Origin of the sequence: Clostridioides mangenotii TR, assembly GCF_000498755.1 — a bacterium.
Classification (GTDB): Bacteria; Bacillota; Clostridia; order Peptostreptococcales; family Peptostreptococcaceae; genus Metaclostridioides; species Metaclostridioides mangenotii_A.
Window position 1 is genome coordinate 1 of the sequence record NZ_AXUS01000004.1, and the last position, 57,671, is coordinate 57,671.

The following is a 57,671-nucleotide window of genomic DNA, read 5'->3' on the forward strand; positions in this document are numbered from 1 at the left end:
AATAATTCTACATAATTTCTTTTTAGATTGAGCTATAATACTTTACCTAAGTTTCTTGTAGAGTATATTTCCTATACCCTGTATTATTTGGACTAAAATTATAAGTGCTATTACTGTATAAACTATTACTGGTGTATCAAATTGTTGATGCCCATATACTAATGCTACATTACCAAGTCCACCTGCACCTACCACTCCTGCCATTGCAGTGTATCCAAGTATAGATATTACCGATAAAGTTATACCTGAAATTATAGATGGCATCGCCTCTTTTATCATGACTTTAAATATTATTTGTCTTTTAGTCGCCCCGAATGATTTTGCCGCTTCTATAAGTCCTTTATCCACTTCATTTAAAGCGCTTTCTATTACCCTAGCAATAAATGGAGCAGCCCTATAGTTATTGGAACTATAGCAGCGGTTTCTCCAATCGCTGAACCAACAATCACTCTAGTAACTGGTATAAGTGCAACTATAAGTATCATAAACGGAAAACTTCTAAATACATTTACTATAAATCCAAGTATACTGTACACTGAATTGTTTGGCTTCAGTCCATTTGGAGCTGTTACTACTAATATAATTGCAAGTATAAATCCCAGAATAGTCGCTGCTATTGTAGGTACTATTATCATGTACAATGTCTGTAAAAGTGCTTCTATAAAAATATTGCTTAAAAAATCACTCAATGCCATCAGTCAAATCCTCCCATCTAATATTCTTTTCTCTTAAGAATTCTCTTACTTTTTCTCCATTTTCAGATGGTATGTTAATAATCAAAGACCCAAGTATATCGTCTTTAAACTGCTCAAGTTTGCCAAATATAATCGATACATCTATGTCTAATTCTCTAGCCATCGTAGTTATAATAGATTCATTTGATATATCTTTTGGAAACAGTATTTTTATGTTAGTTCCCTTTGGTAAAATAATGCTCTCTTCTCCAATAAGCTTTCTCAAGCTCTTATTGTTTTGTAAGAATATTTCTTCTGTATCTCCAATTTCGAGTACTTTGCCATCTTCCATAATTGCAAGCCTAGAACATATTTGTTTTATAACCTCCATTTGGTGTGTTACCATTATTATAGTTATACCTAGAGTTTTATTTATATCTTCTAGAAGAGAAAGTATTGATTTTGTCGTATTTGGATCTAGAGCTGATGTTGCTTCATCACATAGAAGAACTTTTGGATTCAGCGCGAGTGCCCTCGCTATTGCAACTCTCTGCTTTTGTCCACCACTTAGGTTCCTTGGTTTTTCATTCTTCTTTTCAGAGATACCTACTAAATCTAATAATTCTAGCACTCTTTCCGTAATTTCTTGCTTTGTGTATCCAAAACATTCCAAAGGTAATGCTACATTGTCAAAAACCGTCTTTCTCTCAAGTAAAGAAAAGTGTTGAAAAATCATTCCAAGTTCTTTTCTCAAGTTTCTTATTTCTTTTTCGTCTAGCGAATTTACTTCTTTGTCATCTACTTTGACGCTTCCTCCTTGGTATTCCTCTAGACCGTTTATACATCTCAAAAGTGTTGATTTTCCTGCACCACTGTGACCTATAATTCCAAATATTTCACCAGATTTTATATCAATGCTTACATCGTTTAGAACCTGTGTCTCCCCATAAAACTTATTGACTTGATTTATGGTAATCATTATAATGCCCCCTTCCAATTGCTTATACTACTCTAATCATCATCTATATAAGTAAATTTATATATCATTTTATCTGCTATATCTTAGATCCTTTAAATTTAATTTAAGCTTATATTTAAACTAAGAGATATATTTTAAAAATTAAATAAGGCCTGAGTATAAACTCAGGCTTAAAGACTCTATTTATACTCATCTATCAACTATATTAGTTGCAGGATTTAGCACCAATGTATATAAAAATATACTGGTTGCCGGGTTTCACAGGGCCAGTCCCTCCACCTCTCTTGATAAGACGTACACTTATTAATTTTTTCTTTTTAGTTTTTTTGTTGTTTCGTTTTGTTGTTAAATACATAATATATTGATTAATTATAATTGTCAACAACTTTTTTAAATTTTTTATATCGATATTTTAAAACACTTTATTTAAAAACTTATTTGTTATTTATCCCAAGTCTTTTATTCATATCATTAACCATGTTGCTAAATCCTGTTTGTATATCATTTCCTGTATTAGTGATTCCGTGGACTAATGTTATAAAACCATTTTGATCTCTCTTCATATCTTCATCAGAAATTTCATTTAGCCTTTTTATTCTAGCATCCATTTCTTTTACTGTTCTTTCGCCTTCTGCTATAAGTTTGTTGTGCATTTCTTTAAGTTCATTGTCTTCAGTCTTTCCATCTTTCTTAAGTGAATTTACAAAATTTTGAGTTTTATCTCTAGAATCTTTGTAAGCTTCTTTCACTTCTTTTAGATATTCTTCATTCCCTGGATAATCCTTTGTTTCATAAACTTTGTTTACACCCTCTACAGTGTTGTACATAGAGTATTTATCCATACCCATAGAATAATCGTTGTAAGCTGTTGAATAGTAATTTGTATAGTCATCAACCTTTTCTTCAACATTGTTTTTAGCTTTGTTAGCATCTTCTCCAACCTTTTCTTGGTTATTTTTAGTGCATGCTACTAAACTAAGTGATAATAGCAACGATAAACCTAACAAAGACAATTTCTTTAGTTTCATATCTACTTTCCTCCTAGATTTTATTATTAGCTTTAATTTACGCTGTATTAGATAGTATTTCTAAATTTACGTATTTTATTTACTAATCACTAAAAATTAGAAGAATAAAAATTAGAAGAGGGTACTCTATTTTTTATATTGGTCTATTATTCTTTCTTTACTACCTGCTACATCATCTTTGTTTATTAAGTTTATTCCTTCAAATCCAATTTTATTATCAAAAATTCTAGAACTCTGAACTCTGATTAAAACATCTACAAAAGCCTCTGCTATTCTGCTGTTTTTAAGACCAATTAAATCGCTAAAATACAAATCTTCAATAGTCTTTTCAAGGAAACATTCCATATCCTTCTCTAACATTAACCCGCTTTCATTTATCAGATTAACTGTTAAATTATATAACTCATGAGGTCCTCTATTTCCAAACTTAAGAAGTATAGGGAATATAGAATTCTGTGTTTTATATTCTGTTAAATTTTTATCGTATTTTTCAGATTCATCGATAAAGGCAACTATTATTTTTTTACTGTTTTCTTCAATGAATTTATAAACATATTGCAGGATTTCTTTGTGTTTATTATCTTCAAAAAACTTATTTACTCTGTCTATTATAAGTATTTTACCTAGATGTTTATTTAGTAAATCATATACACTCTCTTTATTTTCGTATGCACTTATTATCTCTGCACTATCTAAAGTTACAGGTTTTTTGTAATCAATAAACCCAAGTGAATAGTACATTTTAGAAATCAATTTGATTGCAGGTTTTTTACCTGTTCCTTGCTCTCCAACTAGAATCATATTCTGATAATTTCTTGAATCTCTATAAAGCCCATATTTTTTTCTTTTATTTTGTATCTTAATAAATTTATACTGTTCTCTAAAGAATTTCTTTATATCTTCGTTAAAAGTTAATCTATTTAAATTATCCTCTAAATTAAATTCACTATCAGTATTTATTATATTGCTTTTATCTATATCTGTAGAAATAATTAAGTTCATATCGTAAATATTCGATTCATTTTCAGCAACTCTTATACTTTGATTTCGTATTATATCTTCAACATAATTTTTAACCAAACGACCATTTCTAGACTGTTCTTCTATGCTATCGCTCACAAATATAAAGCTATTTTTCAGCGCTTTAAATCCTGAGTTTGATATTCTAAATCCTTTTGATTCTATTAGTCTAGTTGCCATGTCAAATAGTTCATTAGGCTCATAGTCTTCAAAGACTGTCCAAAGAGGGAACTTAGATTGCAATCCGCTATTTGATTCAAAAAACTCCTTCATCTTATCTTCATGACCAGATAAGATTACAATTACATCATCTGAATATGTGTTTATTAAATTTAGCAGGTTCTCAAATGCAAGCTTTCCTATGTGATCACTGCAAAGTGAATAAGCTTCATCAATATATAGTATCCCGCCTATTGCTTCTTTGAACTTCTCTTCAGTTTTTTTAGGAGTATCTACAAGAGTTTCCGCCACAAAGCTAGATCTATTTGTCTCTATAAGCTGTCCTAACTTAAGTACTCCCATACTGTTTAACATTTCGGCTACAATCCTTGCAACACTAGTTTTACCAGTACCTGAATTTCCTACAAATACCATGTTTAAATTCTGCTCTACTTTTGTATTTATACCTGCTGCTCTTCGTTTCTCCTGAGCTATTATAAGTTTGTACTGGCTTCTAAGTAAATCTTTTACTTGTGGTAGTCCTATAAGTTCTTTTAATTTATTTTCAAGATCAAACTTAGTATTTACTTTAAAGTTGAAGTTATCTTTTTCTAGTAAATCTATCTCTTTCTCTCTATTTGTTAAGTATTTTTTAGAAGCATCCATTATTGCATTTTCTACTATATTTCTTACAAATCTCGCATTTCCTAGATCATTTTTACCTGCAAACTGGTTTCTCTCAAACATATCAATAAGACCAATCTTTACATCATCAGCTATTCTATATCCTTTAGAATCTGCTATATTTACAGCTATTTCATACATTTCTCTTGGATTATAGTCCTCAAAGTGAATCCAATTTGGGAATCTAGATTTAAGCCCTTGATTAAAGCTTAAAAATTTCTCCATATCTTCTTCATAGCCAGCTAGTATCACTACTAAATCATCTCTATTGTCTTCAATTCCCTTTAAAAGTGCATCTACAATTTCTTTTCCAACCTTATCTTCATCGCTTTCACAAAGTGAATATGCTTCATCTACAAATAAGACTCCTCCAATAGCCGAAGTTATTATATCATTTGTTCTCTTAGACACATCAGCGGTATTTTCTGTTATAAAGTCAGCCTTACTTACTTCTTTAAATACTCCTTTTGACAACACTCCTAGAGCATTTAAATACTCAAAAGTAATCCTTGCAACGTTTGTTTTTCCTGTTCCAGCATTTCCAGCAAATATCATATTAAGAGATATATTTGAAGTTTGAAGTCCAAGTCTCTCTCTTATCTTTTGCACTTTGTAATTTGTCTTTATATTGTCTATAAAATTCTTTAAATCTTTTATTCCTATTATTGAATTTAATTTGTATTTGGCTTCCTCTAAAGTTGGCGTCGAATAGTCTCTTAGATTGTAGCTTTCTCCGTGAAATTTACAGTATATATCCTCATTTTCCACGTATATCGCAGCAGTTTTAATTCCTTTATCTGAATTTCTATACATTAAGTTAGTTATAGGCTTTGTAAAAATATACGATACATATTCTGAAACCCCGAAGTTACTATCTCTTCTGTAATTTTTTTGAATAAATTTATACAGTTTTGTGTATTCATCAGTATCTCCTCTTTGAGCCACTATATCTACCTTAAACTGACTTTCAATTGTTTTTATAGCATTTATTACTTCTCTTTCAAGAAGTTCACTCTTTTCTTCTTTATTTAATTGTTTAGTGTAAAGGAGCGCATCTACTTTTTTGATAAACTCGCTTCCCATAGTTTTTTCTAGATCAAAGAAAAGACTATTTGCTGTAAATACTAAAAATTTATCTTTACAATCCATACTCTTTATAGTATTTTTATCGCCATCAGATGCCTTAACCATAAATTTATTTTTTACCACATACTCATCGTCAAGCTCTATATGACTATTTGGGTGTATTTTCGAAAGTATCCTGATCGTATCTGCATCCGCTTTATCTGCGTGTTTAAATAGTATGCATTCTGTATCGCTATTCAACGCCTCATATAAATCAGTCAAGAATGCGTAATAACCAAAGTTAAAACTGTATGAGGATAGATCTAGTTCAACTATTTTTGTATTATTTGAGCTATTTGAGCTGTTTGAGTTTTTGCTCTTTGAATAATCAATTGATTCAAAGATTGTCCTAACGCTAGTTTTCTTACCAGTCTCTTCATCGCCGATTAAAAATAACATTCCACACTCATTATTTTTAAATTTCTCGTAAAAGAAGCTACATAAGTCTGAAATAAATTTATCTTGTCCAATAAGTCTATCGGTTAATACTCTTTCAACTATTGTTAATTTTTCTTTTATACTATTGTTTTTGAATTCCATTTTAATATCACCTCTATGTAAAAGTATTATAGGTGCACCCTCTAGAATGCACCTATCTTTATATACTATTATACATATTGTATCTAAATCTGTACAATTTTATTCATTTTAATACCAACGATATGCTATTTAGAGTACATAAATTTACTTAAATTGTAAATTAATATATATATAACTTAAATTTTAGTTTGATTTTTTATATTACCTGGAATTTAATCCAGGTCTTATTGTTCTTTCATTCTGCAGGCTATCATCCCTAATTCTTCTAAGTACTTGCTGTCGCTGGCTTCTTTTATCATTCAGCATATATTCAACTGTAGCTCTACTAAAGTAGGTTCTAAATTTTTTAATTTGATTAATTTTTCAGAAATATTAGTATTTCAATGATACTTAAAATTTCGCTTTACTAATAGCAAAAAAAGGAATATAATCTAGTATTGATTATGAAAATTTATTTTCAGAATATACACAAAGGAGGTGAGATTTTTGAAGAATATTCTTGAAATTTTTAAAGGTGATTTGAAGGATATCAAGGGAAACTACACCGTCCTCGTTATTGTAATAGGTCTAGCGTTACTTCCATCACTGTATGCGTGGTTTAATATAGAAGCGTCATGGGATCCTTACGGAAATACAAAAAATATGCTAGTTGCTATCACTAATAAAGATAAGGGGACGGAAATCTCAAACCAAAAGATTAATGTCGGTGATCAGTTAATTGAAAAACTTCATGACAACGACAGCTTAGGTTGGCAATTTGTAGATGAAAAGACAGCGATTGAAGGCGTGAAAAGCGGTAAATACTACGCCTCAGTAATTATTCCAGAAGATTTTTCAAAAGATTTAACTTCTTTAATAACATCGGATGTGAAAAAAGGTACTATCATCTATACAGTAAATGAAAAAATAAATGCAATTGCACCAAAAATCACTGAAAAAGGAGCGTCAACTATCCAACTTCAGGTAAATCAAACAGTAATTAAAACTGTAAGTGAAATCATTTTAGGATTTTCGAACGAAATAGGTGTAGGATTAGAAAAAGAACTGCCTAAATTATCTAAAGTAGAGAATTCACTTAAAGATTTACAAGGAAAATTCTCAAACATAGATAAAACAATGGGAACTGCTTCAAAAGCTACATCAAAATTAAATGATACAGTAAACGATGTAAAAGGCGATCTACCTACAATAAAGAATACTATTAATGATACCAAGAATCTTTCAAACGATATAAAAGGATTCTTACAGGATACGAACAATAATGTAAATAGAATAGCTCCACTAATTAAATCGGATCTAAACTTGATTGTAGACATATCTTCTTCTGCTTCGACACTTACATCAGATTTAGTAAATGCAGTTAATAATGGTAGTGAAGATGCATCAAAGATATTGGATAATATATACAACAAAATATCGAGCATTAAGTCTTTAAACCAAACTCTGTTGGATTTTGTTAAAAGGTTAGACGAAATGTCGAGTCTACATTCATTTACGAACGTAATCAATAAATTAGAAAATATAAACACAAATACAGACAGTGCTATGAGTACGGTAAATGATATTAAAACACAGATTGCAAATGGTCAGAAACCTTCAATTGATTCTTTAAATAATCTTAAAAAGATTTGCGATGATATAGGTTCTCTTGGATCAGGTTTACTAAATAATTTTGACAGAGATATTATGAAACCTATAAACAGCATATTTGAAGGTGGAGTTAAGGTCGCAAATGATATTATAAAGGTACTAGACAAAGCCGAGAACAAACTTCCAAAAGTTGAAGAAATACTTACACTTTGTTTAGATCTATCAAAAGACGCTGATGATACAATTAAACTTGTGCAAGAAAAACTTCCTGTTGCTAAAGGAATGGTCGACGAGATTGTAGGCGTACTAGATAATATAAATAATAGCGAAGATATGCAAAAGTTAGTTGAACTTCTAGAAAGCGATATTTTATCTAAATCAGAATTTCTAAGGGAACCTGTTGAAGTAGAAACCAACAAGCTATTTCCTATAGAAAACTATGGGGCTGCTATGACTCCATTTTACAGTGTATTATCTACTTGGGTAGGAATTTTACTATTATCTGCTCTTTTAACTACATCTGTTAAAGGAAACTATAAACCTTATGAAGCTTATTTTGGAAGAGCGCTTACGTTTTTAAGTGTAGCTCTCATACAAGGTTTTATAATTGGAGTCGGGGATATACTTTTACTCGGAGTTAAGATGGTTCATCCAATTCTATTTATATTGCTTTTAATGTTTACTAGTATGGTATTTAACTTTATAGTTTACTCACTGGTTTCTGTATTTGGGAATATTGGAAAGGCTATGGCGATTATACTATTAGTACTTCAAATTGCTGCTGCTGGGGGAACATTCCCTATACAAGTAACTCCAAAGTTCTTCCAATTAATAAATCCTATACTACCATTTACTTACGCTATATCAGCGTCTAGGGAAGCTCTCGGTGGTATTTATATGCCAAACTTGATCAAAGATATAATTGCAATGCTTATATTTATGTTCGTTGCAATTGGAGTCAATGTATTCTTGAAGGGACCTATTAATAAATTCGGTGCTCCTCTTAAAGAAAAATTTGGTCAAAGTAGACTTACAGGCCACTAGATGCTAGATAAAAAAAGGTAATAAAAAGATCTATAATTTAAATTATAGATCTTTTTTATATTGTAATTTATTATCACTTAAAATTTTTATTTAGTTTTATAGCAAATTGAAATTACTTCATTGCGTTGTCATTTTTCTTGTTTTCTACTTTATTATCCACTTTGCTTTCAAATTTTACTGGATCACTTTTCTCTACTTCTTCTTTTGCCTTTATATGAAAATTGTGTCCACTATGATCTTCATGATGGTGTTGATGATTATGATCTTTACATCCACAACTAACTTTGTGAGAATTGTTGAATTTATTTACTTTTTCTTTTAATTCATTGTAATCATTTTTGTGTTGTCTATGACAATTATCGTAGTGTGGGCTGTAGTCAAAGTCAAAATCGTTGTATCCATAATCGTCGTCAAAAGCCATGTTCATTTGATTTTGTTCATTGTGGTTTTTTATAGCTTTGTATGACGCATATGCTCCTACTCCAGCTAGGGAGACTCCTGTTATCATCATTGAAGTCTTCATCATCGATCTTTTTTTCGGCATTACTGCATCTGCCATCATTGATTTTTTTGACATATTAAACATTTATATTTTCTCCTCTCTAGTTTTATGTTTCTGTAATTAGTATTTGTATAATTTAAATAAAAATTATGGTTTAAGTCAAATACATTATTTACAACTAGATACAAAATATATAAACTCTATAAATTGTTACCTTGGATAATTATTTTAACAAATTTGCAAATTATTTTTATCCAATTTTTGTTAATCACATTCTCTATTTTTTCTTTTTTCTATGAAAGTCTTCTCTATCTTTAAGTTTTATTTTTATCCAAACTTTAATATCAGTTGTTAAAATTTACTATGCAGAAACAGTTCTACTCACTGTCATTTTAACCACTTTAAATAGGAATAATCCAGCTACTAGATTTATAACTGTTGCAGGTAGCACTGCTACTGCAAATAGAGCTGAAAACGGCCCTGGTAGACCGACTATAAGCTTTGCCGCAAGTAAAAATGATGTTCCGCTTACTAGAGTTCCTATTGGAAGAAGTAAGCTTGTTAATATCGTATCTTTTTTCTTTTCGCTTAATTTTTTTAAAAAAGGTAATCTATAAACTATATACATAAAAGCGAACATTACATTTACAGTTATTGTCTTATCAAGGATATTTGGTATTTGACCTGCTGGGAACTTTGTAGTCAGTGCTGTAAATACTCCTGTTATTATTCCTGCTACCAGACAAGTTTTATAATCGTTTTTATTTAAAACCATTATTACAAACATCATTGCAAGTGCCATATCTGGCTGTATTGGAAATCCAAAGGCTGGTGTAAGTTGATGCAACAGTAAACCTATCGCCAGTAGTATTGAGTTTAAAACTAAATTTCTTGTGTTCGTTTTCATATTCTTTCCTCCATATATTTAAATTATTTGTATTTGTTTTAAAATTGTACTTATTCTTGTATTCATTCACTGTTCACAACATCTCGTCACCTCCTGTAAGACTAATATTCTTTAATGGTATTCACTTTCCATATTTTATTTTGAAAATAAAAAAACTCCGTCCTAAATTAATAGGACGGAGATTATCCGCGTTGCCACCTAAATTATACAGTGATTCTAATATATTAAAATCTCCATACATCTCATTTTCAGGTACTATCATACCCTATACGCTATAACGTGCGTCATCCCGATTAAACCTAGTATAGTCTGCACTATTTCAGTCAATTCCTCAGAGGCCCATTCACCAAATTTTTTCTTGTTGAGATTTCACCACCCTCAACTCTCTATTTTGAACCTAAATTTGATTACTCTCCCTCATCAAAGGGTTATTATTTATTTTTGTATTGATATAATCATATTCAAATTTCACAAAATTGTCAATATCTTTTTTAATAAACTGTATATATTATTTTAGTTGAAATGGATTTATTTAAGCCATATTGAAATTTTTATAAAATTTATATTGTTTTAATTGGGTTTAAATCTACATTGCTTTGGATTACTTCCAAATCAACTTTCTCGTCTAAAAATGTCTTCATAATATCTTTAAATATGTACTCGCTTTCGTAATGGCCACAATCTATTATAGTCATTCCAATATCTAATGCGTCCTGAGCCTCATGGTATTTAAGGTCGCCTGTAATTAAAACTTGAGCACCTTTATTTTTAGCGTCTTTAACATAGCTGCTTCCTGACCCTGTTACCACTGCAACTCTCGTTATATCTGTATTCAAGTCACCTACAACTCTTATATGCTTCATCTTTAATTTTTCTTTAATTAAATTTGCCAGCTCTTCTAATGATATTTTTTCATTTAAATTCGCAACTCTTCCAAGCCCAAAAGATTTGCCTTTATTTTCTATTTTATATAAATCATATGCAACTTCCTCATATGGATGTGATTTTAACATTTCACCTAGAACATTATTTAAAATCTTTTGAGGTACAACTGTCTCGACCTTAATTTCTTCCACTCTCTCTAAAGCGCCTATAACCCCTATAAAAGGATTAGTACCCTCTTGTGGCATAAATGTACCCTTACCATCTATATTAAAGGTACAGTGGCTATAATTGCTATATAACCAGCTCCAGCATCACACATCTTATCTCTAACATTCTCCACATGATCTTTTGGAACATATACAGCTAGTTTGTAAAGCTGCTCAGAATACGTTACATCTAGTATATTACTTTCCACAATTCCCAATAACGTCAAAAAATAATCATTTAATCCGTCAAATGCGATATCAAAATTGGTATGCATACTATAAATTGCTATATCGTTTTTTATTAGTTTATGTATTAACTTTCCCTTGTTGTCAGAAGTGGTAACATTATTTATTTTGCTAAATATAAATGGGTGATGTGTAACTATTAAATCCACATTTTTCTCTATTGCCTCTTCAACAAGTTTATCATTTGCATCAATGCTAACTAGTACTTTTTTTATTTCGATGTCCAAATCTCCAACTAGTAAACCTACATTATCCCAATCGTAGGCCAAATTAAGTGGGTATTTCTCCTCAATTACTTTTACTAATTTTTGTAATTTCATTTGATCACTCCTCAATAGTTATTATAATTTCCTCAAGTTTAGCTATTTTAGCTTTAGTCTCAATTTTCTTTTTTTCTATTGATTCACTGTCTATATCTTTTAAATGCACAAGTACATCTGTATAAGCCTTTATCTTCTTTTCCACAAAATCCTTTAAAAGAGGATTTTTATTTTGTACTAGTTGTTCTCCAACTTCATAATATATATCATCCTTGACTTCAGTATTTTTTCCTGTATATTTAGCTACAATTACTTCGTATATTCTAAAATCCTCTCTAACTAGTACTTCATCTATGATTTTATATCCATTCTCAAGAAGATACTGTCTTAAACTTGACTGTGCCTGCATTGGTTGTAGAATTAACTTCTGTAAATGATGTGATACACTCTTTTTATTTTCTAATATATCTGCAATGAGCATTCCACCCATTCCAGCAATTATAACTTCGTCCACCTCATCTTTTTCTAGTACATCTATACCCGAACCTAGTTTGAAATCGACTTTTTCTAATAAATTGTTCTTCATTACCAATTTCTTACCATTGTCAAGGGGCCCTTTATTTACATCCGATAGTACTGCAAACGGAATAATTTCTTTTTTTAGTAGGTATACAGGTATATATCCGTGATCGGTTCCTACATCAGCAATTTTTTTCCCTTCTGTAACTAGCGATGCAATCTTTTCTAATCTACTCGTCAATTTCAAGTTAAAACTTCCTCCTCTGTAACTCATATAAGCTTAAACTATAAAAGAGCTGTTAATTATCAGCTCTTCTATATTAATCTAAGTAATCTCTAAGTTTTTTCGATCTGCTTGGATGTCTCAATTTTCTTAAAGCTTTTGCTTCTATCTGTCTAATTCTTTCCCTTGTTACATCGAATTCTTTTCCGACTTCTTCAAGAGTTCTCGCTCTTCCATCTTTAAGTCCAAATCTTAATTTTAATACTTTTTGCTCTCTTTCGTTTAGAGAATCTAGTACGTCCTCTATCTGCTCTTTAAGTAAAGAATACGCTGCTGCTTCAGCTGGTGCTGGTGCATCATCATCAGGAATAAAATCACCTAAGTGACTATCCTCTTCCTCTCCTATTGGAGTTTCTAAAGATACTGGATCTTGAGCTATCTTCATAATCTCTCTAACTTTTTCTTCGGTCATTTCCATTTCTTTAGCTATTTCTTCTGGCTTAGGATCTCTTCCTAGCTCTTGAAGTAATTGTCTTGATACTCTTATAAGTTTATTGATCGTTTCAACCATGTGAACCGGTATTCTTATAGTTCTAGCTTGGTCTGCTATTGCACGAGTTATTGCTTGTCTTATCCACCATGTTGCATAAGTACTGAATTTATAGCCTTTTGTATAGTCGAATTTTTCAACTGCTTTTATAAGTCCTAAGTTTCCTTCTTGAATCAAATCAAGGAACAACATCCCTCTTCCGACGTATCTTTTAGCTATACTTACGACAAGTCTAAGGTTGGCTTCAACCAATCTCTGCTTTGCTATCTCGTCTCCGTCGTTCATCCTCTTTGCATACTCAACTTCTTCATGCGGTTTAAGTAGAGGTATTTTTCCTATTTCTTTTAGGTACATTCTAACTGGATCATCAATGCTTATACCTTTAGGTAAAGATAAATCAACTTTTTCTATTTCAGGAGATGCTACGTCATCTTCTGCATCCTCATCTACTTTAGGAACATCTATAGCTCCTACATCTAGTTCATCATCTTTAGATGAGAAATCTGCACTGGCTTTTCCATCTTTTGTATCGATAACTTCTATTCCAAAGTTACCAAATGTTTCATAAAGACTTTCTATTTTATCTTTATCTAACTCAGTCTCTGAAAGTGCTTCTACAATTTCTTGTAGTGTAAGAGATCCTTGCTTTTTCCCTTTTTCAATTAAATTCTTAGCGGCAATTTTACTTGTTTCTTTAATAGATTTATTCTCCACACTTAAACCTCCTTTCACTACAAACTCTTTAACATTTTATTTATCTCAACAATTTTCAAAGCTATTTCCATAATTTTACCATCTACCTCTTTCGCATCATGATTATTCTCTAGTTCTTTTTGTTCTTTTAATAAGTTCCCTATCTGTGTTTCAAGTGTATTTCGTTTTACTGTATTTATTATTTCATCTATTTCCTTTGTATTTTCGTAATCAATATTATTTAAGGATATAGAATTAATATCTTCAATATATTCTTCGTCTATACAAAAACTTTCATTTTTGTCAATAGTTATTTTATCCATTTCTCGGTTTTTAATAATAAAATTTGCAAATTCTTTATTTTTTTCAAAGAAAAAGTCATCGCTATTGATCTTTAATAGTATTATTTCCCTTATTTTTTTGTTTTCTGACATTATTTTCAACAATAACTTTTCAGAAACTATTTTACCATCAGTTCTAACTTCAACTTTTTCAATAGGTTTTTCCTTTATTTTATTATTAAATTTACTGTTATATGATTTATTATAGTTATTTCCATAAACTTCTCTTTTAATAGAGTCAATACTTATGCCCATCGTTTGACTTAAGTAACTTATATAATAATCTGTATCTATATGACTCTTTAATGTCTTTATAATCTTGCAAGCTTCTTTTATATACTTTACTTTATCCTCATCTCTATTTAGGTTATAATTCCCTTTAAGATTATCGATTTTGTACTTTATATAGTGACTTGCACGCTCTATTTCTTTCTTATATTCATCAAATCCGTATTTTCTGATAAATTCATCAGGATCCTTGCTATCCCTTAGATTTAATACTTTGGCGCTTATACCTGTTCTTGCAAGTATATCAATTGCCCTTAGTGTAGCTTGTACCCCTGCTGAGTCTGAATCGTACGAAATGACTACATTGTCTACATATCTTTTTATCAAGCTGCTTTGCTGATCTGTAAGTGCTGTACCAAGCGTTGCAGATACATTCTCTACTCCATATTGAACTAAAGAAATTAAATCCATGTACCCTTCAACTAGTATAATAGTTCTATTGTCAATTTTCTTTCTAGCAAAATTTAGTCCATATAAATTTTCTCTTTTATTGAATATCAATGTTTCAGGTGAATTTAGATATTTGGGAATTGAATTGTCTAAAGTTCGACCACCAAAAGCTATTATATTTCCCCTATAATCAAAAATAGGAAACATAACTCTGTTTCTAAATCTATCATAGGTATTACTTCCGTCCTTATTTTTCAAAATTAAACCACATTCAAGCAATTCCTCTTCATTGTATCCTTTTGAAAGTAAAAACTCTTTTAGATTACTCCATGAATCTTTAGAAAACCCAAGGCCAAACTTTTTTATGATTTTGTCACTTAAACCTCTATTTCTCAAATAATCGTAACCATTATTTCTTCCTTCAGTTAAGTTCGAAAAATAAAATCTTGCGGCTTCAGTGTATACATCTTGAAACTTTTTGGATTTCTCTATTTTTAATCTAGCATCATCACTTATATTGGTATTTATTTCTAATCCACATTTACTAGCTAATAGCTTTACCGAATCCATAAAGTCTAAGTTTTCCATCTTCATTACAAAGTTTATTACATCTCCACCTTCGCCACATCCAAAACATTTATAAATCTGCTTAGATGTGTTTATATGAAATGAAGGCGTCTTTTCACCATGAAAAGGACATAATCCTTTATAATTTGAGCCTGACTGCTTAATTGCCATATACTCTGAAATTATACTTGATATCTCACATCTAGATTTAACTTCATCTATAATGTCTTTCATATCATTCATATTATCACCTTCTGGTGTGATTATTTTTTATGTTAACATTTCCATTTTACACGATATTGTAAATTTGTCAATCACTCTTGTACATAATTCGACTTTTTATGTTGATATCCTTCTTAAAAAATATTTTTTTTTATTTATTTTGAAATATTTTAATCAAATTTGGCTTTTTATGTGTTTTTCTATTAATCTTTAATAAAAAAGTGGATTAGGGTCTCCTTTATTAAAGCTTAATTTTATCCCTAATAAAGGTTATATTTACAAATCTATAGACTTAACAAGATCTTCGAATTCTTTGAAATTCAACGATTGCGCTCCATCCGACAGTGCATTGTCTGGATCTGGATGAACTTCTATCATCAAACCATCTGCACCGCAAGCTAACGCAGCCTTTGACATAGGCTCTATTAAAAATCTAATTCCTGTCGAATGACTTGGATCTACAACAACTGGAAAACCGGTTTCCTTGTGTATAATTGGTACAGCTGCCAAATCCAATGTATTTCTTGTGTAGTCATTATAAGTCCTTATACCTCTTTCACACATTATTACTTTATTATTTCCTTCATTTGCAATGTACTCAGATGCACCTATCCATTCTCTTATTGTCGAAGACATACCTCTTTTGAGCATTACTGGCTTGTCCTGCTTCCCAACTTCTCTAAGCAGTGTAAAGTTTTGCATATTTCTAGAACCTATTTGAATTATATCTGCTACATCGTATAAAGAATCTAAGTCTCTTACATCCATAAGTTCAGTAATGACTGGTATCTTTATCTCATTTTTCACTGATTTAAGTATTTCTAAGCCTACTTTACCTAAACCTTGAAAAGATTCTGGATAAGTTCTAGGTTTATATGCTCCACCTCTAAGTACATTACATCCTGTTTTTTTGACAAATTTCGCAGTTTCAACAAGCTGGTCGTAACTTTCGATAGCACATGGACCAGCTATTAGCAATTTATCTTTATTTAAATCAATGACATTATCAAATGATCTAATAATTATATTCTGTTTGTCATTTAATATATTTTCCTTCATCAACTATAACTCCTTTACTCCTTCTATATCCTCACGAGGTAGAAGTTTTAAATAATGTCTAAGATTTTCCCCCTCCAAAATTATATCTTCATCTAAATCCAACAAAGGTATTAAAACAAAAGCCCTCTGTTTTATTCTTGGATGCGGCAATATAAGTTCCTCATCATCTGATACAAAATCGTTGTAAAATAGTATATCCACATCTATTGTTCTTGGTCCCCATCTAATGATTCTTTTTCTGTGTAGCTTTTGCTCTATTTCTTTGCAAATTTTAAGCAAGTCGTATTTATCTATATCTGTTACAACCTCAACACACATATTTAAAAAATCGTCTTGTTCAGTATATCCCCACGCTTTGGTTTCGTAAACGTTAGACTGCTTTATTATATTTATTCCCTCGTATTCATCTAAGAAATCAACAGCATTTCTTAAGTTTAAAAGTCTATCACCCATATTTGTCCCTAGGCCCAAATAAACTTTATTCATATCTGCATCTCCTTATCTCAACACCGAAGTAATCGTATATACCGTTAACTGGTGCTTCAGGTTTTTTAACTCTCACCATTACTTCTTTGATCAATTCAAATTTAAATAAGATTTCTATGGAAATATTTTCTGCCAACGCTTCAATAAGATTGTATCTTCTCTCCTCAACTATGTATTTTACTACACTGTACACATCTGCATAGCTAACAGACTTATCCATATCATCATATATACCAGCTTCATGAGTATCTAAATATAGTTCAATATCTAAAAAAAACTTTTGTCCTAAAGTATTTTCCTCGGGTAATACCCCGTGAAATCCATAAAAGCCTAAATTATTAAGTAAAATTTTATCCATAGTTCTCCACCTTATCTTATAATTGCATCCGCCATCTTAGCCGCTCTAGAGTTTTCTAGAACATCATGTACTCTAACTATGTCTACACCGTCTTTTATACCCAAAACTGTAGTAGCTACAGTACCTTCCATTCTATCTTTAGGATCTGTATTTAGTACATTTGCAATTACTCTTTTCCTAGAGGTACCTAAAAGTATTGGATATCCAAGATCCTTTAACTCAATCATTCTCTTTAAAATTTCTATATTTTGCTCAAATGTTTTTCCAAAGCCTATTCCCGGGTCTAGTACTATTTTTTCCTTTTTTACTCCAGCATTTAATGCAATTTCTATACTTTTATTAAAAAATGACTTAATAGATGTCATTATATCACCTTTGTACTCAGTACCGTCTTGGTTGTGCATAATGCAAACTTCTGCGTCGTACTTAGCTATTACTTCAGCCATAAGATCATCTTTTTGTAATCCCCATATATCATTGATCATATCTGCCCCTAATTTTAAAGCAGCTTCTGCCACATCAGGTTTGTATGTATCTACAGAAACAGGTACAGAGGTTTCAGTTTTTAATCTTTTAATCACAGGGGTAATTCTCTCTATTTCTTCTTGTGAACTTATGACTGTGTGACCTGGTCTAGTAGATTCGCCACCTAAGTCTATAATATCTGCACCTTGTTCTACCATTTCTTTAGCGTAATTTATAGCTCTATCTACATTATCAAAATCTCCACCATCTGAAAAACTATCTGGCGTTACATTTAAAATTCCCATGATATAAGTTTTTTTACCGTATTTAAACAAAAAATCCACCCCTAACTAGCTTTTCATTGTCAGTAAACTCATAGCCTCAGATCTTACTGCTAAATCCTTCTCAAACACACCTCTAACTGCTGATGTAATAGTTTTTGATCCTGGTTTTCTAACGCCTCTCATAGTCATACACATATGTTCAGCCTCTATTACAACTAAAACTCCATAAGGTTTTAATTCAGTCATTATTAAATCAGCAACTTCTTTAGTTATTCTTTCCTGTAATTGAGGTCTTTTTGCAAGAGTCTCAACTACTCTAGCTATTTTAGATAAACCAGTAAGTCTACCAGCTTTTGGTATGTATCCAATATGAGCTTTTCCAAAAAATGGAACCAGATGGTGCTCACAATATGAATAAAAAGGAATGTCTTTAACTATAACAAGCTCCTCATGATCTTCATCGTGAAATACAACTTTTAAATGTTCACTAGCATCTTCATTTAACCCCGAAAAAATTTCTTCATACATTCTAACAACTCTATCGGGTGTATCGACTAATCCTTCTCTAGTAGGATCTTCTCCAATAGCTTCTAATATATCTCTTACAGCATTTCTTATTTTATCCTTATTTTCTTGGTTCATAATATCACCTCATTAATTAGTAAATTAACTTTATACGTTTTTTAATATCTACATCCCTAAATATATATATATAAATTTTATATAGGTCTATATAATCCTTAGTTCTGTACGCATTTTCAAACAATATATAAAGCTCTTTATTTTCTTTATGTAAAGCTTTAAGCAATTTTTTTTCTTTCGGCAACCATATGTCGTTTATACTAAAGTACCCAATTATTATATCTTTTAAAAATAAATTCGTCAAAAATTGATACTCTGTTTCATTATATTTTTGTTTATCTGCGAGTTTCAAAAGATTTGTATATAATTCCTGTTTTATATATTCCTTTTCTCCTGCTTCTAACTTTTTAGGACCTTTAGCAAATGATACCTTACATGATTTAATTAGATCTTTTGATATGTTCGTCCTGTCATACTCAACTGTTGCGTCTACCATCTCACCAATAAAAAAAATCTCTCTTTTTTCTATCATCTCATCGCAATATTTTTTAGAAAAATAATTAATATCAAAATTTAACCCATCAATTACTTTTATTACTCTAACTTGTTTATCAGCACTATCGCAAATAACAAATAAGTCTATGTCATTCACACTTTGTCCATCTTTTTTCAAATCTTTAGCTTTACTTGACCCAACCAAAAAATAGCGTAAACTCCGCTATTTTGTTTAATTTTATTTACTTCATCTATATAAATAGAATATATATTATCCCTCATAGTATCACCCCAAAATAAAAAACTCTAAACTTTTCAAGTCTACTTTATAAGTTCCGATACTGTAGTAAATCTGTATCCATCTTTTTTCATCTTAGGTATTATTATTTTCAATGCCTCTACAGTATTAGGTGTTCCATAATCATGGAGTAATATTATATCTCCATTTTTTACATTTTTGTATATATTATCAGCTATATCTTCTGCTGATGGATTTTTCCAGTCTTTAGCGTCAAATCCTGTCCAGAGTACAATTTTATATCCATTTTTTTCAGCTATCTCCAAAAGGTTGTTTTTCCTGTAGCTTCCAAATGGAGGCCTAAATAGTTTAGTCTTCTTTCCAGTTACAGATTTTATTGCCTCTTCACACTTTAAAATCTCTTCTTCTAATTGTTCACTGCTAAGAGTACTTATATCGTGATGATTAAAAGTGTGGTTTCCTATTTCATGACCTTCTTTGCTAGCTCTTATAAGTGGCTTTTTGTACCACTCAGCATGTTTACCTGCTATGAAAAAAGTTCCTTTTATATCGTTTTCTTTTAACACATCAAGTACTTGATCTGTCTCTTTAGGGTGAGGTCCATCATCAAAAGTAAGTGCCACAACCTTTTTCTCCCTCGAACCATGATCAATAACGATATTATCTGCTTGTGTCATTTTTACGGTTTCTTTAGCTCCATTTTTGTCACATGCGTAAAGACTCATTGAAAGTAAAATACCTAAAACTATTATAACACTTGACTTGAATGATTTTTTTAATGGCTTAATTGAAATTTTAAATTTTTTCATTATAACTAAAGTCCCTTCAAATATTTTGCTATTTATAGAAGTTTTGGCCATAGTACATATTATAACTTCCACCAAATTCTACTCCAACTCCTATATATTTATAATCCCCCAAAATATTTTTTCTATGTCCTTCAGAATTCATCCATGCTTCATGTGCGTATATTGAATTAAATTGACCGGCTGCGATATTTTCTCCTGCTAAAGTAAATATAATACCTTCAGCTTTCATCCTATCTCCTGGTCCTTTGCCTTTTTTATTGATATGATCAAAAAATTTATTGACCTTCATATCCTTACAGTGATTTCTAGAACTTATAGTAGCTTTTTGACTGTAATCAAGGCTTTTTAAGTTTCTTTGTTGCCTAACGCTATTTACCATATCAATTATCTCAAGTTCATAAGATTTTCTAAGCTCTTCACTCTCTTTTGGAAAAAGTGCTATATTATCTTCGATCTGTTTGGTTACAACTTCATATGATGTTATTCTATTTCCCTCATATATATCGTAAAAAACTGTAACATACTTATCTCCAATTTCAACAATATCATACTGCTCCTTAGAATTAATAGCATAATTAGTATTTCCCTTTTTAATTCGTTTTAGAGGTGTGTAAACTTCCCTGATTAGGTTTTTATTTCCGTTTATCTTTATATTTTTTAACTCTTTTGAGTCTATACTATTACTGTACAGTGCAACAATTTTTTCATTTTCAACGCCGACCATACAAAGTTTAGCTTCTAACTGATTGTATACATACCAATTGAAACTGTACTCGGTTTTATCAACCCTTGCAGGATCGCCAATCGCATTGATTAAAGTTTTTTCACTATCTCCAATTTGTAAGTTATAAAAATTATCGATACTTGTACCTGTCTGCTGATTAACATGTTCATCTTGAACTACACTTTGCTCTTGTTTTGTTTTATCCCCAGTATCTAAATTTATTAATTGATTTACTATATCTTGGTCATAAAAGATAAATATAGCAATCACCAAGATTACAGTTATTAATTTTTTCAATATAACACTCCTCCATTAAATACTGCTGTACTAGTCTACAATCTCAAAGAAAAAATTTCATCTAAACTTTTATCAAATATAGATGGCTTATCAAATTTCCATGTTCCATCGTAAACAAGCTCATCATTTAAATAGAAAATCCCCTTGCCATGTTTTTTACCTTGGAAAAACTCTCCTTCATATCTTTTCCCATTTCCCCAATTATACACTCCTACACCGTCAATTAGGCTATTTTTCCATTCTCCACTGTAAATTATCTCATCAAATTCATCATAACAAACGCCATAACCATCCATTTTTCCGTCCTTAAAGTCTCCCGCATAAATGTAGTTATCGGTCCAAATGTATATCCCGAATCCATTTTTTTTGCCATCTTTCCAATTTCCAATATATACATCGTTGCTCTTGTACATAATTTGACCAATACCATTCATAGTATCTTCTTCAAATGATCCTGTATACACATTTCCATTTTCAAATTTAAATTCTCCACACCCACACTTTTCACCTTCTTTAAATTGTCCAGAATAGGTAATAAAGTTTTCTTCACCATCTACATGGAAAAATTCATAAAACCCCTTTCCATTCATATTTCTGCCTTCAACTTCTCCTATATAAACGTCGCCATTTGAAAACTTATAAATTTTATGTTTCACTTTCTTTGCGAAATTTTCCTCTTCAAGTTCCTTTTTACCTTCAAGCTCATATATCTCTTCATTAGTAGCGTAAAGTTCCTTTTTATACGAATGCTTCTTCATACTCTCAACGCTTTTTACCAATTTATTTACATCATTTATATACTTAAGATACTCTCTGTAAGCATCCATATGTTCACTAGATAATTTCATAAACTACTCCCCCAATGTCACTTAAACTAAATCATAGTTTTATTATATATCAACGCTAAGGAATTTCCTATATATATTGCAAAACTTATATATTCTGCAGTTTATTGTATTAAAAAAATTATTTTATTTTGGAGTTAAAATAATCTCTCATATCTTATAAGATTCAGTTAAAAATTTAAATTTCAGAAAATAAAATAAAAAAGGAATTGTACTAAGATAATTTTTAATTACCTTAGTACAATTCCTTTAAAAATATAATATATTTTTACTTGATTATCGAACTTACGCAAACCTCGATATAGCAAAAGTATCGATGGTTTTCGCTTATCCTAAAGATCTTTTGCTTTAAATCCTCTACCTTTAACTTCTGTCACATCATTTACAGATATAAAAGCTTTTTTATCGTATTTAAGTGCGATTCTCTTAATCTTTGGAATTTCACAAGAAGAAACTACTGTATAAATTATTTTTTTATTTTCATGAGTGTAAGCACCTTCTGCTTTTAAGAAAGTGACGCCTCTTACTAGGGTCCTCATTATTTCATCAGCTATGATATCATTTTCATTAGATATAACCATAACTGATTTTTGATAATTAAGTGCATCTTTTATAAATGACATTGTGTACGCATTTAAAAATAAACCTATTAATGTGTACAGTGCTAAATCTAGACCAAATAAAAAGCTTCCTACTAGTACAATAACTGCATTTATTGCAAAACCTGTATCCTTCATCTCTATATTTCTTTTTATCTTCAAGATTGCCGCGATAATATCTGTACCGCCTTGAGATGATCTTGTACGAAGAACCATTCCAACACCTAGACCTGATAGTACTCCTCCATACACACTTTGAAGTAAAATATCATTTATAGGTATATACTGACTTATATCCTGAGTTAAACCTAGAAGCACTGAAAATAGCACCATGTTTATCATACTTGTTATGCAAAACTCTTTTTCAAGATATATAAAACCTAAAATAAAAATTGGTATATTGATTAAAAATGTTAACAATCCTACATTTATATTTGTCATGTAGTTTATTGATGTAGAAATACCTGTAGCTCCTCCACTCAGCAAGTGCGCTGGTCTTAAAAAACCATTTATACCTAATGCTGAAACCACCATTCCCAAAATCATAAAACTAAATCTTAACCATTGACGCTCATGTAGGACGTCTCTCACTTCACTCATTGTATTCTCCCTTCAGGATTTAAATCCTCAAACACTTATTATTTCTAATAGTTAATTATAAATTAATAAAATAATCTAACCTCTATATTACATGTATATTATATTCTCTTTATTTTATATGTCTAGACTCTATTTTTCGCTATTTGACAAATAACTTATACTATTGAATAGGAGATCTTACTTCTGCCAAAATCTGACCATTTTTTTATATAACTTGCAAAAGTAAGCATTTATTTATATTAATAGGTTTTGCCTATGAACTTTTAATATACATGCTATTAGATGCCAACTTATATATTTTTTTAGGTTTTTAATCTTCATAAATGCAATTTTTATTTCATTATTTTTCATAAAATGATTTTTACATATTGATGCCTTCATTTACTTCACTAAATTTTTTTTGACTTTTTTTATAATATTATCCAAGTTTACAGCTATTTACATCATTTTATGGAAAAATTCTAATTTTCTTTAAGTATTTCTTTTATTTTCGAATTATTGTACATACTATCTGGAACCTCGCTTTTTAGACTATAAAATGTCTTTTTAGCATTCTTTAAATCCCCATTTTTATAGTACATCATACCAAGTTCATAATATGAATCATCATAGTATGTATCATTCTTTGAATAAGTATTTATATATTTTTTGTAATACTTTATAGCTTCATCATCGTTCTTTATCTTGGAATTAAGTACTGCAAGTTGGTACATAGACTCTGAAATATACTTTTTTCTATTTCCATTATCTACAATCTTCTGGTAGTAATTTATAGCACCTTTATAGTCTTCAACTTTTTTAAGTTTTAAAGCATTCTCAAATAAATCATTTTCATCCTTGTTTGATAGTTTTTTACTTATGCTTTTATCAGTTTCTTTCTCTGTTACCTTTTTTGCTTCTTTATCTCTGCTATCCTTATTTACTTTATCCTCTAGCATACTTAGTTTAGCTTCTTTCTTATCTAATTTATTGTTGAGATCATGAATTTTACTGTTGTTATTATAAACAAAAACTATGGCTAGCAAGGCTACAATTGAGATTCCGATAGCAAACTTTGGAGAGTTCCATGTTTTGTTACCACTCTTTTTATCACTTTTATACTTCGACAGTGCCTTTATTTTTTGATCTTCTTCATTCTCTATATCTAAATTTCTTTTTTGAATTACTTCATTATCTCTATCAACATATTTAAGTTTGTCCAACACTAAATTGCTTTTTTCATAATTATCTACCTTATTAAACATAAGCGAAAGCATTACATAAGGATTTAAAAACTCCGGTTCCTCCTCGATTAGGTTCTCTAATATCTCTATAGCTTCATAGTTAAGCCCTTCATTTATAAATCTAGTCGAGTGATTGTACCTCTCTAGAAATATCTCAAATTCATCTGATATGAATATATCTATATATTTTTTAGAAATACTTAAATCTTTATACGCTGAACTTATATAAAAACTATTAAATGACTGTGAAAAATCGCATTTTAATAATTTTATAATACCTCTTAAATTTAATATATCTACATCTCTGTTGTAAATTTTATACGCCTTATCAATAAGTTTTTCTGCTCCAGTTATGTAATTTACAGATGCCAGACTTAAAGCATTATTGTAAAGTTCATATGATTTTAATATTTTTTCATCACTTATTTTTCTAATATCATCACTTGCTGTAAATTCTAAAGAATCTAAAGTTTCTTTTTTTATATTTTCTGTTATCATACTTTCAAGTAAAATCCTTGAAATTTTATCTTCCTCTTCATTTTTAACTTTAAAAAATGTTAGATCTTCGTTCACTTCAATTAAACTTATATCTAATTCTTTGGGCATCATATTTTTTATATCTGCAATAATATCTATACCTAAAATTTCAATCACTTCCTTTCAAATTTTCCAAAATAAATCTTCGACTTTTAAACTAACAAACCTTTTTCTAAAACATATCCTAGATACCGACACTTTATAGGGTATTAAACACTTTTTTGATAAGCGAGTAAGCTTTTTCAGTGTAAGGTGGGTATTTGTACTTTATATCCATCATAGAGCTTGATTTCATTATACTCTTCTTATGTGAAAATGAATCGAAGCTCTTTTTACCATGGTATGATCCTATACCACTTCTTCCGATTCCTCCGAACGGCAAATTGTAGTTAGTAATGTGCATTATAGTGTCGTTTACACATCCACCCCCGAAAGAAATAGTTTCTATAACTTTATTTACAAACTCTTTATCTTTTGAAAATACATATAAGGCCAAGGGATTTTTATTTGCTGACACAATATTTTCTATGTCATTAAAATTACCATATTCTATGATAGGTATCAATGGTCCAAATATTTCTTCTTGCATAATTTCATCATTTAATATTACATTATCTAAAATTGTAGGTTCTATTTTAAGTACATCTTCTTTGTAATTTCCACCATAAACAACCTTGGTTTTATCAACTAATCCTATAAGTCTACTGAAATGTTTTTCGTTGATAATACTTACGTAATCATCACAAATTAATGTATTTTTTGTATAGAACTTTTCTATATAAAAGATCATCTCCTCTATAAGATTTTGCTTAACTTCGTTATTCACCAATATGTAGTCAGGAGCTATACAAGTTTGCCCTGCATTAATAAGTTTTCCCCAAACAATCTTCTTAGCACTTAATTTTATATCCGCGGATTTGTCTACTATACATGGGCTCTTACCTCCAAGTTCTAATGTAAAAGGCGTTAGATTGTCGGATGCTTTCCTAGCTACTTTCTTCCCTATACTAGGGCTCCCTGTAAAAAATATATAGTCGAATTCGCTATTTAGTAGATATTCATTTACATCGATTCCACCCTCGACTACATCGATATATCCTCTTTCAAATGATTTTTCTAGTATAACTTTTAGAACTTCAGAAGTGTTTTGAGACATCTCTGAAGGCTTTACTATACTGCAATTTCCTGCAGCTATACTTCCAATGAGAGGCGATAATGTCAGTTGAAAAGGATAGTTCCATGGAGATATTATTAGACAATTTCCATAAGGTTGATTATAAATATAACCCCTTGATCCAAAATTAATTATAGGTGTTTTTACTTTTACAGGTCTTCTCCATCTTTTAACGTTTTTAATTGCATAATTTATTTCTGAAATAATAATTCCAACCTCAGTTTCATAAGCTTCAAATTTGCTCTTGTTTAAGTCTTTTTTTAGTGCTTCTAATATTATATCCTCATACTCAATAATTGCCTTTTTAAGTGTATTTAATTGCCTTAAAATGAACTTTTCTTTTCTAGTTATACCAGAGCTATAGTACTTTCTCTGATTATCAAGTATATTATCTATGTAATTGACTCTATCCATTTTACACCTCTTTATCACTAAATTTACTATATAATAAATTACTTATACTAATAGTATAATCAACTTTGAATCTCTTTAAAGTATATTTCAATAATTTTTAATTATTTTTCATTATTTGTTCATAAAAAAAGAAGTTATCCAAACTCAGCTGGACAACTTCTTAATAATTTTAAATACTAATTATTCAAATTGTATTTTTTACTTTTCTATAAAGCGTAGCAATACCTATATTTAAAACATCTGCTATCTGTTTCATAGCCTCAGTATTGCTTCCGTATTTCTTAATGGCTTTTTCTATAACTTCTTTTTCCACATCAGACATGGTTTTTATTTCTTGATCGTACATCTCATCTAATTTAAACGAAATCAGATCAGACATACTCATTATAAACTCTGTAAGATATTTGTCCTTTGATAGTATATTATGCTTTTGTTCTTCGCTAAAAGCAGCAACACCCAAAATTCCTAGTATATGATCTTCTAGTTTAACAGGTGTACAGATATCTGCAAGCTCTTTGCAACTCTCTCTGTTTGAGCAATTATTACATTTTTCATCCAGCTCTTTGACAATAACATATGACTCACCAGTCTGCAATACCATAGAGTAGGCTGACTTCTCAGTGATAGTCTCACCTATCTTATCTTTGAATATTCCTGTTCCTGCTATTCTTGTTAAATCATTAGTAACGAGTGTTACATCTACGTCGAGTACATTAGAAATATTCTCACAAATACTCTGAATATAATTTGTTATGTTATTCAAATTCAAAGTAATCCCTCCTAATGTGTCAAAATTTATATCTATTGTTCTTCAGCTGGTGGTTCAGGTGTACCTCCGCCAGATCCTCCAGATTCGGAACCTGATCCACCAGATCCGTCAGATCCAGATCCTCCTGAACCCGACCCACCTGAACTTCCGCCTGATCCTGATCCACCTGAACTTGATCCTCCGCCAGATGGTGGATTTGGCATATTTGATCCACCTGCGTCGTTTGTATTATCGTTAGCTTCTTCAGGAGCTTTTGCTGTCCCTACTAAAATAACTCCTTCTTTTTTAGGATAGTATGAAGATGCTACTTTTTCTTTCTTTATAACTTTTCCATCTTTATCCTTAAATATTCTATATGTAGAAACAGAGTAGGCATTTCTTCCATTTTTGTCTATTTTCTCTTTACCAGCAGGCATGCTTGGATCGCTAACTCTCTTGTATCCAGTAGATGAAACTCCATCTACACTAGTTGTTATTTCAACGTCTTTTTTATCTGCTTTATTTCCGTATATTACTGTGTAAATAGTATTACCATCAACATGACTCTTTATGAAAACTGGATGATCAAAATTATTTTTGAATAGAAAATCTATTCCACTATCTGCAACTGTTGCATCTCTTCCCTTAATAACATAGCCTGATGGAATTGTATGATTTTTTACATGTACTATATCAAGTCCTGATAAAAGCACTGAGTTGTAAAGTGTCGAAGATACCTGGCAAACTCCGCCGCCGTAATCAAGCTGCATTTCTCCGTTTTCTATAACAGGAGCACTCTTGTATCCATTTGATTTAATTCTTTTTCCTGTCGTATTATTGAACGAAAACTCTTCATCTGGCTTTATCACTATATTGTTTAAACTCTTAGATGCTATAGCTATATTGTAACTTCTATTTACTTGACCAGTAGAGAAAGTCGTAGAGTATGAAGCTAAAGTTGTATCAATTTCTTTTAAATCTTCTTTTTTAACCTTAGCCTGCTCTTCATTTACTGCTAACTTATCTTTAAACTTTTCTTTTCCTACTTGAGCTTTAAGAGTTTTTATACTTTTATCAACGTCTAGTTTTCTACCATTTTTTTCTGGAACTACTGTTATTTGTTCATTTTTCACATTTATAGTTGCATTCTCTACTTCTCTATTTATTTCTTTAGAAATGGTGTTCATCTCGTTTTTAAGTTTAGTTTCATCATAACTAATTACTGCTAACACAGTATTCTTGCTTCCAAAACAATATGATATAGTATTTTTTAAATTCGTAAAGTAGCCGTCTTTTCTATTTGAATTAAAAGCATTCTCAACTGTTTTATTTAAATCATAATCTATATCTATTTGACTAGGTGCAATGACCCACTCTTTTCCATCGTATTTTAATTTAATATCTTGGAACTTATAACTTTTTTGAATTTCTTGTTTAGCTTGTTCTTTAGTTAATCCACCTATATCTACATTCCCTATAGAAGTGTTTTTAACAATCTTATCACCACTTATTTTCAGCGACATAATGACTAAAAATGCAATTAATATAACCCCTATGACAGCTGCCGTTATAGCTGCTATTTTTTTCTTACCTTCTAACATTACATAATATCTCCTTACCCCAATTTATTTTGCATATCTATATTTAATGCTCATATTATCTAATAATCCAAATTGCTGCCTTAATACTTACTAAGCTTTCCATTAGAAATAGAGTATACCTGCTTAGTATAAATATTAATTGCATAAATCTCTTTCTTTTTAAAGAATCCCTGGTTAGCTACAGCAAGATAGTAAATGTTTTCTTTATCTCCTAATATTCCTTCAATCTTTTTATCATTGTCAATATAACTATTAGCTTTATTTTGGTCTACTATTTCAACTTTTTTGTATTCGTTTTTCTTTTCATCTAATCTATTTTTTAACAGTATAATTGCATCGCCCTCATTAATGCTGAATTTAAAGTTTCCATTTTCATCAATCATAAAATACCCTTTTCCATAAGGAATATTGTAGTCCTTTTTACCGTATTTATATGAATAAAGATTTTTAGTCTGGGCGCTAATTAATGCTTCATTGATCAGCTCATCCCCCTCATATACTTCCACATAGTAATATTTATTATCGTTAATCATTTGAGGAAGAGAAGTTATAGATAGCTTGTTCTTCTCAGTATTACTCTCTTTTGAAACGATATTTAAAATATCCTCATTAGTTAGCGTATACAATGATAAATTCTTTTGGTACTCTTTCTCTAAAGTTTGAACATCAGTATCATCAGAATAATACGTCTTTAGATATTCAATATATTCAAGAGCCCCTTCATAGTCTCCAGAAATATTTGTTTCTTTTGCTTTTTTAATGTAGTAATCGTACATCTCATCAATACATTCTTCCTTTGCTTTTTGAGCTAAGTCATAAGTTTTTTTATCTTCCTTTAAGACCTTCTCGTACTCTTCAATAGCTTCAACATAGTTGTATGTCTTTTGATTTTCCACTCCATTTTTGTACACTTCTCTGGACTCATGAAAAGTCTCTATATTTTTTTTGTATTTATCAATTTCTTTACCCACATTTTTCAAAATTGAAACAGAATTGATATACGATATCGCCATATCATAATCGATTTTTTCTTTTTCGTATACGTCGCTAACTCTTTTTGCCTGGTCTATTATATCATCAAGTTTTATTTCAACTTTATCTAATGAGTTTATTGTATTTACTAGATTTATAAACTGTTCTTTCGATACCTGCCCCTGTATATATTTATCTCCGCTAGTTATAAGCAATTTGTTTATCTTCTTTGAAACAACCTTATTAAATCTATTCATCTTAGATTTAGAGAACTTTTTCTCTAAATTGTCATAATAATCTAGTGCAATTGAATACTGTCTATTTTCAATATTATTAACTAAAGTAGCCGCTTCATTTCTCACACCTGGATTATTATTAAGTAGTAGCACGATGAGTAAAGCTATCAATCCCAATATAGATAAAGAAATTCTAACTATCGATTTACTGTGGGTCTCAATAAAATCCATAGCTTTTTCAAATAACTCTTTCAAGTTCATTATTTAACCTCTCCGCTTACAAATATTTATTTTTGACTCAATTTCATCCCTAATTTTATTATAGCATAATATTGGAAAAAAAAATAAAAACACAATTACTTTTGTGTTTTTACTTTATACTTATAATGTCACACCACACTAAAGTGTATACATAGATTATGATATTTTTCTTCTTGCCTCTCTCGCTGTACTTCTTTGAGGTGACGCCACTGGTCTACTTCTTCTAACAACCTTCTTGTGTTTTGCAAATATTCTTCTAGAGTTACATAGAACTGTTCCTATAGTTAAAAATATTGTAAATACGCAAGCAGCCATGAAATAGTAATCTAGGCCTACATGTACCCCCATTATTGAGTTAATTAATATGAGAGCGAAAGTCACGGAAAAACATATTAATGCTGACTTAACAAATATTTTTGATATTTTTTTCAACCTAATCCCCCCATGCTTTTCATAATTCTGACATTTATCGTTATACCTAACTATACCAAAAATGTTGTAAAATAGCAATTCCTATTGCAAAATATCTAAAAAAAAATCAATATTTCTTAATTTTTAAATTTTTAGCCGTAACATTAATAAATTTTCTTTAATAGTATAGGGTAGACGATATATATAAGGGGGGATTTACATGCCAAATCTGCCAAACCTAGGATCCAAAGCTCCTGACTTTACAGCTAATTCAACTAATGGTCCTATTAGGCTATCAGACTTTCAAGGAAAGTGGGTTGTACTATTTTCTCATCCAGGCGATTTTTCACCAGTTTGTACAACAGAATTTTTAGAATTTACAAAGTACCACAAGGAATTTACAGATAGAAATACAGAACTTCTCGCTATTAATAATGACAGTAACAATTCACACCTAGCGTGGATGTACAATATTTTTACGATTACTGGTGTAGAAATTCCTTTCTCTATAGTAGAAGATAGGGATCTTAGAATATCTAGAACCTATGGGATGATTTCTAAACCTACGGAAACTTACTGCGTTAGATCAGTGTTTATAATTGACTGCAACCAAATTTTAAGAACAATTTTATACTACCCTATTTCTACAGGAAGAAATATACCAGAAATACTTAGAATAGTAGATGCTCTTCAAACCTCAGATGATAAAGACGTATTTACTCCAGCAAATTGGTTTCCAGGTCAACCAGTTATTCTTCCCCATCCAAAGAAATATAAAGATTTAAAGAACAGTCTTAAAAATTGTAGCAAAAAATATTCATCTATGGATTGGTATTTATGTTTTGTTCCTCATGATAGCGCTAACGCTTCATCGTACAAAGAGAATTACTTTGACGATAAAATTTCTAAAGATAAAGATGATAAGGTTAAAGATAATAAAGATCAAAAAAACAAAATCCAAGATAATAAAGATAAGGATTCCTGCCATGATTTAGATAAGGATTTAAAAATAGAAGAAGATATTTCAAATTTCTACGACAATAACTACAAAAATCATGACTACGATGAAAATAAAAATATAAAGAGCATAGCTAAAGATACACTAAGCAGTTACAGTAAGAAGAAAAATGTTAACAGACCTCAAATATCTGATTTGTACAATGTTATAAATGAAGATCTTGATTGTCCTGATTTAGACAGAATTGTAGCTGAGTATGTATTTGGAAATCCTACAAATCTAGATGCACAGCTACTGGATGCTGCTATCTATGCTTTTGTTGAAATAAGACCTGATGGTACTCTTCTTGTACCTACACCAAATTTTTTAAGACAAATGGTCAATTTAAAAGCTGAAAAACCTAGTTTAAAAGTAATTGCAGCAATTGGCGGATGGGGTGTAGATGGCTTTAGAAAACCATCTCCTATGCACCCCAACCCTAAAATCATTGCGATTACTGGCTTTCAAGTATTTTATATGTCTACAATAAATCAGAAAACCTAACTTTATAAGAAGACGTATTAACCAGCTAATAAATTAAAGCCTATTTTTCCTCAATTTTGCCATCAATACATACATCCTCCATAGCAGGATTATTTAATAGACTTCCCTTATAGTCGAATCTTGAACCGTGACATGGACAATCCCAAGTTAATTCATTTGGGTTCCATTCTAATTGACATCCCAAATGTGTACATTTTGTAGATACTAAGTGAATCTTATCATTGTCATCTCTATATGCACCTATTTTTTTGCCATTGTATAGAATTCTTTTTGCTTGTCCTTTTTGTATATCCTCTACCTCTTTTAAAGGTATTGATAAACCTTCTTTAGATATTCCTTTCATTGCTTCTACAGTATTTTTCATTAAATTTTTAGATACTGCAGACATTTTAAATCTTTGTGGAGAAAAGGTATCTGAAAAATCATTTTCTCTACCAATTATTTTATCTTTTAATATATTTGCAGCGACCATAGAGGTCGACATACCCCATTTTTCGAATCCTGTAGCAACCAAAACATTTTCTAAAGAAGATGAATAACAACCTATATATGGTACAGAATCGAGGGTCATACAATCCTGGGCTGACCAATGGTACTTTTCTAGACTTTTAGGATAAAACTCTTTAGCTGCTTTTCTTATTCTCTGATAACTATTACTTGATAAAGGATCACCCGCTCTATGATTTCCCCCAGCCATTATTAAGTGTCCATTATAATTTCTAAAAGAATAATCACTTATACTATCACCAATATACATACCACTTACATCCGGAGCTTTATCATAAGCTACTACATAAGATCGCTCTTGATACATTCTTGCAAAATAGTAGCCAGGGAATTTTATAAACGGAAAATGAGTTGCTACAACGCACCACTGTGAATAAATAGTCCCATCTTCTGTAAAAATCTTTAATTTCTTCTTATTATTATCATCTATAATCTCTTCTACAGAAATAACTCTTGTATCCTCATATATTGTCAGGTACTCACTTATAGAATTTAAAAACTTCAAAGGTTGAAATTGAGCTTGATGACGAAATCTTATGGCACCTTCTATTGAAAATGGTAACTTTGTTTCCTTAACAAAATCAGCAGGAATCTTTAAAGCATCGATCGCATTTAGTTCATTCTCAATATTCTCAATATTATTTCTACTATATACATAACTATCTTTCTCTTCAAAATCACAATTTATATTATTTTCTTCAATAATAGTTCTATACTGTTGAATTGCTTTTGAATTAGCTTGATAATATTTCTTTGCATTTTCCTCACCCATTTTATTTAGGAGTTTATTATACTTCAGACCATGTAATGCAGTTATCTTTGCAGTAGTATTTTCTGTTTGTCCTGAACCAACTTTATTTGCTTCAATTACAATAACGTTCACGCCACTCTGTTGAAGAAGATACGCAGTTAAAATCCCAGCCATACCACCACCAATAACCACAACATCCGCTTTGGTATAATTTTTTATCTTCTTTTTCGTTAACACTAACGTATCCCTAGGAACTTCGTTTCTCCATAAAGAACTCACATATATCACCTCTTCTAGAATTATTCACAAAAATGTAAATCTTATTCTAAATAATTAAATTTAATTACTGATTGTATTACGGATGTAAAAAGAATAAGATACTAGCTATATAAATTTATCCATCCTTACTCTATATAACCTCACATAAACGACTATATTCAGAACTGAATAATATCCTAATCTATATCTGACCATATCTATAGGTTTCATCAATCTTCTCATTTCTTTAGTTTTAAACTAATGAAAAATCTCCAAATTAATATATCTTTATATATACTAATTCGGAGATCTACAAAAATTATTATTTATTCAATTAAATCCTGCTTTTGGGTCTCACTTCAAACTATTGATTATTTTTTACATTGATCTACTTATCTGATGCGTATTCTTTCACTTCTTTCTTCTTTAATTTAACATTTGGTTCGCTAGGTAAACCAAACTTAGGAATAAATCTATCAAATCCAGTTAATGTTAGTAAAAGTATCGATCCTACTGTAACAAATGCCATTACATTGTATTGTATTATATCAAAAGGTTTAAATTCATAAAGCGGATATACTGCTGAAAGTATACCAATATAAAATCCTATATAAACATGCCACGGTATCAATTGAGAGCCAAAAACCCCAAGGGAACTTGCAAAGGTAGAATTCCTTAATCTTAATGTGTATATATCTTCTTCACTACCTTCTACATTTTTCTCAACTAATTCTTTAGTTATAGGCCCTACTGTAACAATTTGTGCCATTTCATCTGCAAGAGCTGCATTACCTGCTAAACATAATAGACCATTCATAAACATTAATTGTCTAACATTCCTAACAATTTTTAATATTAAGAAAGATAAAGGTTCAAAAGCTTTCATCTTAGACATTATTCCCCCGAATGCTCCGACCCACATCATCATGACTATAACCCAAGAACCTGCTCCCTCGAACCCTGTCATTATTAAACCTAAAAAGCTATTTAATGATTCAACTGTCCCAGCAAAAATACCAAGTATATATGATGAAATTATACCCACAGATAGACATAATAACGTAGGTAATCCTTTAAACGCTACAATTAAAACAAGTACTAATGGTATCGCCATATAATATGGTACTCCAGTTTTTACTTGATTTAAAAGTTCTACCGCTGATGGCCTTTGTGCCTTTAAATCAACCATTACTTGTGTAGGAATCTTCTCTATCGCTAGTGAAGCATCTGCAGCCTCTGTTGGTAATCCCATATGTATACCTATTATATATATAAGAATTGCTGCAATTACTAGACATACTACAGACCAAGGTCCTTGTGACTTTACTCTATCTACTACTTCAACATTATGTATCCCAGAACTTACAACTGTAGTATCTGATATAAGACCTATATTATCACCAAAACAAGCACCACCTGCTATTGATGCAGTTGTCAGCAATATATTGCCATCAACCATATGGTTTAACCATAAGAATATGGGTGCACATGCAGCAAAAGTTCCCCATGAAGTTCCAGTAGCTACAGAAAGTGTGCATGTAACAGCAAATGCAACAATTGCCACTGTTCTACCTGTAACTCCTAAAGAAAGTGCGATGTTAACTATAGCCGCACCAACTCCAGTTGCCATGAATATCTCTGCCATAGCGTAAGCAAGCATCAATATAAAGAAAACTAAATTTAAATGTTTTACATTTTCAACCGCGCAATCAACTAATTCATCAAATTTCAATTTATCTGTTATCGTAGCTACAATAAACGCATATACCGTAGCAATTGGAGCTGCAATTAAACAATTCATACCTGAAATCATTAAACCTGCCAGTAAAAATACTGGTGAAAACTTAAATAATCCAATCAAAACTCTCATGGAATGAGGCCTCCTGATATAATATATTTTTATATACTCAATTTTACTAAGTTTTTCTTTTTAGCTAGATGTTGCAGTATGATAATTATTCTATTAGTTTATAAAATTTACTCTACTCTGTATATGCCAAATTTCTATTAACTAATTCAGTTACAAAGAAGCTTCCAACATCCTGTGCAAATTTACCTGCCCCAAACCCTGCATCATAACCTAGTTCTTTTGCAAGTTCATGACTTATTCTTGGGCCACCACAAAGCAGAATAACTTTGTCACGCAAACCTTCAGCTTCTAGCAATTCAACTAAATTTGTTAAGTTTTCTATGTGAATATTTTTTTGAGTCACAGTTTGAGAAACTAATAACACATCAGCTTCAAGTTCAACTGCTTTTTTTATAAATTCTTCGTTAGGAACTTGACTACCCAGGTTGTACGCTTCTATTCCTTCATATCTTTCTAAACCATAATTACCTGCATACCCTTTCATATTCATTATTGCATCTATTCCAACAGTATGCGCATCAGTTCCAGTACTTGCTCCTACTATCACTACATCTCTTTTTATATTTTCTTTTATGTACATTTCTATTTCGCTCTTGTCCATAGTATCTTCTTGCGCTACTTCTACATGTATATCCTCGTAATTAACACCCTTTTCCAAACTTCCATATACAACATAGAAAGTAAATTCCTTATCAAGTGCTTTGTGATGAGCTACATTTACATCACTTAGTCCCATATTCATAACAGTAAGTTTTGCAGCTTCTATACCCTTTTCATCGTCTTTTATAGGTAATGTAAAGCTAACTTGCACTTTTGCATCATTTAATGTATCTCCATAAGGTTTAACATTCTTTAAATCAAGATTTTTGTCGTATTCCTTATTTTCCAAAGAATATGATCCACTCATTAGCATTTACCTCCTAACATTAAATCTATAAATGGGTTGAAGTATACACTATCTTTCATAACAACTCCATCAAGTCCTTTTCCACCATCTATCGGTCTTTTTATACCTGCAAACTTTCCTTTTTCAATAGTTTTAAATAGTCCATCTTTTTCTATTTCAGATATCAAATCATATGCATTATTTAAAACCTCATCAGCTCTGTTACACATTAGTCCATCTTTTTTAAATTCTATTTCTTCTCCAATATCTTTCATAGTATTAAATATATATTTAGCGTTATCTATTGAAATTGCTCTATCTGATATAAATGGTGTATGTATAGCTTCTGTAAGCATCCCTAATAAGTGTAGCTTTTGGTTTGTCATTATAGTTACCATATTAAATAAAGCATCTTGTACTTGACCTTTAAATATGTCACCAGTCATAAACTTAGTAGGAGGCATATATTTTAGAGGTGCCTTAGGAAATATTTCTCTTGCCATCTGAGCTTGGGCTAATTCGTATAAGAAACCATTTTCAACTTCTGGACTTATTTCAAAAGCATGTCCAAGCCCCATCTGCTCTTCTGGAAGCCCTGCAACAAGTGCGAATTGCTCATTTATAAATTGTGATACAAGAACGGTATGCGCTTCTTCTACTGCATCTGCTGTTGTTAAGTAGTTATCTTCACCTGTATTTATTATAACTCCCGCAAAACCATTTATTATTCTTGAAAAAAATTGGTCTATCATAGTTCTCTTCATGTTTATATCTCTAAATAATATTCCATATAAAGCATCATTTAACATAACATCAAGTCTATTTTGTGCACCAAGAGCTGCAATTTCTGGCATACATAAACCAGAACAGTAGTTACAAAGTCTAATATATCTTCCTAGTTCAACTCCAACTTTATCTAGTGCTTCTCTCATAAGTCTGAAATTTTCACCCGTTGCATAAGTTCCTCCAAAACCTTCAGTAGTAGCACCATATGGTACAAAATCAAGTAAACTTTGGCCTGTTGTTCTTATAACAGCTATTATATCTGCACCTTGTTTAGCTGCGGCAACAGCTTGTGTTATATCTTCATATATGTTTCCAGTAGCAACTATTAAATATAGGTATGGTCCCTTTTTATCACCATATTCATTTAAATAATCTTCTCTTTTATTTCTGTTAATTTTTATTTGTTCTACACTTTTTTTAGCTATATCATTTATCTTAAGTTTAACATCAAAAGCATCATGTTCTTTAATGTTGCATAAATCTAAATCTCCATTTGATACCTTCTCTGCTATTTCTTGTGGAGTAAGACCTGTATTTATCATTGCATTACCTATATAATAGGCGACACCCATTCCTAAAGATCCATCATTTGAGTTTTTAATGCTATCAACTACAATATTTGGTAGAGGCACTCCAAATTCATCTACACCATCTACACCAAGTAACCTTAGTATTGTTCTTTCTACTGACACTGTAGTGTTTTTATTTATAAACTCTTGTGTCTCTAATACTATATTGCGTGCTGATTTACGAACCTTTTCTACTATTTTGTAATCTAAATTTAGTTTGCTCATATTAATCCTCCTCAAGCTTTGTTATCCTGTTTGCAGCTATATCTATAATCTCATTATCTAGTCCTAATAACTTACATACATTTAAAGCATCCTTTGGAACTTTAGTTTCTTTACTGACTTTTTCTAGTCTATAATCCATATATTCTTGAAGTAATTTTATGCCATTTAAGTTCTCATTTAGACCCATTCCAACCTTCAAATCTATTTGACGTTTTAGTCCATCAAAGTCTACATTCTTAAGACCTATTACTTGGTAATACGTAGCATTATCTATATTTATATCATCTAAATGTGTAGATATTAAACTGATAGTATTATGATTTTTAAAATATTCACATATGGCTTTTAAGAGTATCCTTCCCTCAACTGGGTTTGTACCCCTGGCGAATTCATCTAGAGCTACAAATCCGTCTCTTACCTTCATAAGTTTTATTATTTCTTTTAATTTTATAATCTCAGCTCCAAATGAGCTTAGGCCTTTATTTATATCTTGCATGTCATCATTTATTAAATATATAAAGTCTAATACACATAAGTTAGCCTCTTTAGCAAATACATAAAAACCGCATTGGAATAAGTATAGATTGAGAGCTATTGTTTTCATACTTACACTTTTTCCACCCATATTAGCACCACTTATTATAGTAACTTTGTTATCTATATCTACACTAATTGGGATGTATTCTTTATTCTGTGAATTCAAAATTTCTTTAAGATTTGGATCTACAAGATTTTCAAAGCAAATCCTATTTTCATTATTTATAGTAGGTTTTACTGCATTGTACTTAATTGCTAAGTTTGCCTTGGCAATAAGTACATCCAATTTACCTATAGATTTCATATTTTCATCGATATCGTTTATATAGTTAAATAGATTTTCACTTAAATATTTTCTAATTTTTAATTCTTCTTTTTCTTCATTTAAAACAATATTTAATCTTTCTTTTTTAAATTTTTCTATTCTATCTGGATCTGTTTCAATATATATCTTATTTTCTATATTTAGCTTATTTTTCCTAATGGAAGATAATTTTTTACTATAGGTATTATATATTTGGAATGTAGCTAAATTAAGTTCGTCTGGATCTAATAATTTAACAACATCTTCTAGATCCTTGAAATTTATATAATCTATAGTTATATTTAATTTTTGATAGTTACTAATTATCTCGTTAGTGTTTATAGCAAATTTTTTTATTTCAAATAATTCTAGTTCATCTAATACTTTATTATTTTTTAATCTATCTATAGTATTTTTTATATTTTTAGTTTTACAAAATGTGTACTCTATATCATCATACACAACTTTATTTTCATCAAAGCCATTAATTATTACTTCTATATAATTAAGCTCCCTCGTTAATTTCTCACTATTTTCTTTTTTATATATTTTTATATTAGCTTTCTCTTTTACACCATATGGTGTAATCGTATTTACTTCATTTATTATAAATGACTTGATATAATCACCTTCTTGCTTATAAAAACTTATTTTCATATCTCGGCAACATTAAACACTCTTATGTCGATTTTGTTCTGTATACTCTCAATAAAACACTTATTATCAAAGCTATACCCTTCTATCGATGTTGGATTTATACTTAATCCTATTAAATTTACTTTATTTATTACTTTTATATTCCCTTTAAGCTTTATAAACTTATCAAATATTTCTTTATCTAAAAATATCTTTGTGCTATCACTAACCAATATAGTAATATTTTTATATTCATCGCCACTTTTTATAAAGTTGTTTATAAATTCATTGCTTACTATTCCATCTACAACCACATATTTAGTATCTTGATCTATTCTCTTTATAATCTCTTTAGAAGAATTTAAAGTAGTCTTTATGTCTATAAATTTGAATGAATAGTCTTTATTTACTAAACTTACCTTATATGTTTTTAAATTTTCATAAATTTCATAAAATTTTTCATCATTCGTTTTAGCGAGATTTAAAATATTAGCTTCAAATACTATTTTCTCAACTGCCTTATTTATGTCTTTATCAATTACAGCACCACTACAAAATATTGTAGAATCTGTAATAGACGGCGAACCTAATGTTTTTCTTGATAAAGCTCCATCGACCATACTCAGGTCTGCACCATAATATTTTAGCCTTTCACATATGTACTTTATTTGAGTATTTATAGACGGTCCTGCAAGCTCAACATATCCATCACTTAAAGACCTAAATATAACTATATTTCCCATTGGTGTCGTTATCCCTGTTAACTCTAAAATCTCTTTAGTTATATCACTGCTTAAAGCTAAGTTTGTAGCTGTAGCGATTATAGTGTCTTTGTTTACATATATTCTAGGCTTTTGAGTTTTAGTAACAATATCTAAACCCTCTCCATCTACACCTATCGATGTAAGTCCTAACACTATATTTCTATTTAAACATTCTTTTAAAATATAGTTCAAAGTAGTAGTTTTGCCCACATTTTTGTAGTTACCTATAATAGATAGACTATTATATCTTAGAATTTCATCTAATATGTTCATAATTATATCCTCAAAACTAAAATTGATTTTTTATAAACGGTGTACATTTAATATTTCAAAGATATTATAAACTCATATGAGTTTATAATATCTTTGTAAAATCTTTTAACTGCTATTTTAAGAAATAACATAAATTTGTCACTCAAATTTATAATTTTAATAATGTATTTTAGTTTACAGTGAAATTTTAACCTAATTGAGTGCTAAGTTCTCTTTTCTTTCTTTCTAATCCAACTGGCTCAATAACACTTCGTTGATTGTTTATAAGACCTGCTACCCCTACCTTATTGACTTCTTTTTCACCTTTACAGACTTCACATTCACACGTATGATTGTAATTACTTGGCTCTGTATAAGTAGTAATAACTCCCTCGAAATTTCTAAGTATTACCTTATCATAGCTTTGAGAAATTACATAATTAGGCATAACTGGAGTCTTACCACCACCACCTGGCGCATCTACTACGAAAGTTGGGATACAATATCCCGATGTATGACCTCTTAACCCTTCCATAATTTCTATACCTTTGGCTACTGGTGTTCTAAAGTGCTCTATTCCATTAGATAAGTCACATTGGTATATATAGTATGGTCTAACTCTTATATTTGCCAAGTCATTTACTAACTTCATCATTACATGCATACAATCATTTACTCCTCTTAGTAGAACACTTTGGTTACCCAAAGGGATACCTGCATTTACCATTTTAGTACAAGCCTCTATAGCTTCAGGTGTTATTTCTTTAGGATGATTAAAATGTGTATTTAACCATACAGGGTGATATTTTTTCAACATATTTACTAAATTATCAGTTATTCTTTGTGGCATAACAACAGGAACTCGACTTCCAATTCTCACAATTTCTACATGTGGTATTTCTCTTAACTTCTTTATAATATATTCTAGTCTATCATCACTCATTAAAAGTGCATCCCCACCTGATAATAATACATCCCTTATAGCAGGCGTATTTCTTATATATTCTATAGCCTTGTCTATTCTATCAACTGGTTGAGCTCCATCATTTTGTCCTGCGAATCTTCTTCTAGTACAATGTCTACAGTACATCGCACATTGATCTGTTATTAAAAGCAACGCTCTATCTGGATATCTATGTGTAAGGCCTGGAACAGGTGAGTCTCCATCTTCATGAAGTGGGTCATCTAAGTCAGCATCTGATACTTTCAACTCATCTGACGTTGGTATTGCTTGTTTTCTAACAGGATCATTAGGGTTTGTTGGATCTATTAATGATAAGTAGTATGGTGTTATACTCATTCTCAAAGTTTTAAGACATTCCTTAACACCTTGTTCTTCATGCTCTGTAAGTGGAATATATTTTTTTAATTCTTCAACTGAAGTTATTCTATTTTTTACTTGCCAATTCCAATCATTCCATAATTCATCGCTAACATTTTTAAATATTTTTCTTTCCATAACTTATATCCTCCCTAGTTATATATATAAATTCTTAAATATTTTTCTTAATGTCGCACTTTCTCTCAAAGCAGTCAACGTGACATCTGCATGCCCCTTTGTGTACCCGTTTCCTATTATCATATCTACATCTTTCCCTACGCCCTCAGCTCCTAGAGCTGCTTTTGTGAATACTGTTGCCATTGAGAAGAAGTATACTACTCCACCATCTCTAACTGGTAATATTGTACTCATTTCTGTATTTTGAACATTTACACAGTTTATCGCTAAATCAACTTCTTTACCGTCATTTACTTCTAATACTTTTTTAAGAACTTCTGTAGGATTTTTTGCATCTACAGCTATTACTGAATCTACAAGATCATTTTCCTTTAAGAATGCTGCTTGTTCGTCATCTATAACAAGAGCAATTACTCTTCCAGTTTTACCTGCTTTTTTTCTAGCTTCATAACAGCAAAGCATTCCAGATTTTCCAGCAGCTCCAAGTATTAAAACACTATCTCCTTCTTTAACCAATTTTTGAGTCTGAGCCGGTGCTCCAGCAACATCAAGTGCCGCTAATGCTAAGTTTTCTTCCATATCTGTCGGTAACTTAGCATATATTCCACTCTCAAATAAAATTGCTTTTCCCTTAATTTCAACTCTGTCTATATCGGCTTTTATATCTATTATTTCTTCTATTTTTAATGGTGTTAATGATAGTGATACTAATGTTGCTATTTTGTCTCCTACTTTTAAATCTATTTTATCTACTAAGTCATGACCTATTTTCTCTATTGTTCCTATTAACATACCTCCAGAACCTGTTATCGGATTCTGCATTTTTCCCTTTTCTTCTACTATCTCTAATATACTTGACTTTATCTTCTCTATATCATGTTCGCATTCTTTTTCTATTTGGTTGAAACTTGCTGAGTCTATATTCAATGCTTGTACATCTATTAAAATTTCGTTATCATATATGTTCATATCATTGTTTACTTTTTTTGCTGGTTGTGGAAGTGAATTTTCACCTATAACTCTATGTGTACCATATTTGCATCCTTTCATTTCTAATCCCCTCTTTTTATACTAATTGTGCTTTTGTATACACTAAATTATCAGATATTATTAAATCTGCGTCTGTCATTTCTTTTAACTCTTCTATTGTTATATCTTCACTTATTTCAGTTAAAACTAATCCTTCTTCTGTAACATTCATAACTGCAAATTCAGTTATTATCATATCAACTACACCTTTTGCAGTTAATGGAAGAGTACAGTTTTTAAGTATTTTAGATTTACCTTTCGCGGTATGTAACATGGCAACTATGACTTTTTTAGCACCAATTACTAAATCCATAGCCCCACCCATCCCTGGAACCATTTTTCCTGGTACTATCCAATTAGCTAAGTTTCCATGTTGATCCACTTCTAGTGCTCCTAGTACTGTTACATCTACATGTCCTCCTCTTATGATTCCGAAAGACACTGATGTATCGAAGAAAGCTCCATTATCGTTTATAGTTACATATTGACCACCTGCATTAGTTATATATGGGATAATTTCATCTTCATCCGCAACTTTACCCATTCCAACCATTCCATTTTCAGATTGGAAAGTTAAATTTATACCTTCTTCTATATAATTTGTGGTTAATGTAGGAAGCCCTATTCCTAAATTTACTAATTGATTGTTTTTTAATTCCTTAGCTACTCTTCTAGCTATAACCTCTTTAGGATTCATTATTTTTCCTCCTTTATAATGTAATCTACTACTACACCTGGAGTCATTATCAATTCTTTATCTATACTTCCTACACTTACTAATTCTTCAGCTTGGACCACTACTATGTCACTTGCCATAGCTATCATTGGATTGAAATTTTTAGTTGTACCTTTATATACTGTATTTCCAAACTCGTCTACCAAACTCCCATTCACAAGTGCAACATCGGCTCTTAATGGAAGTTCTAATAAATATTCTTTTTCATCTATAGTTATTTTTTGTTTACTTTCTTCTACAATGGTACCTACTCCTGTGGGAGTTAATATTCCACCTAAACCATATCCCCCTGCTCTTATCCTCTCTATAAGCGTTCCTTGTGGGGATAGCTCAACATCTAGTTTTCCTTCATTCATTAGTCTTCCGGTTTCTGAATTTGTACCTATGTGAGATGCTATAACCTTTTTAACTTGATTATTAACAATTAGTCTTCCTATACCTTCATCTACATAGGAAGTGTCATTCCCTATTATAGTTAAATTTTTAACATCCGATTCTATAAGTGAATCGATAAGAACTTCTCCTGTTCCACATCCTAAGAATCCACCTATCATAATAGTCATATCATCTTTATAAAGTCCCTTTAATTTTTCCAAAGATATAACTTTATTCATTTTAGACACCCCCTCAATATATTCTAAGCTTCTTGTGCACTTAATATCTTAGCTTCTAGACCTAGTATTTGACGAGCTTCTACTGGCGTTGCAACTTCTCTTCCGAGTTCTCTTACAATATTTGCTGCTTTTCGAACAAATTCACCATTAGATGAAGCTGGTACTCCTTTTTTCATATAAACATTATCTTCAAAACCAACTCTTACATGTCCACCCATTAATACACCTAAGGCTATCATGTCAAATTGATATCTACCTATACCGCTTACTGTAAACGTGGAATTTTGAGGTATACTTTCTCTCATAAACATTAAATCTCTATAAGTTGCACCTATCCCCCCGTTAACTCCCATAACAAAGTTAAAATGCATATTATCATTAATAAACCCTTTTTTATTAAGCCTAATAGCCATGTCTACCATACCCTTGTCAAATACTTCTATCTCTGGCTTAATATTTAACTCTATCATTTTTTTTCCAAACTCTTTTATAGTATTTTCGGTATTTACAAATATTTCATCTCCACCAAAGTTACAAGTTCCACAATCTAATGTTGCCATTTCAGGATAAAGATCTACGGGTTGTATTCTTTCTTCATTGCTCATTCCAACTGCACCTCCAGTTGAAGGTTGAATAATGGCATCTGGACATGCAATTTTTATAGCATCTATACACTCTTTAAATCTGTTTATATCTTGTGTAGGAGCACCATTATCTTCTCTTACATGAAGATGTATTATACTTGCACCGGCATCATAAGCTGACTTTGCTTCTCTCGCTATTTCTTCTACAGTGTAAGGTACATTTGGATTATGCTCCTTTGTTACCTCAGCACCACATATAGCCGCAGTTATTATAACCTTTTGCATATTAAATCCTCCCCTTAAATAACTATAATCTTTGCTTATCTTTCGGTACTACACAAGTTCCACTAGCTTTACAAACTACTATTGGATCCTTTAAAACCTCTGCAGCTGAATCATTTATATCATTTCTAGGTATTATAACTTTTCTAGCTTCAAACACCATTTTTCTAGAACTATTTCCGACATTAACAATTTCACCTACAGCTTCTATGTAATCTCCTGCGTATACTGGGGCCATAAATTCTACACTATCGTAAGCTTTGAATAGCCCTTCATCTCCATCATTTTGTATTAATAGTTCAGTCGCAATATCCCCAAATAATTGAAGCATCTTAGCCCCATCTACTAAATTTCCACCGTAATGAACATCATGGCTGCTCATTCTCATTCTAATCATTGATTTCATATGAACATCCTCCTTTAATTAATTTATTTGTATTTTGAAATATGTTTTATATATTATGCTAATTCTTGTATTAAATTTTTTACAACTTTATTGACTTCGCCTACTATAGAAAGGTCAGCGTTTTCAAATATAGGAGCATCAGGATTTGTATTAATAGCTATTATATACTCAGATCCTTCCATACCAGCTATATGTTGTATCGCTCCTGATATCCCGCATGCGATATATAAGTCAGGTCTTACAGTTTTTCCAGTTTGACCTACTTGACGATTTTTATCAACCCATCCAGCATCAACTACAGCACGCGATGCACTAACTTCAGCTCCTAATATATCAGCTAATTCATATAAGGCATCCAGATTCTCTTTAGATCCTAGACCTCTACCTGCCGATATAAGTATTTTTGCATCTTCAATTTTAACCTGTTTTACATTTTCTTTTATAAAATCCAATACTTGTATACTTTTACCCTCATTAGACAAATCAACTGAGAAATCTTCTATCGTCCCATTTCTAGAAAAGTCTTTTTCTAATTTTTCCATAACACCTGCCTTACAGTGCTCATTTGAGGTCGATGATCTGGACATATTATAGTAGCCATTATATTTCCACCAAATGCTGGTCTTGTCATAAGTAATCCATTACTTTCATCATCTATATCAAGTGACGTACAGTCGGCTGTAAGTCCTGTCTCAATACTTGAACTAACTCTCGGCGCTAAATCTCTACCTATTGTAGTTGCGCCTACTAAAACTATATCCGGATCCTTCTTTTTTATAACTTCACAAAATGCTTTTGTGTAAGTGCTTGTTATATATACATCTAAGTTTTCATCATCAACACAAATAACTTCATCTGCACCGTATTGTATAAGTTCTTCACATAATAGCTTAACATTGTGTCCTAATAATACAGCACATACTTTAGCATCTAATCTATCTGCTAACGCTTTGCCTTTCCCTAATAATTCCAAAGATACATTTTGTACTTCACCGCTTCTTTGTTCTACAAAAACCATTACACTCATTAATCTACCTCCATAATCACTACTTTTTTAAGAGAAAGTTCATTAAATTATATATTACTAACCTTTACTTCCGTTATTATATGTTTTTCTTTGAGAGCATTCATTATTATTGATGCTCCTTCTCTCTCGTCTACATCGTGGACTGTTCCTCTAGCTTTTACTCCCTTAGTAAATGATTTCTTAACCTTTGTAGGAGAACCCTTTAAACCTATTTCTTCTAAACCAACATCAATATCCTTTAATGTCCAAGTTTCAATCAAATCTTTATTCATACAATCGTATATTCTAGAAACTTTCATATATCTTGGTGAATTCATCTCTTGCAGAGTAGTTATAAGAATTGGCATCTTTGCCTTAATAACTTGATATCCATCTTCAAAAGCCCTATTTACTACCACATAATCGCCTTCTACATCTAACTTATCAACATAAGTTATTGATGGTATATCAAGGTGATTTGCTATTTGAGGACCAACTTGTGCAGTATCTCCATCTATTGCTTGCCTACCTGCTATTATTAAATCATAGTCTAATTTTTTAATTGCTCCTGCTATGGTTTTTGAAGTAGCTAATGTGTCTGCTCCTGCAAATGCTCTATCTGTAAGAAGTATCGCTCTATCTGCACCCATAGCTATTGCTTCTTCTAATGCATTTTTAGCTTGAGGAGGTCCCATTGATAGTACAGTAACTGTAGCCCCTATTTTTTCTTTTAACCTTACGGCCTCCTCTATTCCAGCTTTATCATCTGGGTTTATTATACTCGGTACACCATCTCTTATTAATGTCCCAGTTTTTGGGTCTAATCTTACTTCTGTTGTATCTGGTACTTGTTTTACACAAACCAAAATATTCATACGATTCCTCCTGAAAAACTATTTTAATAGATCTGCACTTATAACCATTTTTTGTACTTCGCTTGTTCCTTCATATATCTCTGTTATTTTTGCATCTCTCATCATTCTTTCTACATCGTATTCACGAGTATATCCATATCCTCCGTGAAGTTGAACAGCTTTAGTTGTAACTTCCATTGCAACTTCCCCTGCATAAAGTTTAGCCATCGCAGCTTCTACGCTATATGAATTGCCTTCATCTTTCTTTCTTGCAGCTTCATAGACTAGGTGTCTTGCAGCTTCGATTTTAGTTTTCATATTTGCTAGTTCAAATTGGGTATTTTGGAAAGCAGATATACTTCTTCCAAATTGCTTTCTCCCCTTAACATAATCTACTGTAGTATCTAATGCACCTTGTGCTATACCTAGTGCTTGAGCTGCTATACCTATACGCCCACCATCTAGAGTTTTCATAGCAATTTTAAAACCTTGACCTTCTTTTCCTAACAAATTTTCTTTTGGTATTCTACAATTTTCAAATATAAGTTCACAAGTTGCTGAACCCCTTATACCTAGTTTTTTCTCTTTCTTACCTATACTAAATCCTTCTGTACCTTTTTCAACTATAAACGCTGATATTCCGCGAGTTCCTTTAGATTTATCAGTCATTGCCATAACAACATAAATTTCTGCTGGACCAGCATTCGTTATAAAAATTTTTGTTCCATTTAATATGTAATTATCACCATCTAATACTGCCGTTGTTTGTTGCCCTGCTGCATCTGTTCCTGCATTTGGCTCCGTTAAACCAAATGCACCTAACCTCTCACCTTTAGCTAAAGGTGTTAAGAATTTCTGCTTTTGTTCTTCTGATCCAAATTGATGTATTGGACACGCTCCTAATGAGGTATGAGCAGATACTATCACGCCTGTAGTTCCACAAGCTTTTGAAAGTTCTTCAACTGCCATAGCATACCCCAAATAGTCACCTCCTTCACCACCGTACTCTTTTGGAAAAGGTATTCCCAGCATCCCGCATTTAGCCATTTTTTCAACAGTTTCATACGGGAATCTTTCTTCTTCATCAATTTCATGCGCGATAGGAGCCACTTCGTTTATTGTAAACTCTCTATACATTTGTTTTAATAATTCATATTTTTGCATAAATATCTCCCTTATTTTAAGTAATTATATTTATTAGCATTTTTTTATTATTAAGCTAGTACCTTGACCTCCACCTATACAAAGAGTAGCAAGTCCTAGATGTGCTGTATCTCTTTTTTGCATTTCATGCACCAAAGTAACTAATATTCTACATCCACTAGCTCCTATTGGATGGCCTAGTGCAATTGCCCCTCCATTTACATTTACTTTTTCCATATCAAAGTTTAACCCTTTTTCAACTGATAAAGCTTGAGCTGCAAATGCTTCATTTGCTTCTATTAAATCTATATCATCTAATTTAAGATTTGCTTTTCTTAGAGCTTTTTCTGTGGCTGGTACTGGACCATATCCCATTATAGATGGCTCAACCCCTGCTGACGCATAAGAAACAATACTTGCTAATGGCTTAAGCCTAATTCATCGCATTTCTCCCTGCTCATTAGAATAACCATAGCACTCCCATCATTTATTCCAGATGCATTACCTGCACTAACAGTCCCATCTTTTTTAAATGCAGTTCTTAACTTGGCTAACTTCTCTATTGTTGTATTATGTTTTGGATGTTCATCAGTGTCTACTACTATAGGATCTCCTTTTTTCTGTGGTACTTTAACCTCAACTATTTCATCTTTAAATCTGTTGTTTAATTGAGCATTTTTTGCTTTTTCTTGACTTAAAAGTGCAAATCTATCCTGCTCTTCTTTGCTTATTCCAAATTTTTCCGCTAAGTTCTCGGCAGTTATACCCATATGGTAATTATTAAATGCATCAGTTAATCCATCATTTACTAAAGAATCTACTAATTTATTATCACCTAAGCCATATCCATATCTACCTTTGTTTAATAAATACGGAGCATTACTCATACTTTCACAGCCTCCAGCTAAAACTACATCGCAATCGCCAAGAGCAATAAACTGTGCTGCCATACTTACTGCTCTAAGTCCAGAACCGCAAACTTTATTTATAGCAAGCGCTGGAACCTCTACAGGAATATCGGATTTTATAGCTACTTGTCTAGCTACATTTTGCCCAAGGCCAGCACTCAATACGTTACCTATTAGTACTTCATCTATCATATGTGATTTTATGTTTGCTCTTTTGATAGCTTCCTTAGCTGCTATACTTCCTAATTCTACAGCGCTTACATCTTTAAGTGCACCGCCCAAAGACCCTATAGGCGTTCTTACTGCCGATAGTATAACTATTTCTCTCATAAATAACTCCTCCTTGTAAAATCAATATTGTTTCATACACATACTGAACTCTTCAAATACAGTTATTTAGTTAACTAGGACTTCATTTAATTGTTTATATAATTTGGATTTTTGTTTCATAAGTTTATCAACGTTAGATACTTGTAATAAATTCTTTTAATTACTTAACTTATGCTAGAATTGAATGTTAGATTTTGAATAAACAATTTGTAAAGAATAATATAATACATTACTTTTTCTAAATTGATAATTGTTTTTTCATAATAGCTATTACCTGATGTTAAGATTTAGTTCAGTTTGTTATAGCAATTGAGGTTACAAATTGATGTGTAAGCATTTCAATTTTCATATGATATTTTCTGTATCATATTTTAATGCTCTAAGTATATATTAATGTAAAAACAACGTTATTGTCTAAGTCGTATTTGTTATATGATATATAAGTAAAAGCTATATGTGAGAAATATATAGCTTGAATATAAAATAAGCGTAAATGTCTCGCAACTTAAATATCGTTTTTAATGCAAAAAAGTAGTTAGTTGAACACTCAGAGTTTATTCCGTAAACTCTGAGTGTTCAACTATTTCTGGAAAGAATCTATTTCATAAAACAATTTATGTATTTTTATTTTTAAAGAAATCAATTATAAAATTGAATACGTGTTGATTTACATGGCTATAACGATCTTTCTTGGGTCTACATAATAATACTTTCCAAGTTATAGGATCATTAAATGATCTTTCTACAATCTGATCATTTTTAAAGAAGTCATGCACTGGCGATGGTAAAATAGTTATAAATTCAGAATTTGTAGTTGATTGCAGTAGGAAATCCCACGAGCCTGACATGATATACCTTTTTAGTTTCACATTTTCATCCGTAAATTTCTGCATTAATTTATGATGTATCATAAATGTTGGATCAAATATTGCAAGCAATTCTTCGTTTAAGTCTTTCCAATCTATATTGTTATTTCTAGCAAGTGGATGATTGACATTTAAAAATGCAGTAAGCTCGTCTTCTTGAAGTATATGTTCTGTAATTACACTTTTATCAATTCCGGTTGGTTGTAGGAGCACCACATAGTCTAATTCCCGTAAAATAAGCATACTATTTAACTCATGTGCCCCCTTCTCTACAATATCGAACTCTATATCTGGATTATTTGCAACAAGTTGTGCAACTACATCTGAAAACACTATTCCAAGTATTAATGGTGGTATTCCTATTCTTACTTTACCTTTGAATTTAACAGAATCCTCCCTCAAATCCTCCATCATATTTTCATACTCATTTAAGATATTTTCTGCATTAATATAAAATCTCTCTCCTGCTGGTGTTAGGTCATTTAATCTTCCCTTATACCTGTCAAATAAATATACATCTTCAGTCTCTTCAAAATTTTTTATTATCTGACTTAGATATGGTTGTGATATGTGTAATTCATTTGATGCTAATGAAAGATTTAAATCACATTTTACTATCTCAACAAAATATTTTAGATGCTTTATATCCACATAGGTCTCCTCTCTTGTAAGTATTCCTTATCAATCTTATCTATTTCTATTTATTATAATCATAGAATCCTATTTTAGTTTTTCTTCCTAGTTGATTTGCTCTAACCATTTTGGTCAAAAGTTGATGTGGTCTGTATTTAGTATCTCCAAATTCAGTATATAAAACGTTCATTATAGCCAAAACAACATCTAATCCTATTAAATCACCTAACGCTAGAGGTCCCATAGGATGGTTTGCACCTAACTTCATTGCTTCATCTATTTCCTCTTTATTTGCAACACCATCTGCATATATACCGATAGCTTCGTTTATCATTGGTATAAGTATTCTATTTACTACAAATCCAGGAGATTCAGATACATTAACTGGAACCTTATTGATACTCTTAGATAATTCAAATACTGTATCAAAAGTTACTTTTGATGTTAATTGACCACTTATAATTTCAACCAAATCCATCATAGGAACTGGATTAAAGAAATGCATCCCAATAACCTTATTTGGTCTTTTAGTTGCAGAAGCTATTTCTGTTATAGATAATGACGAAGTATTAGTCGCTAAAATAGTTTTCGAATGGCATAATTCATCCAATAATTTAAAAATATCTTTTTTAGTATTCATATCCTCTACAGATGCTTCTATTATTAAGTCCATATCTTTTAAATCTTCATAGTCAATAGTTGTGCTAACATGACCTAATATTTCTTCTTTTTTTGCATCGTCTATTTTTTCTTTTGAAACTAATCTTGATAAATTTTTATTTAATAAAGCCAAACATTCGTCTATAGATTCTTTACTTCTACTCTTTAAACAAATATCCTGGCCACAACTTGCTATAGTTTGTATAATTCCACTACCCATAGTTCCACTTCCAATTACTGCTAATTTCATAGATATACCTCCTGTTATTTTAGTATTTGTAAACTATTAAATTAAACAGTTTATTTAATATAGTTAATAGTTAATATATTCAATTTAATAGTTTCATTATCCTTTTATAAACTTAGCGTCTCTCTTTTCAACAAAAGCCGACATACCTTCTTTTTGGTCTTTAGTCGAAAAACAGAGCCCAAATAAATTAGTCTCTATATCTATTCCGGTATCTATATCAGTTTGATAACCAAGTTTTATAGCTTCCTTAGAGTATCTGACTGCAAGTTGGGCATTTTTTGCTATTGCTTTAGCTAATTTTTCAACTTCTTCTAATAAAACTTCTGGCTCAACAACTTTATTTACTAAACCTAATGTTTCAGCTTCATCTGCTTTAATAATTCGCCCTGTAAAGATTAACTCTTTTGCTTTTGCCATACCAACCAATCTTGATAGCCTTTGAGTTCCACCGAACCCTGGTATTACACCAAGAGTTACTTCTGGTTGACCAAATACAGCTTTAGTAGAAGCTATTCTTATATCACATGCCATTGCTATCTCACATCCCCCGCCTAAAGCAAATCCATTTACAGCGGCTATTACAATTTTCTTACTATCTTCAATTTCTTTAAAAGCCTTGCCTGCAAGTCTACTGAAATCTTTAGCAGATAAAGAATTTAAGTCTTTCATATCTGCAATATCAGCTCCAGCTACAAATGCTTTTCCTTCACCTGTTAACACTACTACATCAATATCTTCATCATCATTGATGTCTACAAACACTTCATAAAGTTCTTTTAAGGTTTTTGTATTTATCGCATTAAGTACTTGGGGTCTATTCACTTTCACTGTACATATACTACCATTTAATTCTACAGCTAAATTCTCATAAACTTTAACATCATTTATTATCATAATATCCTCCTTTATTAAAACGATTTATTACTGCGTACCTGGTTTAATAAACTTTCCTTAACCAAGGACACAAACTTAGATAATTCTTCAAAGACCATTATGTACCTACAGAGTCCCCATCTACTCTGTGTAATTATATGTTATTTGCGCATAAATAATTTTATATTTATACCGTATATTTATGATGATAGCACTCAAATTATAAATTGCAACAATTTATCGTTATTTTTTTCACCTATTTTTTTCTACAATTTTATAAAATCTAATATAATTTAAAATAAGATCATAAGTCTATTTATTAAAATAAATAGCAATAATTATAAGGTTTATATTTCGATAACTATTCTAATATTTGATCTATTTTGCCTTTTATACTTACCATATTATACAAGTTGAATATGATAACCAGTAAGTTAAATTAAAAGTCCCCATCTATATCACTTTTAAGAAATATAGATGGGGACTCTTAATCTTAGTTATTTCTAAAAATAAAAAAGGATAATAGGTAATTTTCATAAAAAAAGAACCAATAAACTTATTAGTTCTCTTAAATAAACCTTATCTACTTAACACGTTTAAGTTTTTCTACATCTTCTTTTACATGTTTCAAACCTTCTATATCGTCTTGATTCCATAATGTTATAGTTTTGATTCGATTTAATTGCTTAGCAATTTCATCAGACCCTTCATAAACGGCTTTAAAATTTTCTTGTATTGTTTCTTCAAGTTCATCAAGTCTATTTACTATACTTTTCTGCCCATCTAATATATCTTTTTTCATACTATCTAAATAATCTCTTAATTCTTGATCCAAAATTTATATCCCCCTTCATATATTTCTTATAAATATATTATAGTATTTTTAAGACTTAAATACTAGTTCTCTAATCCTTTAAATATATTATATATTTGCATTTTTTACACTCTTTATTATTTTCATCAATAGTGTCTCTTATATACTAAGATTCTTAGCTTGTACATTTTAAGATAAAGAGGCCATTAAAGCACCTCTTTTTTATAGATATACTCCTTCATCAGCTCTATTCATTACTATTTCAGCACATATCTTTCTTACTTCTTCATTTGCTTTGATTCTATCTTCATCACATGTATATTTCGGTAGTATAATGTATCCAGTACTACCCCCTCGTTTTATTAATTTATCAACTACCTTTTCACCCTGTATTACATTTGCATCAGTTGGGACAACTTTATTTACATTTTTCATAAGAGTCCACCCCCCTAAATAGGTATATGTCTAATAAAATTTGTCCTATTCCTTTTGTGTATAAAGAGACTTATCTTTATTGGAAATAAGCCATTTTCAAATCATATCATTACCATTTTTATAGTCAATACATAATAAAATAGCCTTAAAACGAATATATATACTGTATAAGGAGGTATTAGTATGAATGTGGCAATATACCTACGTAAATCACGAGCTGATTTAGAAGCTGAGAAAAATGGCGAATTCGAGACATTAAAAAGGCATAAATCCTCACTTCTGAAATTAGCCAAGAAGGAAAAATATAATATTGTTGAAATCAAAGAAGAGCTAGTAAGTGGTGAATCTATAATACATAGACCAAGGATGATTGAATTACTACAAGAGGTAGAAAATGAAAAGTACGATGCTGTATTAGTAATGGATATTGACCGTTTAGGTCGTGGTGGTATGAAAGACCAAGGTGTTATATTAGAAACCTTTAAAAATAGTAATACAAAGATTATAACTCCACAAAAAATATACGATTTAGAAAATGATTTAGATGAACAATATACTGAATTAGAATCATTTATTGCTAGACAAGAATTAAAAATGATAAAGAAAAGATTAGAACGAGGTCGTAAAAAAAGCATTGAAGAAGGAAAATTTATATTTGGTACTGCACCTATTGGATACGACATTGCAAAAAACGATAAGAAAGAAAAAATACTTATAAAAAATGATAAAGCTTACATAATTAAATTAATCTATGATTTATATATCAATGAGGACATGGGAATTTATAAAATAGCAAATCATTTAAACAATAAAGGTTTAAGCCCTATAAAAATAGATAAATGGACACCTTCTACGATAAACAGAATTATACAGAACAAGGCTTATTGTGGATATATTATGTATAGTAAAATAATAAACACTAAAAAATATAATGAAAATGGTAATGAAATTAGAGTTAAAAACTCCGATGAAAATGTACTCTGCTATGAAGGTAAACATGAACCAATAATAGATATTGAAACTTGGGAAAAAGCACAAAAAATCAGAGAAAACCGTATAAAAAGCTTACATTTTGGCGGACGTCATGCACTTCAAAATCCATTTGCCGGCATATTAAAATGCAAAACTTGCAATCATGCAATGCAAAGAAAGGTTAAAGATGAAGATAGAACATATCTATGGTGTAAACACAGTTGTGGTAATCTTTCTATTAGGATCAGTTATTTAGAAAAATTATTATTAGAGTTTTTAGAAGATACTTTAAACAACTATCAAGTTATGGTTAGAAAAGAAGATATTAAAAATAAAACTGTTGATGATAAAAAGATACTAGATGAAAAATTAATAAAAAAATTAAAATCTGAATTAAATGAATTAGAAAAACAAAAAACTAGCTTATTCAATTTTCTTGAAAGAGGAATTTATGATGAAGATACTTTTTTAGATCGTTCAGAATATATAAAAGATAAAATTGAACATATAAATAAGAATCTAAAAAATCTAAACTCTAACTTAAAAAATTATCAGGAAAATGATTACAGCAAAGTTGTATTAAAATTAAGAAATGTATTAGAATATTATGATTTAGCTAAAACTCCTAAAGAGAAAAATAAATTGTTAAAAAGTATAATTGATGAAGTCTATTATTATAAAGATGAAACTCATAAAACAGATGAGTGTAACTTAGAGATAAAATTAAAAGTATACTAGTATTTTATAGGGCACTCCAAAGATGGCTTTAGCGACGCGGCTCTAACACCTACATCAAGATACAATTTCGCAAGAGAAGTAAATGCTTTAATAAATGAATACGATCTAGATGGAATAGATATAGACTGGGAATATCCTGGTACTAGTGCTGCCGGAATAAAATCTAGACCGCAAGACAGAGAAAATTTCACGCTATTACTTACGGCAATAAGAGACGTTATAGGTCGAAACAAGTGGCTAAGCGTTGCCGGTTCTGGAGATAGTGCATATATAAACAACAGTGCTGAAATAGAAAAAATAGCCCCTATAATTGACTACTTCAACTTAATGAGCTACGATTTTACTGCTGGTGAATCTGGCGCCAACGCTAGGAAACACCACGCAAACCTATATCCATCAGATCTATCTTTAGCTGGCTACAGTGTGGATTCGATGGTAGATAACCTAATAAATGCAGGGATGCCTCCTGAAAAAATATTATTAGGAGTTCCTTTCTATGGTAGATTAGGATCTTCTTTAACTAGATCCTACGATCAACTTAGAAGAGATTATATAAATAAAAACGGTTATCAATATAGATTCGATCAAGAAGCACTTGTTCCGTATTTAACTCAAGATGGAGAATTTGCAATGTCGTTTGAAGATTCTTTATCAATATTTTTGAAAACACAATACGTCCTTACTAGGTGTCTAGGAGGAATTTTCTCGTGGACTTCTACTTACGATCAAGCAAATATTTTAGCTAATACAATGTATCAAGGAATAAATGATCCTGAGAGTTTAAGAGCAGAACTCGAAGGTGTCTATGGTATATTCACCTAGAATATAACTTAATTATATAAAATTTATATCTAAAATAGCTGTAATTTAGGGGCTGTCTCATGAGTATTAGTTTTGAGTTAGCCCCTATTTAAATATAAGTTATTTTTAATTTCATCAACTTTTTTCAACATTTTTTTTAAATTTTCATTTATATCATTATTTTTTTGTCCTTTATGATTTTCATAACCCAATTCTTTATTAACATTATAAACAGAATCTATCGGATCTACACTTACATCTATTGTTGCAGACATAATTTTCCAAGTATCATCTAATTTAGAGAGATAAATTACATAATCATTACCAGCTCCAGCATCATTTACTATCTCT

50 protein-coding genes, 3 pseudogenes, 1 riboswitch and 1 other annotated feature (1 of these 55 running past the window's edge) are annotated in these 57,671 nt (G+C 30.7%); of the genes and pseudogenes, 4 read left to right on the forward strand and 49 right to left on the reverse strand.

Annotated features, from left to right (window positions below; all coding sequences use genetic code 11):
* Positions 1-42 precede the first annotated feature (42 nt).
* From T473_RS19960 to T473_RS0102850, 4 genes and pseudogenes are all read right to left on the reverse strand, one after another.
* A pseudogene (locus T473_RS19960) lies at positions 43-695 on the reverse strand (methionine ABC transporter permease).
* Entirely contained in the window at positions 682-1,653 is a 972-nt protein-coding gene (locus T473_RS0102840) for a methionine ABC transporter ATP-binding protein (RefSeq protein ID WP_024620541.1), read from the reverse strand. The pseudogene T473_RS19960 and the gene T473_RS0102840 overlap by 14 nt, the downstream one beginning before the upstream one ends.
* Positions 1,654-1,839: 186 nt before the next feature.
* Positions 1,840-1,947, reverse strand: a riboswitch (SAM riboswitch).
* Positions 1,948-2,087: 140 nt separating this feature from the next.
* A complete protein-coding gene (locus T473_RS0102845; protein ID WP_024620542.1) occupies positions 2,088-2,681 on the reverse strand; it encodes a hypothetical protein in 594 nt (197 codons plus the stop codon).
* Between the two features lie 126 nt (positions 2,682-2,807).
* On the reverse strand, positions 2,808-6,209 hold the full coding sequence (locus T473_RS0102850; RefSeq protein ID WP_024620543.1) for an AAA family ATPase: 3,402 nt from the start codon (positions 6,207-6,209) through the stop codon (positions 2,808-2,810).
* A 477-nt stretch (positions 6,210-6,686) separates the two neighbouring features.
* On the opposite strand from T473_RS0102850, the gene T473_RS0102855 reads away from it, so the two are divergent.
* Complete coding sequence (locus T473_RS0102855; protein ID WP_242825840.1) at positions 6,687-8,843, forward strand: YhgE/Pip family protein; 2,157 nt, start codon at positions 6,687-6,689, stop codon at positions 8,841-8,843.
* Between the two features lie 112 nt (positions 8,844-8,955).
* Here T473_RS0102855 and T473_RS18840 read toward each other — a convergent pair whose 3' ends face one another.
* The 23 genes from T473_RS18840 to T473_RS0102970 all read right to left on the reverse strand — a co-directional run bounded on the left by T473_RS18840 (position 8,956) and on the right by T473_RS0102970 (position 31,102).
* Positions 8,956-9,429: a hypothetical protein gene (locus T473_RS18840; RefSeq protein WP_024620545.1), complete on the reverse strand. Its 474-nt coding sequence runs from the start codon at positions 9,427-9,429 to the stop codon at positions 8,956-8,958.
* Positions 9,430-9,706: 277 nt separating this feature from the next.
* Positions 9,707-10,252 carry a tryptophan transporter gene (locus T473_RS0102865; RefSeq protein ID WP_024620546.1) on the reverse strand — a complete coding sequence of 182 codons (546 nt, stop codon included), beginning with the start codon at positions 10,250-10,252 and terminating at the stop codon, positions 9,707-9,709.
* A gap of 168 nt (positions 10,253-10,420) precedes the next feature.
* Positions 10,421-10,685: a binding site (T-box leader), on the reverse strand.
* Between the two features lie 127 nt (positions 10,686-10,812).
* The gene (locus T473_RS18990) at positions 10,813-11,382 is read right to left on the reverse strand and encodes a Nif3-like dinuclear metal center hexameric protein (protein ID WP_242825841.1); all 570 of its coding nucleotides are present in this window, start codon (positions 11,380-11,382) and stop codon (positions 10,813-10,815) included.
* A 17-nt stretch (positions 11,383-11,399) separates the two neighbouring features.
* On the reverse strand, positions 11,400-11,909 hold the full coding sequence (locus T473_RS18995) for a Nif3-like dinuclear metal center hexameric protein (protein WP_242825842.1): 510 nt from the start codon (positions 11,907-11,909) through the stop codon (positions 11,400-11,402).
* A 4-nt stretch (positions 11,910-11,913) separates the two neighbouring features.
* Positions 11,914-12,615, reverse strand: coding sequence for a tRNA (adenine(22)-N(1))-methyltransferase (locus T473_RS0102875; protein WP_024620547.1), 702 nt, complete (start codon positions 12,613-12,615; stop codon positions 11,914-11,916).
* A gap of 73 nt (positions 12,616-12,688) precedes the next feature.
* Positions 12,689-13,855: an RNA polymerase sigma factor RpoD gene (gene rpoD / locus T473_RS0102880; protein ID WP_024620548.1), complete on the reverse strand. Its 1,167-nt coding sequence runs from the start codon at positions 13,853-13,855 to the stop codon at positions 12,689-12,691.
* Positions 13,856-13,872: 17 nt separating this feature from the next.
* Positions 13,873-15,663, reverse strand: coding sequence for a DNA primase (gene dnaG, locus T473_RS0102885; protein WP_024620549.1), 1,791 nt, complete (start codon positions 15,661-15,663; stop codon positions 13,873-13,875).
* Positions 15,664-15,918: 255 nt separating this feature from the next.
* Positions 15,919-16,701: a 3-deoxy-7-phosphoheptulonate synthase gene (aroF, locus tag T473_RS0102890; RefSeq protein WP_051365854.1), complete on the reverse strand. Its 783-nt coding sequence runs from the start codon at positions 16,699-16,701 to the stop codon at positions 15,919-15,921.
* Between the two features lie 3 nt (positions 16,702-16,704).
* On the reverse strand, positions 16,705-17,187 hold the full coding sequence (gene folK / locus T473_RS0102895) for a 2-amino-4-hydroxy-6-hydroxymethyldihydropteridine diphosphokinase (protein ID WP_024620550.1): 483 nt from the start codon (positions 17,185-17,187) through the stop codon (positions 16,705-16,707).
* The gene (gene folB / locus T473_RS0102900; RefSeq protein ID WP_024620551.1) at positions 17,180-17,545 is read right to left on the reverse strand and encodes a dihydroneopterin aldolase; all 366 of its coding nucleotides are present in this window, start codon (positions 17,543-17,545) and stop codon (positions 17,180-17,182) included. Before folB ends, folK begins: the two co-directional genes overlap by 8 nt.
* 11 nt (positions 17,546-17,556) lie before the next feature.
* On the reverse strand, positions 17,557-18,345 hold the full coding sequence (gene folP, locus T473_RS0102905; RefSeq protein WP_024620552.1) for a dihydropteroate synthase: 789 nt from the start codon (positions 18,343-18,345) through the stop codon (positions 17,557-17,559).
* Positions 18,346-18,360: 15 nt separating this feature from the next.
* A complete protein-coding gene (gene folE / locus T473_RS0102910) occupies positions 18,361-18,936 on the reverse strand; it encodes a GTP cyclohydrolase I FolE (protein WP_024620553.1) in 576 nt (191 codons plus the stop codon).
* A 16-nt stretch (positions 18,937-18,952) separates the two neighbouring features.
* A complete protein-coding gene (locus T473_RS16045) occupies positions 18,953-19,576 on the reverse strand; it encodes a hypothetical protein (protein WP_051365855.1) in 624 nt (207 codons plus the stop codon).
* A 116-nt stretch (positions 19,577-19,692) separates the two neighbouring features.
* On the reverse strand, positions 19,693-20,511 hold the full coding sequence (locus T473_RS0102920) for a polysaccharide deacetylase family protein (RefSeq protein ID WP_242825843.1): 819 nt from the start codon (positions 20,509-20,511) through the stop codon (positions 19,693-19,695).
* Positions 20,468-21,460, reverse strand: coding sequence for a CAP domain-containing protein (locus tag T473_RS0102925; RefSeq protein WP_024620555.1), 993 nt, complete (start codon positions 21,458-21,460; stop codon positions 20,468-20,470). Before T473_RS0102925 ends, T473_RS0102920 begins: the two co-directional genes overlap by 44 nt.
* Before the next feature lie 35 nt (positions 21,461-21,495).
* Positions 21,496-22,308, reverse strand: coding sequence for an MORN repeat-containing protein (locus T473_RS0102930; RefSeq protein ID WP_024620556.1), 813 nt, complete (start codon positions 22,306-22,308; stop codon positions 21,496-21,498).
* A 329-nt stretch (positions 22,309-22,637) separates the two neighbouring features.
* Complete coding sequence (locus T473_RS0102935; RefSeq protein ID WP_024620557.1) at positions 22,638-23,504, reverse strand: YitT family protein; 867 nt, start codon at positions 23,502-23,504, stop codon at positions 22,638-22,640.
* 461 nt (positions 23,505-23,965) lie between these two features.
* A complete protein-coding gene (locus tag T473_RS0102940) occupies positions 23,966-25,381 on the reverse strand; it encodes a tetratricopeptide repeat protein (RefSeq protein WP_024620558.1) in 1,416 nt (471 codons plus the stop codon).
* An 82-nt stretch (positions 25,382-25,463) separates the two neighbouring features.
* Positions 25,464-26,852, reverse strand: a complete 1,389-nt coding sequence (locus tag T473_RS0102945; protein ID WP_024620559.1) for an aldehyde dehydrogenase — start codon at positions 26,850-26,852, stop codon at positions 25,464-25,466.
* A gap of 184 nt (positions 26,853-27,036) precedes the next feature.
* Positions 27,037-27,621, reverse strand: a complete 585-nt coding sequence (locus T473_RS0102950; protein WP_024620560.1) for a helix-turn-helix domain-containing protein — start codon at positions 27,619-27,621, stop codon at positions 27,037-27,039.
* Positions 27,622-27,653: 32 nt separating this feature from the next.
* On the reverse strand, positions 27,654-29,201 hold the full coding sequence (locus tag T473_RS0102960; RefSeq protein ID WP_024620561.1) for a VanW family protein: 1,548 nt from the start codon (positions 29,199-29,201) through the stop codon (positions 27,654-27,656).
* Between the two features lie 80 nt (positions 29,202-29,281).
* Positions 29,282-30,670 (reverse strand): hypothetical protein, encoded by a 1,389-nt coding sequence (locus T473_RS0102965; RefSeq protein WP_024620562.1) that lies wholly within the window; start codon positions 30,668-30,670, stop codon positions 29,282-29,284.
* A 156-nt stretch (positions 30,671-30,826) separates the two neighbouring features.
* A complete protein-coding gene (locus T473_RS0102970) occupies positions 30,827-31,102 on the reverse strand; it encodes a hypothetical protein (RefSeq protein ID WP_024620563.1) in 276 nt (91 codons plus the stop codon).
* 199 nt (positions 31,103-31,301) lie between these two features.
* On the opposite strand from T473_RS0102970, the gene T473_RS17615 reads away from it, so the two are divergent.
* Positions 31,302-32,582, forward strand: coding sequence for a peroxiredoxin (locus tag T473_RS17615; protein WP_024620564.1), 1,281 nt, complete (start codon positions 31,302-31,304; stop codon positions 32,580-32,582).
* 40 nt (positions 32,583-32,622) lie between these two features.
* Here the strand turns inward: T473_RS17615 and T473_RS0102980 are convergent, their stop codons facing one another.
* From T473_RS0102980 to T473_RS0103080, 21 genes and pseudogenes are all read right to left on the reverse strand, one after another.
* Positions 32,623-34,119: an FAD-dependent oxidoreductase gene (locus T473_RS0102980; RefSeq protein WP_024620565.1), complete on the reverse strand. Its 1,497-nt coding sequence runs from the start codon at positions 34,117-34,119 to the stop codon at positions 32,623-32,625.
* 367 nt (positions 34,120-34,486) lie between these two features.
* A complete protein-coding gene (locus T473_RS0102985; protein ID WP_029791471.1) occupies positions 34,487-35,968 on the reverse strand; it encodes a Na+/H+ antiporter NhaC family protein in 1,482 nt (493 codons plus the stop codon).
* A gap of 112 nt (positions 35,969-36,080) precedes the next feature.
* Entirely contained in the window at positions 36,081-36,875 is a 795-nt protein-coding gene (gene kamE, locus T473_RS0102990; protein WP_024620567.1) for a lysine 5,6-aminomutase subunit beta, read from the reverse strand.
* Complete coding sequence (gene kamD / locus T473_RS0102995) at positions 36,875-38,434, reverse strand: lysine 5,6-aminomutase subunit alpha (protein ID WP_024620568.1); 1,560 nt, start codon at positions 38,432-38,434, stop codon at positions 36,875-36,877. Before kamD ends, kamE begins: the two co-directional genes overlap by 1 nt.
* A 1-nt stretch (position 38,435) precedes the next feature.
* A complete protein-coding gene (gene kamC, locus T473_RS0103000; protein ID WP_024620569.1) occupies positions 38,436-39,932 on the reverse strand; it encodes a lysine 5,6-aminomutase reactivase ATPase KamC in 1,497 nt (498 codons plus the stop codon).
* Entirely contained in the window at positions 39,929-40,948 is a 1,020-nt protein-coding gene (gene kamB / locus T473_RS0103005) for a lysine 5,6-aminomutase reactivase subunit KamB (protein WP_029791475.1), read from the reverse strand. Before kamB ends, kamC begins: the two co-directional genes overlap by 4 nt.
* Before the next feature lie 187 nt (positions 40,949-41,135).
* Positions 41,136-42,386 (reverse strand): lysine 2,3-aminomutase, encoded by a 1,251-nt coding sequence (kamA, locus tag T473_RS0103010; RefSeq protein ID WP_029791476.1) that lies wholly within the window; start codon positions 42,384-42,386, stop codon positions 41,136-41,138.
* An 18-nt stretch (positions 42,387-42,404) separates the two neighbouring features.
* The gene (kdd, locus tag T473_RS0103015; protein WP_024620571.1) at positions 42,405-43,436 is read right to left on the reverse strand and encodes an L-erythro-3,5-diaminohexanoate dehydrogenase; all 1,032 of its coding nucleotides are present in this window, start codon (positions 43,434-43,436) and stop codon (positions 42,405-42,407) included.
* Positions 43,437-43,452: 16 nt separating this feature from the next.
* The gene (locus tag T473_RS0103020; protein ID WP_029791477.1) at positions 43,453-44,112 is read right to left on the reverse strand and encodes a 3-oxoacid CoA-transferase subunit B; all 660 of its coding nucleotides are present in this window, start codon (positions 44,110-44,112) and stop codon (positions 43,453-43,455) included.
* Positions 44,112-44,765: an acetate CoA-transferase subunit alpha gene (gene atoD, locus T473_RS0103025; protein WP_024620573.1), complete on the reverse strand. Its 654-nt coding sequence runs from the start codon at positions 44,763-44,765 to the stop codon at positions 44,112-44,114. The genes T473_RS0103020 and atoD overlap by 1 nt, the downstream gene beginning before the upstream one ends.
* A 23-nt stretch (positions 44,766-44,788) precedes the next feature.
* Entirely contained in the window at positions 44,789-45,634 is an 846-nt protein-coding gene (gene kce, locus T473_RS0103030; RefSeq protein ID WP_024620574.1) for a 3-keto-5-aminohexanoate cleavage enzyme, read from the reverse strand.
* 22 nt (positions 45,635-45,656) lie between these two features.
* Positions 45,657-46,037, reverse strand: a complete 381-nt coding sequence (gene kal, locus T473_RS0103035) for a 3-aminobutyryl-CoA ammonia lyase (protein WP_024620575.1) — start codon at positions 46,035-46,037, stop codon at positions 45,657-45,659.
* A 53-nt stretch (positions 46,038-46,090) separates the two neighbouring features.
* Positions 46,091-47,064, reverse strand: a pseudogene (locus T473_RS19965) (electron transfer flavoprotein subunit alpha/FixB family protein).
* Between the two features lie 47 nt (positions 47,065-47,111).
* Complete coding sequence (locus tag T473_RS0103045) at positions 47,112-47,918, reverse strand: electron transfer flavoprotein subunit beta/FixA family protein (protein ID WP_024620576.1); 807 nt, start codon at positions 47,916-47,918, stop codon at positions 47,112-47,114.
* Positions 47,919-47,936: 18 nt separating this feature from the next.
* Positions 47,937-49,061 carry an acyl-CoA dehydrogenase gene (locus T473_RS0103050; protein WP_024620577.1) on the reverse strand — a complete coding sequence of 375 codons (1,125 nt, stop codon included), beginning with the start codon at positions 49,059-49,061 and terminating at the stop codon, positions 47,937-47,939.
* A gap of 33 nt (positions 49,062-49,094) precedes the next feature.
* A pseudogene (locus T473_RS16060) lies at positions 49,095-50,278 on the reverse strand (acetyl-CoA C-acetyltransferase).
* Between the two features lie 614 nt (positions 50,279-50,892).
* Positions 50,893-51,795, reverse strand: coding sequence for a LysR family transcriptional regulator (locus T473_RS0103060; RefSeq protein WP_024620578.1), 903 nt, complete (start codon positions 51,793-51,795; stop codon positions 50,893-50,895).
* A 46-nt stretch (positions 51,796-51,841) separates the two neighbouring features.
* Positions 51,842-52,687, reverse strand: a complete 846-nt coding sequence (locus tag T473_RS0103065) for a 3-hydroxybutyryl-CoA dehydrogenase (RefSeq protein ID WP_024620579.1) — start codon at positions 52,685-52,687, stop codon at positions 51,842-51,844.
* A gap of 96 nt (positions 52,688-52,783) precedes the next feature.
* Positions 52,784-53,581: an enoyl-CoA hydratase-related protein gene (locus T473_RS0103070; RefSeq protein ID WP_024620580.1), complete on the reverse strand. Its 798-nt coding sequence runs from the start codon at positions 53,579-53,581 to the stop codon at positions 52,784-52,786.
* Positions 53,582-54,143: 562 nt separating this feature from the next.
* On the reverse strand, positions 54,144-54,395 hold the full coding sequence (locus tag T473_RS0103075; RefSeq protein ID WP_024620581.1) for a hypothetical protein: 252 nt from the start codon (positions 54,393-54,395) through the stop codon (positions 54,144-54,146).
* Positions 54,396-54,596: 201 nt separating this feature from the next.
* Positions 54,597-54,809, reverse strand: coding sequence for a hypothetical protein (locus T473_RS0103080; protein ID WP_024620582.1), 213 nt, complete (start codon positions 54,807-54,809; stop codon positions 54,597-54,599).
* A 183-nt stretch (positions 54,810-54,992) separates the two neighbouring features.
* Here T473_RS0103080 and T473_RS0103085 point away from each other — a divergent pair, with 183 nt between their 5' ends.
* Together T473_RS0103085 and T473_RS0103090 are read left to right on the forward strand one after the other, a co-directional pair.
* Positions 54,993-56,519 carry a recombinase family protein gene (locus T473_RS0103085; RefSeq protein ID WP_024620583.1) on the forward strand — a complete coding sequence of 509 codons (1,527 nt, stop codon included), beginning with the start codon at positions 54,993-54,995 and terminating at the stop codon, positions 56,517-56,519.
* 6 nt (positions 56,520-56,525) lie between these two features.
* On the forward strand, positions 56,526-57,341 hold the full coding sequence (locus tag T473_RS0103090; protein WP_242825850.1) for a glycoside hydrolase family 18 protein: 816 nt from the start codon (positions 56,526-56,528) through the stop codon (positions 57,339-57,341).
* 77 nt (positions 57,342-57,418) lie between these two features.
* Here T473_RS0103090 and T473_RS0103095 read toward each other — a convergent pair whose 3' ends face one another.
* A protein-coding gene (locus tag T473_RS0103095; RefSeq protein ID WP_024620585.1) for a hypothetical protein crosses the window boundary here: on the reverse strand, positions 57,419-57,671 show its end. The gene runs 380 nt beyond the window's last position; the window shows 253 of its 633 coding nt (coding positions 381-633); its start codon lies off the right edge, out of view — the gene reads right to left on this strand; the stop codon is at positions 57,419-57,421.

Bases quoted from the DNA above. Each gene is read 5' to 3' on its own strand.
- T473_RS18995 (WP_242825842.1), bottom strand. From the start codon at position 11,909: ATGAAATTACAAAAATTAGTAAAAGTAATTGAGGAGAAATACCCACTT.
- T473_RS0102865 (WP_024620546.1), bottom strand. From the start codon at position 10,252: ATGAAAACGAACACAAGAAATTTAGTTTTAAACTCAATACTACTGGCG.
- kamB (WP_029791475.1), bottom strand. From the start codon at position 40,948: ATGAACATATTAGATGAAATTCTAAGATATAATAGTCTATCTATTATA.
- T473_RS0102930 (WP_024620556.1), bottom strand. From the start codon at position 22,308: ATGAAATTATCTAGTGAACATATGGATGCTTACAGAGAGTATCTTAAG.
- aroF (WP_051365854.1), bottom strand. From the start codon at position 16,701: ATGAAGGAAAATATATTAAATGACAAACAGAATATAATTATTAGATCA.
- kal (WP_024620575.1), bottom strand. From the start codon at position 46,037: ATGAAATCAATGATTAGAATGAGAATGAGCAGCCATGATGTTCATTAC.
- T473_RS0103085 (WP_024620583.1), top strand. From the start codon at position 54,993: ATGAATGTGGCAATATACCTACGTAAATCACGAGCTGATTTAGAAGCT.
- folE (WP_024620553.1), bottom strand. From the start codon at position 18,936: ATGAACCAAGAAAATAAGGATAAAATAAGAAATGCTGTAAGAGATATA.
- T473_RS0103045 (WP_024620576.1), bottom strand. From the start codon at position 47,918: ATGAATATTTTGGTTTGTGTAAAACAAGTACCAGATACAACAGAAGTA.
- folK (WP_024620550.1), bottom strand. From the start codon at position 17,187: ATGAATAAAGTTTATTTGGGCCTAGGGACAAATATGGGTGATAGACTT.
- T473_RS0102850 (WP_024620543.1), bottom strand. From the start codon at position 6,209: ATGGAATTCAAAAACAATAGTATAAAAGAAAAATTAACAATAGTTGAA.
- folB (WP_024620551.1), bottom strand. From the start codon at position 17,545: ATGGATAAAATTTTACTTAATAATTTAGGCTTTTATGGATTTCACGGG.
- T473_RS0103065 (WP_024620579.1), bottom strand. From the start codon at position 52,687: ATGAAATTAGCAGTAATTGGAAGTGGAACTATGGGTAGTGGAATTATA.
- T473_RS0102985 (WP_029791471.1), bottom strand. From the start codon at position 35,968: ATGAGAGTTTTGATTGGATTATTTAAGTTTTCACCAGTATTTTTACTG.
- T473_RS18990 (WP_242825841.1), bottom strand. From the start codon at position 11,382: ATGCCACAAGAGGGTACTAATCCTTTTATAGGGGTTATAGGCGCTTTA.
- kamC (WP_024620569.1), bottom strand. From the start codon at position 39,932: ATGAAAATAAGTTTTTATAAGCAAGAAGGTGATTATATCAAGTCATTT.
- T473_RS0102845 (WP_024620542.1), bottom strand. From the start codon at position 2,681: ATGAAACTAAAGAAATTGTCTTTGTTAGGTTTATCGTTGCTATTATCA.
- T473_RS0102840 (WP_024620541.1), bottom strand. From the start codon at position 1,653: ATGATTACCATAAATCAAGTCAATAAGTTTTATGGGGAGACACAGGTT.
- T473_RS17615 (WP_024620564.1), top strand. From the start codon at position 31,302: ATGCCAAATCTGCCAAACCTAGGATCCAAAGCTCCTGACTTTACAGCT.
- T473_RS0103020 (WP_029791477.1), bottom strand. From the start codon at position 44,112: ATGAATCCTAAAGAGGTTATAGCTAGAAGAGTAGCTAAGGAATTAAAA.
- T473_RS0102965 (WP_024620562.1), bottom strand. From the start codon at position 30,670: ATGAACTTGAAAGAGTTATTTGAAAAAGCTATGGATTTTATTGAGACC.
- kdd (WP_024620571.1), bottom strand. From the start codon at position 43,436: ATGAAAGGATGCAAATATGGTACACATAGAGTTATAGGTGAAAATTCA.
- T473_RS0103050 (WP_024620577.1), bottom strand. From the start codon at position 49,061: ATGCAAAAATATGAATTATTAAAACAAATGTATAGAGAGTTTACAATA.
- T473_RS0103070 (WP_024620580.1), bottom strand. From the start codon at position 53,581: ATGATAATAAATGATGTTAAAGTTTATGAGAATTTAGCTGTAGAATTA.
- T473_RS0102960 (WP_024620561.1), bottom strand. From the start codon at position 29,201: ATGTTAGAAGGTAAGAAAAAAATAGCAGCTATAACGGCAGCTGTCATA.
- T473_RS0102945 (WP_024620559.1), bottom strand. From the start codon at position 26,852: ATGGATAGAGTCAATTACATAGATAATATACTTGATAATCAGAGAAAG.
- kamA (WP_029791476.1), bottom strand. From the start codon at position 42,386: ATGGAAAGAAAAATATTTAAAAATGTTAGCGATGAATTATGGAATGAT.
- kamE (WP_024620567.1), bottom strand. From the start codon at position 36,875: ATGAGTGGATCATATTCTTTGGAAAATAAGGAATACGACAAAAATCTT.
- atoD (WP_024620573.1), bottom strand. From the start codon at position 44,765: ATGAATAAAGTTATATCTTTGGAAAAATTAAAGGGACTTTATAAAGAT.
- kce (WP_024620574.1), bottom strand. From the start codon at position 45,634: ATGCAAAAGGTTATAATAACTGCGGCTATATGTGGTGCTGAGGTAACA.
- kamD (WP_024620568.1), bottom strand. From the start codon at position 38,434: ATGAGCAAACTAAATTTAGATTACAAAATAGTAGAAAAGGTTCGTAAA.
- T473_RS0103080 (WP_024620582.1), bottom strand. From the start codon at position 54,809: ATGAAAAATGTAAATAAAGTTGTCCCAACTGATGCAAATGTAATACAG.
- dnaG (WP_024620549.1), bottom strand. From the start codon at position 15,663: ATGAATGATATGAAAGACATTATAGATGAAGTTAAATCTAGATGTGAG.
- T473_RS18840 (WP_024620545.1), bottom strand. From the start codon at position 9,429: ATGTTTAATATGTCAAAAAAATCAATGATGGCAGATGCAGTAATGCCG.
- T473_RS0102935 (WP_024620557.1), bottom strand. From the start codon at position 23,504: ATGAGTGAAGTGAGAGACGTCCTACATGAGCGTCAATGGTTAAGATTT.